At 55.9% G+C, this 57,223-nt stretch carries 56 protein-coding genes and 1 riboswitch (1 of these 57 only partly in view); of the genes, 37 read left to right on the top strand and 19 right to left on the bottom strand.

Features of this window, described 5'->3' with window-relative positions; genetic code table 11:
• The 5 genes from L6990_RS00755 to L6990_RS00735 all read left to right on the top strand — a co-directional run.
• Positions 1-136: the 3' end of a CoA-acylating methylmalonate-semialdehyde dehydrogenase gene (locus L6990_RS00755; RefSeq protein ID WP_237202170.1), read on the top strand. Its footprint begins 1,355 nt before the window's first position; only the last 136 of its 1,491 coding nucleotides appear in the window; its start codon lies beyond the left edge, outside the window; the stop codon is at positions 134-136.
• 34 nt (positions 137-170) lie between these two features.
• Positions 171-1,475 (top strand): aspartate aminotransferase family protein, encoded by a 1,305-nt coding sequence (locus tag L6990_RS00750; RefSeq protein ID WP_237202169.1) that lies wholly within the window; start codon positions 171-173, stop codon positions 1,473-1,475.
• Between the two features lie 453 nt (positions 1,476-1,928).
• Positions 1,929-3,467 carry a sodium/proline symporter gene (locus L6990_RS00745; protein ID WP_237202168.1) on the top strand — a complete coding sequence of 513 codons (1,539 nt, stop codon included), beginning with the start codon at positions 1,929-1,931 and terminating at the stop codon, positions 3,465-3,467.
• A 5-nt stretch (positions 3,468-3,472) separates the two neighbouring features.
• Complete coding sequence (locus L6990_RS00740) at positions 3,473-4,003, top strand: hypothetical protein (protein WP_237202167.1); 531 nt, start codon at positions 3,473-3,475, stop codon at positions 4,001-4,003.
• A 50-nt stretch (positions 4,004-4,053) separates the two neighbouring features.
• Positions 4,054-4,422 (top strand): YtxH domain-containing protein, encoded by a 369-nt coding sequence (locus tag L6990_RS00735; RefSeq protein WP_237202166.1) that lies wholly within the window; start codon positions 4,054-4,056, stop codon positions 4,420-4,422.
• A gap of 180 nt (positions 4,423-4,602) precedes the next feature.
• Here L6990_RS00735 and L6990_RS00730 read toward each other — a convergent pair whose 3' ends face one another.
• The 3 genes from L6990_RS00730 to L6990_RS00720 form a co-directional block, all read right to left on the bottom strand.
• Positions 4,603-5,283 (bottom strand): TetR/AcrR family transcriptional regulator, encoded by a 681-nt coding sequence (locus tag L6990_RS00730; RefSeq protein WP_237202165.1) that lies wholly within the window; start codon positions 5,281-5,283, stop codon positions 4,603-4,605.
• A gap of 17 nt (positions 5,284-5,300) precedes the next feature.
• Positions 5,301-5,897 (bottom strand): TetR/AcrR family transcriptional regulator, encoded by a 597-nt coding sequence (locus tag L6990_RS00725; protein ID WP_237202164.1) that lies wholly within the window; start codon positions 5,895-5,897, stop codon positions 5,301-5,303.
• A gap of 83 nt (positions 5,898-5,980) precedes the next feature.
• Positions 5,981-8,368 carry an ATP-binding cassette domain-containing protein gene (locus tag L6990_RS00720; RefSeq protein WP_237202163.1) on the bottom strand — a complete coding sequence of 796 codons (2,388 nt, stop codon included), beginning with the start codon at positions 8,366-8,368 and terminating at the stop codon, positions 5,981-5,983.
• 99 nt (positions 8,369-8,467) lie between these two features.
• Between L6990_RS00720 and L6990_RS00715 the strand changes: the two genes are divergently transcribed.
• Positions 8,468-9,415, top strand: coding sequence for a DMT family transporter (locus L6990_RS00715; RefSeq protein ID WP_237202162.1), 948 nt, complete (start codon positions 8,468-8,470; stop codon positions 9,413-9,415).
• A gap of 107 nt (positions 9,416-9,522) precedes the next feature.
• Here the strand turns inward: L6990_RS00715 and L6990_RS00710 are convergent, their stop codons facing one another.
• Positions 9,523-10,599 carry a lipoate--protein ligase family protein gene (locus L6990_RS00710; RefSeq protein ID WP_237202161.1) on the bottom strand — a complete coding sequence of 359 codons (1,077 nt, stop codon included), beginning with the start codon at positions 10,597-10,599 and terminating at the stop codon, positions 9,523-9,525.
• 143 nt (positions 10,600-10,742) lie between these two features.
• Between L6990_RS00710 and tpx the strand changes: the two genes are divergently transcribed.
• The gene (tpx, locus tag L6990_RS00705) at positions 10,743-11,237 is read left to right on the top strand and encodes a thiol peroxidase (protein WP_237202160.1); all 495 of its coding nucleotides are present in this window, start codon (positions 10,743-10,745) and stop codon (positions 11,235-11,237) included.
• Positions 11,238-11,299: 62 nt separating this feature from the next.
• On the opposite strand, the gene L6990_RS00700 is transcribed toward tpx, so the two are convergent.
• Positions 11,300-11,626 (bottom strand): branched-chain amino acid transporter permease, encoded by a 327-nt coding sequence (locus tag L6990_RS00700; RefSeq protein ID WP_237202159.1) that lies wholly within the window; start codon positions 11,624-11,626, stop codon positions 11,300-11,302.
• A complete protein-coding gene (locus L6990_RS00695) occupies positions 11,619-12,452 on the bottom strand; it encodes an AzlC family ABC transporter permease (RefSeq protein WP_237202158.1) in 834 nt (277 codons plus the stop codon). Before L6990_RS00695 ends, L6990_RS00700 begins: the two co-directional genes overlap by 8 nt.
• A 70-nt stretch (positions 12,453-12,522) precedes the next feature.
• Here L6990_RS00695 and L6990_RS00690 point away from each other — a divergent pair, with 70 nt between their 5' ends.
• From L6990_RS00690 to L6990_RS00665, 6 genes are all read left to right on the top strand, one after another.
• Positions 12,523-12,972 (top strand): Lrp/AsnC family transcriptional regulator, encoded by a 450-nt coding sequence (locus tag L6990_RS00690; protein WP_237202157.1) that lies wholly within the window; start codon positions 12,523-12,525, stop codon positions 12,970-12,972.
• A gap of 93 nt (positions 12,973-13,065) precedes the next feature.
• Positions 13,066-13,509 carry an OsmC family protein gene (locus L6990_RS00685; RefSeq protein WP_237202156.1) on the top strand — a complete coding sequence of 148 codons (444 nt, stop codon included), beginning with the start codon at positions 13,066-13,068 and terminating at the stop codon, positions 13,507-13,509.
• Positions 13,510-13,768: 259 nt separating this feature from the next.
• Positions 13,769-15,253 (top strand): amino acid permease, encoded by a 1,485-nt coding sequence (locus L6990_RS00680; protein WP_237202155.1) that lies wholly within the window; start codon positions 13,769-13,771, stop codon positions 15,251-15,253.
• Between the two features lie 240 nt (positions 15,254-15,493).
• Positions 15,494-16,111 carry a thymidine kinase gene (locus tag L6990_RS00675; RefSeq protein ID WP_237202154.1) on the top strand — a complete coding sequence of 206 codons (618 nt, stop codon included), beginning with the start codon at positions 15,494-15,496 and terminating at the stop codon, positions 16,109-16,111.
• Between the two features lie 65 nt (positions 16,112-16,176).
• Positions 16,177-16,294, top strand: a riboswitch (SAM riboswitch).
• A gap of 16 nt (positions 16,295-16,310) precedes the next feature.
• Positions 16,311-16,733, top strand: coding sequence for a hypothetical protein (locus L6990_RS00670; RefSeq protein ID WP_237202153.1), 423 nt, complete (start codon positions 16,311-16,313; stop codon positions 16,731-16,733).
• A 147-nt stretch (positions 16,734-16,880) separates the two neighbouring features.
• On the top strand, positions 16,881-17,495 hold the full coding sequence (locus L6990_RS00665; protein WP_237202152.1) for a hypothetical protein: 615 nt from the start codon (positions 16,881-16,883) through the stop codon (positions 17,493-17,495).
• Positions 17,496-17,560: 65 nt separating this feature from the next.
• Here L6990_RS00665 and L6990_RS00660 read toward each other — a convergent pair whose 3' ends face one another.
• Complete coding sequence (locus L6990_RS00660; protein ID WP_237202151.1) at positions 17,561-19,780, bottom strand: NADP-dependent isocitrate dehydrogenase; 2,220 nt, start codon at positions 19,778-19,780, stop codon at positions 17,561-17,563.
• 181 nt (positions 19,781-19,961) lie between these two features.
• On the opposite strand from L6990_RS00660, the gene L6990_RS00655 reads away from it, so the two are divergent.
• The 3 genes from L6990_RS00655 to L6990_RS00645 all read left to right on the top strand — a co-directional run bounded on the left by L6990_RS00655 (position 19,962) and on the right by L6990_RS00645 (position 23,998).
• Positions 19,962-20,921, top strand: coding sequence for a TIGR00730 family Rossman fold protein (locus L6990_RS00655; RefSeq protein WP_237202150.1), 960 nt, complete (start codon positions 19,962-19,964; stop codon positions 20,919-20,921).
• Positions 20,922-21,057: 136 nt separating this feature from the next.
• Positions 21,058-21,945: a VOC family protein gene (locus L6990_RS00650; RefSeq protein WP_237202149.1), complete on the top strand. Its 888-nt coding sequence runs from the start codon at positions 21,058-21,060 to the stop codon at positions 21,943-21,945.
• Positions 21,946-21,997: 52 nt separating this feature from the next.
• On the top strand, positions 21,998-23,998 hold the full coding sequence (locus L6990_RS00645) for an alpha/beta hydrolase family protein (RefSeq protein WP_237202148.1): 2,001 nt from the start codon (positions 21,998-22,000) through the stop codon (positions 23,996-23,998).
• On the opposite strand, the gene L6990_RS00640 is transcribed toward L6990_RS00645, so the two are convergent.
• On the bottom strand, positions 23,995-24,420 hold the full coding sequence (locus L6990_RS00640; RefSeq protein ID WP_237202147.1) for a hypothetical protein: 426 nt from the start codon (positions 24,418-24,420) through the stop codon (positions 23,995-23,997). The two genes, L6990_RS00645 and L6990_RS00640, sit on opposite strands and share 4 nt — an antisense overlap.
• Before the next feature lie 50 nt (positions 24,421-24,470).
• On the opposite strand from L6990_RS00640, the gene L6990_RS00635 reads away from it, so the two are divergent.
• Complete coding sequence (locus L6990_RS00635) at positions 24,471-25,148, top strand: pyroglutamyl-peptidase I family protein (RefSeq protein WP_237202146.1); 678 nt, start codon at positions 24,471-24,473, stop codon at positions 25,146-25,148.
• A gap of 2 nt (positions 25,149-25,150) precedes the next feature.
• Here the strand turns inward: L6990_RS00635 and L6990_RS00630 are convergent, their stop codons facing one another.
• Complete coding sequence (locus tag L6990_RS00630) at positions 25,151-25,369, bottom strand: hypothetical protein (RefSeq protein WP_237202145.1); 219 nt, start codon at positions 25,367-25,369, stop codon at positions 25,151-25,153.
• A 249-nt stretch (positions 25,370-25,618) separates the two neighbouring features.
• Here L6990_RS00630 and L6990_RS00625 point away from each other — a divergent pair, with 249 nt between their 5' ends.
• The 4 genes from L6990_RS00625 to L6990_RS00610 are packed head-to-tail and all read left to right on the top strand — an operon-like array spanning position 25,619 to position 28,952.
• Complete coding sequence (locus L6990_RS00625; RefSeq protein ID WP_237202144.1) at positions 25,619-26,680, top strand: ABC transporter ATP-binding protein; 1,062 nt, start codon at positions 25,619-25,621, stop codon at positions 26,678-26,680.
• Complete coding sequence (locus tag L6990_RS00620) at positions 26,677-27,351, top strand: ABC transporter permease (protein WP_237202143.1); 675 nt, start codon at positions 26,677-26,679, stop codon at positions 27,349-27,351. The genes L6990_RS00625 and L6990_RS00620 overlap by 4 nt, the downstream gene beginning before the upstream one ends.
• On the top strand, positions 27,348-28,007 hold the full coding sequence (locus L6990_RS00615) for an ABC transporter permease (RefSeq protein WP_237202142.1): 660 nt from the start codon (positions 27,348-27,350) through the stop codon (positions 28,005-28,007). Before L6990_RS00620 ends, L6990_RS00615 begins: the two co-directional genes overlap by 4 nt.
• A gap of 9 nt (positions 28,008-28,016) precedes the next feature.
• Positions 28,017-28,952, top strand: a complete 936-nt coding sequence (locus tag L6990_RS00610) for an ABC transporter substrate-binding protein (RefSeq protein ID WP_237202141.1) — start codon at positions 28,017-28,019, stop codon at positions 28,950-28,952.
• A 353-nt stretch (positions 28,953-29,305) separates the two neighbouring features.
• Here L6990_RS00610 and pgi read toward each other — a convergent pair whose 3' ends face one another.
• Complete coding sequence (gene pgi / locus L6990_RS00605) at positions 29,306-30,985, bottom strand: glucose-6-phosphate isomerase (RefSeq protein WP_237202140.1); 1,680 nt, start codon at positions 30,983-30,985, stop codon at positions 29,306-29,308.
• A gap of 249 nt (positions 30,986-31,234) precedes the next feature.
• On the opposite strand from pgi, the gene L6990_RS00600 reads away from it, so the two are divergent.
• From L6990_RS00600 to fdxA, 4 genes are all read left to right on the top strand, one after another.
• Positions 31,235-33,142: a BCCT family transporter gene (locus L6990_RS00600; protein ID WP_237202139.1), complete on the top strand. Its 1,908-nt coding sequence runs from the start codon at positions 31,235-31,237 to the stop codon at positions 33,140-33,142.
• Between the two features lie 231 nt (positions 33,143-33,373).
• Complete coding sequence (gene typA / locus L6990_RS00595; RefSeq protein ID WP_237202138.1) at positions 33,374-35,287, top strand: translational GTPase TypA; 1,914 nt, start codon at positions 33,374-33,376, stop codon at positions 35,285-35,287.
• Between the two features lie 1,110 nt (positions 35,288-36,397).
• Positions 36,398-37,621, top strand: coding sequence for a PIG-L family deacetylase (locus L6990_RS00590; protein ID WP_237202137.1), 1,224 nt, complete (start codon positions 36,398-36,400; stop codon positions 37,619-37,621).
• Between the two features lie 140 nt (positions 37,622-37,761).
• Positions 37,762-38,085, top strand: coding sequence for a ferredoxin (gene fdxA, locus L6990_RS00585; RefSeq protein ID WP_237202136.1), 324 nt, complete (start codon positions 37,762-37,764; stop codon positions 38,083-38,085).
• Positions 38,086-38,442: 357 nt separating this feature from the next.
• On the opposite strand, the gene L6990_RS00580 is transcribed toward fdxA, so the two are convergent.
• Positions 38,443-38,871: a hypothetical protein gene (locus L6990_RS00580; RefSeq protein WP_237202135.1), complete on the bottom strand. Its 429-nt coding sequence runs from the start codon at positions 38,869-38,871 to the stop codon at positions 38,443-38,445.
• 26 nt (positions 38,872-38,897) lie between these two features.
• Here L6990_RS00580 and L6990_RS00575 point away from each other — a divergent pair, with 26 nt between their 5' ends.
• The 7 genes from L6990_RS00575 (at position 38,898) to L6990_RS00545 (ending at position 44,501) form a co-directional block, all read left to right on the top strand.
• Positions 38,898-39,278: a hypothetical protein gene (locus L6990_RS00575; protein WP_237202134.1), complete on the top strand. Its 381-nt coding sequence runs from the start codon at positions 38,898-38,900 to the stop codon at positions 39,276-39,278.
• 101 nt (positions 39,279-39,379) lie between these two features.
• Positions 39,380-40,156, top strand: coding sequence for a transposase family protein (locus L6990_RS00570; protein WP_237202133.1), 777 nt, complete (start codon positions 39,380-39,382; stop codon positions 40,154-40,156).
• Positions 40,157-40,198: 42 nt separating this feature from the next.
• Positions 40,199-40,417 (top strand): hypothetical protein, encoded by a 219-nt coding sequence (locus L6990_RS00565; protein ID WP_237202132.1) that lies wholly within the window; start codon positions 40,199-40,201, stop codon positions 40,415-40,417.
• A 337-nt stretch (positions 40,418-40,754) separates the two neighbouring features.
• Complete coding sequence (gene dapC, locus L6990_RS00560; RefSeq protein WP_237202131.1) at positions 40,755-41,888, top strand: succinyldiaminopimelate transaminase; 1,134 nt, start codon at positions 40,755-40,757, stop codon at positions 41,886-41,888.
• 209 nt (positions 41,889-42,097) lie between these two features.
• A complete protein-coding gene (locus L6990_RS00555; protein WP_237202130.1) occupies positions 42,098-43,378 on the top strand; it encodes a citrate synthase in 1,281 nt (426 codons plus the stop codon).
• Positions 43,379-43,640: 262 nt separating this feature from the next.
• Complete coding sequence (locus L6990_RS00550) at positions 43,641-44,201, top strand: hypothetical protein (RefSeq protein ID WP_237202129.1); 561 nt, start codon at positions 43,641-43,643, stop codon at positions 44,199-44,201.
• A gap of 12 nt (positions 44,202-44,213) precedes the next feature.
• Positions 44,214-44,501, top strand: coding sequence for a hypothetical protein (locus L6990_RS00545; protein ID WP_237202128.1), 288 nt, complete (start codon positions 44,214-44,216; stop codon positions 44,499-44,501).
• Positions 44,502-44,577: 76 nt separating this feature from the next.
• Here the strand turns inward: L6990_RS00545 and galE are convergent, their stop codons facing one another.
• From galE to dapD, 3 genes are all read right to left on the bottom strand, one after another.
• Positions 44,578-45,591 (bottom strand): UDP-glucose 4-epimerase GalE, encoded by a 1,014-nt coding sequence (gene galE / locus L6990_RS00540; RefSeq protein WP_237202127.1) that lies wholly within the window; start codon positions 45,589-45,591, stop codon positions 44,578-44,580.
• Positions 45,592-45,789: 198 nt separating this feature from the next.
• Positions 45,790-47,889: a 5'-nucleotidase C-terminal domain-containing protein gene (locus L6990_RS00535; protein WP_237202126.1), complete on the bottom strand. Its 2,100-nt coding sequence runs from the start codon at positions 47,887-47,889 to the stop codon at positions 45,790-45,792.
• A gap of 142 nt (positions 47,890-48,031) precedes the next feature.
• Positions 48,032-48,988 carry a 2,3,4,5-tetrahydropyridine-2,6-dicarboxylate N-succinyltransferase gene (dapD, locus tag L6990_RS00530; protein ID WP_440480466.1) on the bottom strand — a complete coding sequence of 319 codons (957 nt, stop codon included), beginning with the start codon at positions 48,986-48,988 and terminating at the stop codon, positions 48,032-48,034.
• 58 nt (positions 48,989-49,046) lie between these two features.
• On the opposite strand from dapD, the gene dapE reads away from it, so the two are divergent.
• Positions 49,047-50,186: a succinyl-diaminopimelate desuccinylase gene (gene dapE, locus L6990_RS00525; protein WP_237202125.1), complete on the top strand. Its 1,140-nt coding sequence runs from the start codon at positions 49,047-49,049 to the stop codon at positions 50,184-50,186.
• Positions 50,187-50,287: 101 nt separating this feature from the next.
• On the opposite strand, the gene L6990_RS00520 is transcribed toward dapE, so the two are convergent.
• Genes L6990_RS00520 through L6990_RS00505 form a run of 4 tightly spaced genes read right to left on the bottom strand, consistent with a single transcriptional unit; the run spans position 50,288 to position 53,511 of the window.
• Positions 50,288-51,193, bottom strand: coding sequence for an amino acid ABC transporter permease (locus tag L6990_RS00520; protein ID WP_237202422.1), 906 nt, complete (start codon positions 51,191-51,193; stop codon positions 50,288-50,290).
• A gap of 5 nt (positions 51,194-51,198) precedes the next feature.
• Positions 51,199-51,882, bottom strand: coding sequence for an amino acid ABC transporter permease (locus tag L6990_RS00515; protein WP_237202124.1), 684 nt, complete (start codon positions 51,880-51,882; stop codon positions 51,199-51,201).
• 39 nt (positions 51,883-51,921) lie between these two features.
• Positions 51,922-52,770 (bottom strand): glutamate ABC transporter substrate-binding protein, encoded by an 849-nt coding sequence (locus L6990_RS00510; protein ID WP_237202123.1) that lies wholly within the window; start codon positions 52,768-52,770, stop codon positions 51,922-51,924.
• 12 nt (positions 52,771-52,782) lie between these two features.
• A complete protein-coding gene (locus L6990_RS00505; RefSeq protein ID WP_237202421.1) occupies positions 52,783-53,511 on the bottom strand; it encodes an amino acid ABC transporter ATP-binding protein in 729 nt (242 codons plus the stop codon).
• A gap of 220 nt (positions 53,512-53,731) precedes the next feature.
• Here L6990_RS00505 and L6990_RS00500 point away from each other — a divergent pair, with 220 nt between their 5' ends.
• The 3 genes from L6990_RS00500 (at position 53,732) to L6990_RS00490 (ending at position 55,716) form a co-directional block, all read left to right on the top strand.
• Entirely contained in the window at positions 53,732-54,091 is a 360-nt protein-coding gene (locus L6990_RS00500) for a DivIVA domain-containing protein (RefSeq protein ID WP_237202122.1), read from the top strand.
• On the top strand, positions 54,092-55,432 hold the full coding sequence (locus L6990_RS00495; RefSeq protein ID WP_237202121.1) for a hypothetical protein: 1,341 nt from the start codon (positions 54,092-54,094) through the stop codon (positions 55,430-55,432).
• A 122-nt stretch (positions 55,433-55,554) separates the two neighbouring features.
• Positions 55,555-55,716 carry a DUF3117 domain-containing protein gene (locus L6990_RS00490; RefSeq protein ID WP_237202120.1) on the top strand — a complete coding sequence of 54 codons (162 nt, stop codon included), beginning with the start codon at positions 55,555-55,557 and terminating at the stop codon, positions 55,714-55,716.
• A 52-nt stretch (positions 55,717-55,768) separates the two neighbouring features.
• On the opposite strand, the gene L6990_RS00485 is transcribed toward L6990_RS00490, so the two are convergent.
• A complete protein-coding gene (locus L6990_RS00485) occupies positions 55,769-56,410 on the bottom strand; it encodes an O-methyltransferase (protein ID WP_237202119.1) in 642 nt (213 codons plus the stop codon).
• A 102-nt stretch (positions 56,411-56,512) separates the two neighbouring features.
• On the opposite strand from L6990_RS00485, the gene L6990_RS00480 reads away from it, so the two are divergent.
• Entirely contained in the window at positions 56,513-56,878 is a 366-nt protein-coding gene (locus L6990_RS00480) for a Sec-independent protein translocase TatB (RefSeq protein ID WP_237202118.1), read from the top strand.
• Positions 56,879-57,223 lie beyond the last annotated feature (345 nt).

Below are 57,223 nucleotides of genomic sequence, written 5' to 3'. Positions count from 1 at the left end.
GAAGGACTCCTTGTTTGGGGACACCCACATTTACGGCCCAGAAGCTTTTAATTTCTATACCCGCCGTAAGGTCGTCACGCAGAGGTGGCCGCTGGCGAGTGAGTCCCAAATTAATCTGGGCTTCCCAACCAACTAACTTTGCTCATTAGCACAGATAAGGAGTAACACTTATGGACGGCAACGTCTTTCACTCTTGGTCAGCTCAGGACCTCATTGACCCTGTCAACGTGGTTTCTGGTCAGGGATCTACCTTCACCGATGACCAGGGCCGAGACTACCTTGATTTTTCATCCCAACTGGTTAATCTAGCTCTAGGACATGGCAACCAGCGGTTGATTCAATCAATCAAAGATCAGGCAGATCGACTGGTCACCATCCAGCCTTCCTTCAAAAATGACACCCGTAGTCAACTTGCTCAAGAGCTCGTGGAGCGGGCGGGGGAGAGCTTCGGTTCAGTATTTTTCACCAATGGTGGAGCAGAAGCTAACGAGAACGCCGTGCGCATGGCGCGGGGCTACACTGGGCGGCGAAAGGTTATGTCAGCCTACCGCTCCTATCACGGAGCGACCTCTACCGCGATTTCTTTGACAGGCGACCCGCGACGTTGGGCAAATGAACCTTCGGATTCCTCGGTGGTGCATTTCTTTGGTCCTTACACTTACCGTTCAGCATTCTGGTCGGAAGATGAGAGGCAGGAATGTGAGCGTTCCTTGGCTCATCTGGAGCAGCAGATTATTCTTGAGGGATCTCAGACCATTGCAGCCATTATCTTAGAAACTGTGGTAGGCACCAATGGAATTCTGGTTCCACCTGAGGGTTACCTGCCAGGGGTACGCGCGCTGTGTGACAAGTACGGCATCGTCTATATTGCTGATGAAGTCATGGCCGGTTTCGGGCGCACAGGCACTCTTTTTGCTGTTGAAAACTTTGGGGTTGTGCCTGATCTGATCACCTTCGCTAAGGGAGTGAACTCTGGTTACGTTCCTCTGGGTGGGGTCATTATTTCCAAGGAAATCCAGAAGACCTGGTCTACGACGGCTTACCCAGGTGGGCTGACCTATTCAGGTCATCCTTTGGCTTGTGCTCCAGGTTTAGAGACCCTCAAAATTTTTGATGAGGACAAGATCCTTGATCGGGTGCGTGACCTGGGTGAGAGGGTGGTGCGTCCCCGGCTCGAGGCGATGAAAGAGAAATACAGCATTGTAGGTGAGGTTCGTGGGCTGGGGCTCTTCTGGGCTATCGAACTGGTCAAAGATAGGGAAACCAGGGAACCTCTCGTGCCCTTCAACGCCTCTGGTGCTGATGCTGCTCCGATGAATGATTTTGCGGGTTACTGCAAGCAGAACGGCGTGTGGCCCTTCGTGCACTTTAACAGGGTGCACGTTGCTCCACCGCTGGTGATTTCGGAGGAGGAACTGGTGCGGGGCTTGGATGTTTATGACGCCGCTCTTGCCGAACTAGACGAGAAAAGCTAATACCTTAGCAAAGGAATAAAGCCTCATTCTCATCTATAGAGTATTGAATATCTACCACCACGCTCTGCCCCGTTCTTGAGAAGAACGGGGCAGCGGGGAGATTAGGGTGTTTATTTTTATTAAAGTAGATTCAGTTCAGTAGCGTTCCGAAGGTAGGATTCCTGCCGGCAACACTCTGTCATCTATTACCGTCTAAAGAGAACGTTTTGATAATTGAGCAATGAGGTTTTGTCCACAACACTAGTAAGTAAAGCAATGTGTTCCATGCCTCAAAAATATGAGGTTGTTTCGTAAGTGGCCTACAGGCTCAGACGGAAAGGGTTTGAAATGTTTGGGTTACCAGGGTTTACCGTCCTAGTGATGACCGTTATTCCACTGTTCTGGATTATATACACCGCAGGGTTCTACTTTATGACCCGAGACTGGGCCAATGCGGATGAGGAGGATTAGGCTGTGAACATTGCAATAACATTCCTTATCATCTACTTTCTCGCTATGATTCTGATCGGAATCTGGGCGATGAAAAAGTCCGGTAATGACTCAGAAGATTTCCTCCTTGCCGGACGCTCCTTGGGCCCAGCCGTGACAGCCTTGCGTTTGCAGTCCTCCTCGATGTCGGGCTATATGTTCGCTGGAGCTGGCTCTCTCGGGTACTCATCGGGTTACTTTGGTATGTGGTACGCCCTGGGTGATTTGGGCGGCGGCGTCCTCAACCTCTCTATTATCGGCCGACGCATGCGTAAGCTCACCAAGATTCTTGGATCAATTTCCTCCATTGAGTACCTTGAAAATCGCTACCAGTCTTCAGCCGTGAGAATGGTTGCATCCATATTGGCTCTGGGCGGTCTCTTTCTCTACCTGATGAGCCAGTTCATCGCAGGTGGTGCCGGGCTGGCCTCTGTCACCGGTATAAGCTTCGATACTGCCCTTATCATCGCGGTAGCGGTGATTGTCTCCTATACCTTCCTCGGTGGTTACCTTGCTGTCGCCTACACCGACTTCGTCCAGGCAATCGTCATGTTGATTGGCATGGTCTGGGTTCTTATCGCCACCTTGCAGGCAGTAGGGGGCCTGACCGCCGGCCACCAGCAGATTGAAGCCATCAACCCCAACCTGCTCACCATGTTTGGTGCTGACCTTGAATATCAGAATCAGTGGGGCTTAATTATTGGTGCCCTTCTAATCTTCTCGATTGGTTACATGGGCTGGCCCCATGTTGTTGTATCCCATATGGCAATGAAGAAGCCTTCGGTATCGCGCATGGCCGGCGTTTATTCAACCGCCTTCAACTTACTCTTTATCCCCGCTCCCTACCTGGTCGGTCTTCTTGCTCTCATCGTGGTGCCTAACCTGGCAGCCCCTGAACAAGCTATTTTTGAGGTTGCAAAAACTGTATTGCCGAGCTTCGCTGTAGGTATTGTTATGGCTGCAGTGATGGCCGCAATTATGTCTACCGCTGATGCACTGCTACTCCAGGCTTCAACCATCGCTTCTCGTGACCTTGTTGGGCGCTTCTTCCTCAAAGAGGTCTCTGAAAAGACCCTGGTGAAGGTTTCGCGAATCACCGTATTAGTGATGGCACTGGGAGGTCTGACGATGGCGTTGCTTCAGCCCCCGTCCGTCCTCTTCCTCGCTACTTTCGCAGCAACTGTGCTCGGTGCAGCCTTTGCCCCTGCTTATATATGCGCAGTCTGGTGGAGGAAAGCTAATAAGGTGGGTGCCCTTGCCAGCATGCTGGCAGGTAGCTCGGTCTCTGTTGTGTGGAAGCTTGGAGACTTGGGGGCGGTAACTGGGCTGGACCCCATGTTGGTAGGTATCGTCTGTTCAACGGTGGCAATGATTGTTGGATCGCTTCTCACCCAAAAATCACACCCAGTCTCAGCGCATATTTTGGACGCCATTGATAGCGCTGCTAGCGTCACTAGCACCCGCTCAACTCGGGATGTCAAGGAAGACATTGACCTGTCGACCCAGATGCCGGAAGGTAGGTAGAGACCGTGACACAGCAGAAGGCTATTAAAGCGTCGGTGACCTACCACGAAGCTCTTGAGCTAGCTCAAAAGGTCTTCCCTGAAAAGGATTGGACGCGAACACTTGAGCCCAGCTATTACCGGCTTATAGGTGTGGTGTTCAGGGTATCGTCGCTCAAAGGGCCTTCACGCCGGCTCAATGGCCAGCTTATTCGTGTGCTCGTAGACCCCCGCACTCGCAGAGCTTGGACTTCGGATGATTGGAATCTCTCGAGCGAACCAGTAGATTCTGACCTGGTGCGAGAAGAGCCCCTGGATGATGTAGAGCGTCAGCAGCTGGTGAAAATCGCGCAAGAGGCAGCCTACGTACAATTTCTTAAGCACTACAGGCTTGCTGCAAGCTTCGAGTTTTTACTTGAGCATGTTCAAGAGGCCGTATGGAAGCCCAACTGGTATGCCGAAACCCGAAGTCACCGCCTCCTGATTGACGGGATTACCGGGCGCTATGCAACCGCCACAAAACCAACGGCCGGTGTGTCACCTACCTCAGTGCCCTAAGTAGGCGTATTATGTAGTCAGCACTATTAGCAACCGTAAAGGTGGACATCATGAGAGCACGTATCGCACTAGTAGCTGGCATCGGCATCGGCTACGTTCTAGGCGCTCGCGCAGGCCGCGAAAGCTACGAAAAGATTAAGACCCAGGCCACCAACGTCTGGCATGACCCCAAGGTGCAAGAAGGCATCAAGGCTACCGAAGAGACCATCAAGGAAAAGGCTCCTGTTGTAGCTGAAAAGGCTAAGGAAGCAGCTGCCACTGCAGCTGACAAGACCAAGGCTAAGGTCGAAGAGGTCAAAGAAACTCGAGCAGAGCACAAGGTTGAAAAGGCTGCTGAGAAGGCAGTCAAGGACGCTCCCGCTGACGTCATTTCAGACCCCGCAACTGCACCTGAGGACGAAGGCCCCGCCCTCTCCTAAGCCCTTGTGTGAGGTTTAATAACCCGCCCCTCCCCGCGCTGCTAAGCGTTGGTAGGGGCGGTTTTTCATTTGTGTATTTCTGCCATAGTAGAAGCGAACATGCCGGCAGAACAATAAACTCCGCTCCCAGACCCAATCAGGCCCAAGACAGCGTTTTTATATCTGCGGCTACGTTCCGCGTCAATGGGCCGACGAGGAAGAAGTGCTGCGATACCTGGCGAGTTCTTTAGTCAGCTCAGTGATTTCTTCCTCGGTTAGATAGGGCACCGGATGAACCAGAACCTTATTAAGGTGGGTTCTAAAGGCCCGGCTCAAATCTACCGGCTCAGAGCGTCGCCCATCTAAAATTGTTTTAGCGGTGATACCTTGGCCTAAAATCAGCAATTGATCAGCCTGCGCTGCAGCGTCCGTGCCCGGTGTGAGCTCCCCAGCGCGTTCTAGCCAGGCGAACATGTCATGATAGGTGATGCGAAGCTGCTGAAGACTGCGGTGGGCAATTTTCCGTAGCTCAGGGGTGGATCTCATCTCGGTGATCATACCCATCATCACCCGTGCGTAGGTTTCAGTGGCAGGAATAAGAGGAATCTGAAACTCTAGAATCCTCACGGCACCATCAACAGTGAGACCGTCTCTAGCCCGGGCTCTCACGTTCTCTTGAATACGATCCGTCAAAAGTTGTAGCGCGTACTCGAGTAAATCCAGCCGACTTTTAAAAGAGTGCCGCAAAGAACCCGCCGAAATACCCGCTTCAGCAGCTACGTTTCTGATTGAAATGGCACTGACTCCATGCTCATCAAGGAGCTTCCACACTGCTGCCGAGAGAAACTCTTTACGTTCTGTGTGATCGATAAGTTTAGGCACGAGAGGTTCCTTGGGTTCTAGTCAGTGTTCTTTAAGGACGCGAGGTGCATCTTAAGTGGCGCCTGCAGCTCCTGGTCAGAGGCTGTTTGGTCAGAGAGCATGTAGGAGACATGTACCCCGAACAAAAGCGAGACAAGGGTATCAGTTTCATACTGAACGTCGATATCTGATCTGATGCGCCCGTGAGCTTTCAGCTGGCTCAGAATAAAACTGTAAGTGTAGGACAGCTCGGTTTCCTGCTGCTGAAGCATGCGCGCAGCACCCGGGATGTTAGATGCTTCTGCCAGCATGCCAACTACCACCTCAGAGTACATGCGGCTTTCGTTGCTCGTGGGTAAAAAGTCGAACAGCAAATCCTCAAGGTGATCGATGAGGGGGCCGGTGACCTTCCGGCTGGTGAGCGATGCCAAAAATTTTTGACCGCTGTAATCAAGGGAGTAGAGCATCATGTCGTTCAGGGTGGGAAAAACATGGCGCAGGGAGCCTGTTGAGATACCGGCTTCTGCTGCCACAGTCCGGACAGAAACGCCACGAACGCCCTCGCGCGCCAGAACAGCCCATACCGCTTGAGCTATGTGCTGTTTACGTTCTTGATGGTTAATGAATTTTGGCACATCTTAGTGATGCGCTAAAAACTTCATTTTGTGTGTTAATATAAACTCTCTTTTTCTTGTGAATATATGAACGTTGGTGGGCTTTAAAAGGCGGGCAGGTTTTGGCGCTCGTTTTCTGTGGGTGGGAGATAAGCGGCTAAATGCTGAGCAGTCAGGGTTGTGGCTAGGGCAAGCTGTGCCGGGGTGCCTTCAAAAACGATGGTGCCGCCGTCGTGACCTGCTCCGGGGCCTACATCGATCACATGATCGGAGTGAGCTACCACAGCCTGGTGATGCTCCACGCAAATGACGGTGGTTCCACCGTCCACCAGCTGATCTAGCAGACCCAAGAACTGCTCGATATCAGCCAGGTGCAGGCCGGTTGTTGGCTCATCAAAGATGTAGATTCCGCCCGGTTCAGCCATATGGGTTGCCAGTTTGATGCGCTGGCGTTCACCACCTGACAGAGTAGAGAGTGGCTGGCCCAGGGTAAGGTAGCCCAGGCCAACGTCTGATAGGCGCTTGAGAATCTTGGCGACGGCGGGAATCTTGCCCTCCGAGCTGGTGAAGAAGGTGAGTGCTTCAGCGACCGGCAGAGTGAGCACCTGGCTGATGTTCTTGCCGCCAAATGTGTATTCCAGCACGGCAGGGCTAAAGCGCTTGCCTTCGCAGGCTTCACAGGTGGCGGTTGATTTTTCCATGAAGCCCAGCTGGGTTTCGATGACACCGGTGCCCTTACATTCGGGGCAGGCGCCCTCAGAATTTGCAGAGAAGAGAGCGGGCTTTACTCTGTTGGCCTTGGCGAAGGCCTTGCGGATGGGCTCTAGCAGCCCGGTGTAGGTGGCGGGATTAGAGCGGAGCGAGCCCTTGATGGCTGACTGGTCGATAAAGATAATGCGCTCTTCACTGCCCTCGTGCTGGCTGAAGAACTCAGCAATCAGGGAGGACTTACCCGAGCCAGCTACTCCGGTCAAGGTGGTCAGTACGCCGGTCGGCAGGTCAACGCTGACCGAACGCAGGTTGTTGCGCTGGGCGTCCTTGACGGTGAGGACGCCGGTCGGCGTGCGGACGCTACCTTTGAGGCCCTGACGGTCAAAGAGGTGGCGGGAGGTCACGGTGTCAGCTGCGCGCAGATTGTCGTAGCTACCTTCAAAGACCACGGTGCCACCGCCTGAACCGGCTAGCGGGCCCATATCAATAATGTGGTCTGCTACCGCAATGGTTTCTGGTTTATGTTCAACCACCAGCACGGTGTTGCCGCGGTCGCGCAGGGCAAGGAGCAGTTGGTTCATTTTTGCCACATCGTGGGGGTGCAGCCCTGCGGTGGGTTCATCAAAAACGTAGGTGACGTCGGTGAGCGGGGAGCCCAGGTGGCGTACCATCTTGGCACGCTGCGCCTCGCCGCCTGAAAGGGAGGACGCCGAACGGGAGAGCGCGATATAGCCCAGGCCGATGGTGACCATAGACTGCAGCAGGTGTTCAAGACTAGCAACCAGGGGAGCCACAGAGGGCTCATTCAGCTCCTTTACCCAGGTCAGCAGATCTGAGACCTGCATATCGCTCAACTCGGCGATGTTCTTGCCAGCTACCTTAGATTCAAGAGCTGCCTGAGAGAGGCGGGAGCCTCCACAATCGGGGCAATCCACAAAGGTCACCGCGCGCTCGACGAAGGCACGCACGTGCGGCTGTAGCCCCTCGGCGTCCTTGCTGAGCACCGACTTTTGCAGGCGGGGGATGAGGCCCTCATATGTCATGTTGATGCCGGCAATTTTCATGCGGGTTGCCTCTTTATAGAGGAAGTCCTCCCGCTGCTGCTCGGTGAAATCTTTGATGGGTACGTCGGCGGGGAAAAGCCCGCTTTCCTTGTAGAGACGCACGTTCCAGCCTCCGGCGTTGTAGCCGGGAATGGTGAAAAGGTCGTCTTCTAGGGTGAGGTTTTCATCAAAAAGCTCCGCCATGTTGATGTCGCTGGTTCTACCCAGGCCTTCACAGCGGGGGCACATGCCGCCGGCGCGAGAGAAGGTAACATGCTCCACCTTGCCGTTGCCTACCTTGCGGGCACCGGTTGCCTGTACTGATGCCTGGTTGAAACTAAAAGCGGTAGGGGAACCAAGGTTGGGGGAGCCGACGCGGGCAAAGAGCATGCGCAGCATGGGTAGAGCGTCGGTGGCTGTACCCACGGTGGAGCGCGGATTGGCGCCCAGGCGTTCCTGGTCCACAATGATGGCGCTGGTCAGCCCTTCAATTGAGTCAACGTCGGGGCGGTCCTGGTGGGGCATGAAACCCTGCACAAAGGCTGAGTACGTTTCATTGATCAGGCGCTGTGACTCAGTTGCCACCACACCAAACGCGAGGGAGCTTTTACCCGACCCCGAGATACCGGTGAAGACCGTCAAACGGCGCTTAGGGATTTCAACCGTGACGTTCTTAAGATTGTTATTGCGGGCACCGGTAATACGAATAACCTGGTGCGTATCTGCGGGATGCGACAATTCTGCCCTTCTAGGGTGGTGCGAGTTTGATTAGGCTCAAGTTTAGCGAACAAGAGTAAAATGCTAAACGTCCTCTAGACCTAGAAAGTTGACTACCGCATGTTCGCTTTGCCCCTCATGATTCTGGGTGGGGCTTTGCTTCCCATTCAAACCACCTTTAATTCCAGGTTGCGGGAGTCTGTAGGTTCCCCTTTCCTCTCATCTTTGGCGTCCTTCATCGGTGGTACGCTCTTCCTGCTCTTTCTCTCTACGGTTGTTGAGGGCTACTTCTGGTTTTCCCCGGCGGACGTGAGTGGGCAACCCTTTTGGATTTGGATTGGTGGCCTGCTGGGCGTCATCGGTCTTACCACCAATATCTTTATCTTTCCCAAACTGGGCGGGGTGCAGTCCGTCATCCTGCCCATCACCGGGCAAATCCTCATGGGCCTTATCATTGACCAGTTCGGGCTCTTTCACGCACCTCAGACCTCCCTGACCCCCTTCAGATTTATTGGAGCTGCTCTGGTTCTGACTGGTGTGTTCGCTGCTGTTTTGCTAGGACGCCGCGCCACGGCACCGGCTAGTGGTACGCAGCAACAGGGAGCTACCTCACCTGGCAGTCAGCTGGGGTGGCAGGCGTTGGCTATTTTCTCGGGTTTCCTCATGGCCATGCAGTCACCCATCAACGCGCGTCTGGGCACCCTCATCGGTTCCGGGCTGAAGGCTGCCCTCGTGTCTTTTACCGTAGGCACCTTGGTATTACTGCTCATTGCCTTAGCGCTCCGCCTCAAATTTAGGGTGAGGGTGCCAGGCGGTAAAACTGCCAACCCGCTCTGGATGTGGGCAGGCGGCCCGCTAGGCGCCATCTTCGTCACCTTTAACGCCCTTTTTGTGCCCATTCTCGGTGCAGGCTCCACCATTATGGCCGCATTGACCGGCATGGTGACTGCCTCACTCATCGTTGATAAGTTCGGAATCTTCGAGGCTCCCCGCCGCCCTGTGACCGCCCTGCAGGTTGCTGGTATCGCGGTCATGCTGGCCGGTGTTGCACTCATTCGCCTCACCTAACGTACTGCAGGTGAAGTTCTCAGCAGATTGAAGGACGCCGCCGCAGCCCTTCCAATTTGAGCATAGGAAGGGGAGCGGCGGCGTCCGTAGATATTGACGCTGAAGGTCTAGGGCACGCGATGAGTCCATTCTTCGGTGGCGAACTTTTCATCGACCAGTTTCTGAGCAGCAGCTATATCGGCATCGGTAAGCTCACCCAAACTGGCACCGTATCTACCGGTAAAGGTCGAGATCATGGTCTGCACGATTTCTTCACGGCTGGCACCGGTCTGTCGGCGCAAGGGATCAACCCGCTTCTTGGCAGAACGGATGCCCTTATCCACAATCTTTGCCTGCCCGATGCGCAGGACTTCCAGCATCTTATCGGCGTCGATGTCGTAGCTCATGGTGACATGGTGCAGCAGGCCTCGGGTGTTGCGTTTCTGTGCCGCCCCGCCAATCTTGCCTGCTTCTGAGGTGATGTCGTTAATGGGCTTGTACCAGGCTTTAACACCCAGTTCAGCAAGCGCCGCCAGCACCCACTGATCCAAGAACTCATAGGACTTCTCATAGGACAGCCCTGCTACCAGTTCCGTGGGAGCGTAGATGGAATAGGTGACGCAGTTACCGCCCTCCATAAACATGGCACCGCCACCAGAAATACGGCGCACCACCTGCACATCGTGCTCAGCCACACCTTCAGGCCACAGCTCATTGGTGTAGGACTGGAAGGAGCCAATCACCGTGGCGCGGTCCTCCCAATCCCAGAACCGCACAATAGGCCCGCGTCTGCCAGACAGTACCTCCTCAAGCAGATACTCATCCAGGGCAACATTCATCGCAGTGGGTAGGACGCCGGGGCGCAAAATGGTCCAGTCGTAGTCAGTAAACTCCTTGGCACCAGCCAGAGCACGGCGCACAATAAAAGCAATGTCCTCTACAGCAAAGCCGTGCAAAGATAAATCATCGCCAAACTGCACAAGAGCCGAGTTAATGCGGGTGACCAGGGCATCGGCGTCCTCATGCACCGACGCTCCGACCAAAGCAGGTGCAAGTTCAAAGAAAGCCTCCTCCGGCTCAATAAAGAAATCACCTGAAACCTTAGCGCTGGTGAGAACCTGCCCATCAGTCTCAAAATCGACCACCACCAACTTGCCGTTCACCACCTTGCGCTCGCCGTGGTAGCTCTGCTTTTCTGACATCATGACTCTGCCCTTTCCTCTGGCGTCAGTCGTATTTTATTCTCCAGCAATGAGCGCCTACAAGAGGCTAGGGTCAGGTAGCAGTGAGAGTAAGCGCAGAGCCAAACACCTTGCCAGAAGCAGGTAATCGGCGACACAATAAACCTATGGCTACAACTAAATTTCAAGGCACAGACGTCCAGACCGTAGGCGAACTGCCCGCCGTCGGCTCACAGGCCCCCAACTTCACCCTGGTCACCACCGACCTCGAAAACACCACCAGCGCAGACTTTGAGGGCAAGAACCTTGTTCTCAACATCTTCCCTTCGATTGACACCGGTGTGTGCGCCGCATCAGTGCGCAAGTTCAATGAAGAAGCTGCCAAGCTCGAGAACACCGCCGTGCTCTGCGTGTCCAAAGACCTCCCCTTCGCACTCGACCGTTTCTGCGGTGCTGAAGGCATCGAAAACGTCGTCTCAGCTTCCGCCTTCCGCGACAGCTTCGGCGAAGACTTCGGCGTCACCATGACCGACGGCCCCCTAGCAGGTCTACTGGCACGCTCAGTGGTCGTCCTCAACCCTGCCGGTGAAGTTATCTACACTCAGCTGGTCGATGAAATTACCACCGAACCTGACTACGAAGCAGCGCTCGCGGTTCTCTAAAGCCCAACAAAAATATCTGGCCCCGTTACAACAAGCGGGGCCAGATGCCTTTAAGCAGGTTCTTAGAAAACCCAGCTGGAAAGCACGACGCAAACCGCGGTGCCAGCCACCAGGCTCAGCGCCAGGTTTTTGCGCCACAGGTGTAGACCGGCGGTGACTACGACCCCGGCTAGGTAGGGGGTAGCTGTTTGAACCGAGGAATAGTCGATGCTCGCAATCACGTAGAAACCCAGGCAAATAATTGCACCCATGGGCACCCAGTGCGAGAGGTTCTCCACCAAAGCATTGCCTTTCAGCGCGCTCTTGATGCCGAAGGGGATCAGGCGTAGGGCAAAGGTAATGCCGGCAGCCAGAAGAATCGCCGTCAGAATGTAGCCGGTATTAGGCATGCTGGCCCTCCTGAGTCTCGTTTCTGCCGGCGTCCTGAGGGCTACCGAGCACATGGCGCAATATCAGCATGACCACTAGAGTCAGCAGGGCAACCAAGAGCATGGACTGGGGAAAGAACACAATGGCGGAGATAGATGCCGCGGCAGCTAAAGTTGCCGTGATGTGATCCTTGACGGCTCGGTAGGCATCGATGGAAAGAATGATGAACATGCCCGTCATAACGAAGTCAACGCCTGCAAGGTTGCTCAAGAAAGCTGCGCCCACAAAGTAGCCCAGGGTGGAGCCACCCCACCAGCTAGCCCAGAGAAGTAGCGAAACGGTCAGAATCCTCCCCTGGCGGTAATTCTTAGAGCCCGGCCCTGTGTTCACTGCGTAAGCCTCATCGCAGAGCATGTAAACAGCTAGCGCCTTGGCGAAGCCGCCTCGCACATTCTGTAGCGGGTAGCTGATGCCGTAGACCAGGTGCCGGGCGTTCATAATCAGGGTGGTGGATGCAATGAGCGATAGGGGAGCGGCGGCCGCGATCATACCTACCAACAAGAACTCAACAGATCCGGCGAAAACCACGGCAGACAGCACGGGGGCAACCCACCAGGCTAACCCGTAGGATGACACCAGCACACCCAGACCCATACCCATCACCACAAAGCCAAGGCACATGAACCCGGCAACCCGTAGACCCTCGCGGAAGCTGCTCTCACCGGGCAAAGTATGCACATGCTCGCCAGAAATTACAGGCAGCGCCCCGGTCGCTGTAGCGGGGCTGGTGACCTCGCTGGTTGTCACAAGAGGCAGCGCGGCAGTGGTGGTTCTTTCCTGGTGCATAGCAAACAAGTCTAGATAAAAATCCCCGCAAAGTGCTTGCTTTTTATTGCTAAAAAGTAGCTCCTATAGCATGATAAAACACATGGATGCCCTCGATTCAGCAATTATTGAAGAGCTTACCGCTAATGGTCGGCTCACCAACCAAGAACTTGCTGCTCGGGTAGGGCTAACAGCTGCCCCCTGTCTGCGCCGGGTGCGTCGCCTAGAAGAAGCTGGAATTATTGCTGGCTATACTGCCCGCATCAACCATGCTCTTCTCGATGAAGGCTTTGAGGTGCTGGTCTTCGTAGATCTTTCACGCAACGACCTGCCCAGCGTAGAGGCCTTCGAGAGCACCGTCCTTGCCGATCCAGCTGTCATCGAATTCCGCCGCATGTTCGGTCTGCCCGACTACTACATCAAGGTACGCGTGAAAGACTCAGAAGCCTATGAGCGCTGGTACAGTGCGCTTGCCTCTCAGCATGAGTACATCTCCCGCATCGACTCGCGTATCACCATGAAGCTACTCAAAGCTCCCTAACCCCTGTAGCCGTGACAGGGGGGCGGAATAAGTAGCTAGCGCCGCCCGTTTTACTAAAGAAAGCTCTTACTCCACTCGTATAAGGAGAAACCCATGGCAGAAAATGCCCGCACTGAAGACCCTAACTACCGCGCTGTGCCCGTTGAGCGCATCGGTAAAAAGCACTACCGAGCCACCGGCGCTAACGGGGCTACCTTGGATTTTGGTCAGGGGGAGGGGATGCTGACCCCTGTCGAGCTACTGCTTGCCGCGATCGCTGGTTGCTCCGCTGTGGACGTCGATGTGGTGACTTCCCGAAAGGTGGAGCCCGAGACTTTTGAGGTGCTGTCCTCTGCCATCAAGCAAAATGAGGACGGCGCTGTTCGGCTTGATGATGTTCAGGTGAGCTTCAAGGTAGCCTTCCCCGCCGGTGCTGAGGGTGAGAAGGCGCAGAAGATGGTGGATCGTCTGATTAAACTCTCGGCCGAGAAAGATTGCACCGTCAGCCGCACTGTAGAGCACGCCACCAAGGTTACTTTTATCAACGAGAACGCCTAGGTCAACCCGGGTACATTTCTAGCCCGCTCTTCGTCTCAACCGCGCCGCCCTGCGCTCCAGCCCCCACGGTCACTGGAGTGCAAGGCGGCTCTTTACTGCGCTCTAGGCTGGATATCACGCAGTGTTTAGGGCTCAAATGGACGCTGCGATGGTAATCTAAAGTTTGTCTTATGCCCCATTAGCAAAACTGTTGGGGTAAGTTCTTGGGTCTGGGATGTAATCCTCCAGCCTCCTAACCACCGAAAGCAGTACGCACCTTATGTCTACTGATGCAGTTCCCACCCCGGTAGGTGAGAATAAAGAAGAGCTGAAGCGCGGCCTGCGCAGCCGTCACCTCTCCATGATCGCTATTGGCGGCGCTATTGGCACCGGCCTCTTTGTCGCTTCAGGTTCCACCATCGCAACCGCTGGCCCCGGCGGTGCTCTGCTCGCCTACTCGCTCATCGGCATCATGGTGCTGCTCCTCATGCAGTCCCTGGGCGAGATGGCAGCCAACCTGCCCGTAGCTGGCTCCTTCCAGACCTTCGCTTCACGCTACGTCTCAGAGTCCTTTGGCTTCGCTATGGGGTGGAATTACTGGTTCAACTGGGCCATTACCGTTGCCGCAGAACTGGTCGCTGCCGGCGTCATTATGTCCTACTGGCTCCCCGGCGTCCCCGGCTGGATCTGGGCGGGCCTCTTCCTCTTCATCATCTTGGGCATCAACATTCTTTCAGCGCGTGCTTACGGCGAATCAGAATACTGGTTGGCCGCCATCAAGGTGCTCACCGTCATCGTCTTCCTCATTGCAGGTATCCTCATGATTTTTGGAATCCTGGGCAATAACGAGGCGGGCTTTGGTAACTGGACCGACGGCGAAGCACCCTTCAAGGGCGGTTTCATCTCCATCCTGGCCATCTTCATGGTCGCTGGCTTCTCCTTCCAAGGCACCGAAATGATCGGTGTAGCCGCTGGCGAATCAGAAAACCCCCGCCGCGACGTCCCCCGTGCCCTCAAGAGCGTCTTCTGGCGCATCATGCTCTTCTACATTGGTGCTATCGCGGTGATCGGTACCCTGATTCCTTACACCAGCCCCAACCTCCTGCGCGCTGATGAAACCGATATCGCCTACTCGCCCTTCACCATGGTCTTCGATAACCTGGGTATCGCGCTCGCAGCTTCCGTCATGAACGCGGTCATTCTGACCGCTATCCTCTCTGCCGGTAACTCAGGCCTCTACGTCTCATCGCGTATGCTCTACTCCCTGGCAGTTGAAGGTAAAGCACCCAAAATCTTCATGCGCGTCAACAAGCGCGGCATCCCCATGCCCGCCCTGCTGATGACCGCAGCTATCGGTCTCTTCGGCTTCGTCACCGCACTCGTAGGCCAGGGTGCCGCTTACACCTGGCTGATTAACATCTCCGGCCTCTCCGGGTTCATCACCTGGGTGGGCATCGCTATCTGCCACTACCGCTTCCGACGCGCCTTCGTCGCCCAGGGCTTCGATGTGAATGACCTGCCGTACAAGGCACCGCTCTTCCCCATTGGGCCCATCGTTGCGCTGCTCATGTGCCTCTTGGTAATTGGCGGCCAGAACTACAACGCCATCTTTGAAGGCCACTGGTTCGAGGTTATCTCAGCCTACATTGGTGTGCCCATCATCATCGGCGTCTACCTGGTCCACAAGATGATCAGCGGCTCAAAGACCATCCCCCTCAAGCAGGTGGATGTCTCTGGCATCGAGGTTGAACCCGTCAAGGGCTAACTTCAAACTGAACGGTGGCGGGGCGGACGTGCTCTCGCCGGCTGATCCTCTCGAGACTCGCGCGGGGCGCTCGCCTCGATTCATGCCAGCCCCGAGCCAGCCGGCTGCAAGCACGTCTACTCCGCCACCGCTACGCCAGCATGGCTCACCTTTCGCTCGCGAGGGGGAGCAGCCATGCTGGTGTTTTTGTTTGCGGGTAGACTGGTGCCGTTTGATTTTTCTGGTGAAGGGGTAGCGCACGTGGCTAAGCTGTATTTCCGTTTTGGGGCGATGAACTCTGGCAAGTCTACGGCCCTGCTGCAGGCTGCCTACAACTACGAGGAGCGGGGCCAGCGCGTCCTGCTAGCTAAGCCCCGTGTGGATACCAAGGGTGATGCCCTCATTGTTTCTCGCCTGGGCGTGACCCGCCGTGCTGATTTCCTCATTGGGCCCGAAGACTCAGCGAAGGATCTCTTTCATGCCGCTGCTGAAGTAGCTGAAGACCCTGACCGGATGCACTGGCACCTGCCCGTCTCCTGCCTGCTGGTGGACGAGGCACAGTTCCTGACCTCAGAACAGATCGATGACCTGATGCGCATTGCCGTGCTGGAGGATATCCCAGTGCTTGCCTACGGTATCCGCACCGATTTTCGTACTCACGCCTTCCCCGGTTCTGCCCGCCTGCTTGAAATCGCCCACACCCTTGAAGAATTGAAGACCATTTGCCGGTGCGGACGTAAAGCACTCTTTAACGGGCGGACGCTGGACGGCAAGTTCATCTTCGACGGCGACCAGGTGGCCATCGACGGCGTGCACGTGGGCTACGAGTCCCTGTGTGCTACCTGCTACCTGGAGGAATCTGGCGGCGCGCTGAGCTAGGCATCCATCATTTTTCTGCAGGATGCTTGCGCTGTTTTGTAAAGCTCTGTTAAGGTAGTAATCACGATTCAGAAGCCCAACGCTAAGCCCTTTGACTTGTTGGCTGGCAACCGCCTTTCGCAGACGGTGCCTTCAAAGGAAAATCGGTCACCCGGCTCAAAAGATCCGGTGAAAGCAGCGATTATTTTAGGAGGCCCTCATGGGTCAGCTTTCTTTTTCTTCTTCCAATGCCGATGCAGAAACCACCAAAGAACGTGTTGGTGCCCGCTGTATTCTTCACACTGCCGGTCACGGAATTGTGCCTGCTGTTGGTATGAACGCTTCAAACATGGTGTGGGAGAAAGCCACTGTCACTGCCCACCGCGGCACCCGGTTACGGCTACAAACAGCGGACGGTGCATCTTACTTCTGGCACCACGATCCGCAGCGCGTGGCTTACCTGTGCGCTCCTGAGGAGGGCGTGAACCCTGATAGCGAGACTGATGGGGAGGCGGCTACAACGGAGCTGCTGTGGAATTCCACCTATAAACTTTTGGGCAGGCGTTTCGATCATAGTTTCGCACTGGCTCATCTTGCGGATGAACCGCTGGATGGTTGCGAACTAGCGACCTCTCTTTCTTAAGAAAAGATAGATCAATACAAGGGGTGGTGGGCCAGGCTTTCTGGCCCACCACCCCTCTATTTTTTTGGGGACTAATGGATAGTTTTAGTGAGGTGTGTGGAGGCTATGTGCTGTTAGCCTGGAATCACTATCGAGAAAGGAAAGACAATGAAGTCTTATACTGGACTGACACTTCTGGCTGCCACCGTTCTCTTGGCCGGGTGCGGCTCATCTGGCACAGGAACAGCAGATAACGAAACGGTAACCCCACCTGCTTCGTCAGCTTCTGCAGCAAGTCCCTCGGCACCTACACCGAGCCCGTCGCCTTCGGCTACTAGCTCATACGACGCCCAGCCTGACCTAGTTGAGGTGGCTACTACTTTCCAGGTGGGTACGGAGGTGGCGGCCGATGGGAAAATCGGTATTTTGGTCAGCCCAACCGGCAATATTGGGTGTGACATCTGGGCGGTGGAGGGTTTCGCCCGGTGCGGGGTGAAGTCCTATTATGATGAGGCGAAGTACCCGACCGATGATATTACCGGCCCTGCCTGGGTCTTTGCGTTAGATGATGAGCTGGATGAGGTATCGCTGAATTCGCGTGGTGATGCCATGTTCTTCATGATGGGGGAACACGAGGGTAACGCCCCGCATGTTGTTGAGTATGGTACGACTGCTACGTACGGTTCGATGCAGTGTCGCTCTGAGGAAGAGGCTATGACCTGCACCAACACTAAAACCGGCCACGGTGTAACCATGAGCCGTGAAGGCTATACAACCTTTTAGAGCCACTATTAAAAGGCTGGTGACCTCCCTGAGTGGGAAGGTCACCAGCCTTTTTTATAATCTACTTACTTGAGCTTAGTCAGCTCACCGTTCAAGGTAGCACTCGGGCGCATTACCTTATCTGCCAGCTCGTCTGAGGGCTTGTAGTAGCCCCCCAGGTCCACGGGCTTACCCTGAACCTCCAGCAGCTCAGCCACAATAGCCTCTTCCTTCTCGCCCAGACCCTCAGCTAGCGGTGCGAAAGCCGCAGCCAGGTCGGTGTCCTCGGTCTGAGCAGCCAGCTCCTCAGCCCAGAACTTGGTCAGGTAGAAGTGTGAACCGCGGTTATCAATCTCGCCCACCTTACGTGAAGGTGACTTGTTCTCGTTCAAGAAAGTGCCGGTCGCAGCGTCCAGAGTGTTCGCCAGAACCTGTGCACGTGCATTACCGGTGGTCTTTGCCAGGTGCTCGAAAGAAGCCGCCAGAGCCAGGAACTCACCCAGTGAATCCCAGCGCAGGTGGTTTTCCTCCACCAGCTGCTGAACGTGTTTGGGCGCAGAACCGCCAGCGCCGGTCTCAAACAGACCGCCACCGTTAATCAGCGGAACGATGGAGAGCATCTTAGCTGAGGTACCCAGTTCCAGGATGGGGAAGAGGTCGGTCAGGTAGTCACGCAGAACGTTACCGGTCACCGAGATGGTGTCCTCACCCTTGCGGATGCGGTCAATGGAGAACTGAGTAGCAGCCTCGGGCGCCAGGATGCGGATGTCCAGGCCCTCGGTGTCGTGGTTGCCCAGGTACTTGTTGACCTTGGCAATCAGGTTGGCGTCGTGGGCGCGCTTCTCGTCCAGCCAGAAAACGGCGGGAGTCTGAGAATCGCGGGCACGGGTGACAGCCAGCTTGACCCAGTCCTGAACGGGGATGTCCTTGGTCTGGCAGGCGCGCCAAATGTCGCCAGCCTTCACGTCATGCTCAATGAGCACATCGCCGTTGGAGCCAACAATCTGCACCTTGCCGGCTGCATCCAGCTGGAAGGTCTTATCGTGTGAGCCGTACTCTTCAGCCTTCTGAGCCATCAAACCAACGTTGGGTACGGTGCCCATGGTGACGGGGTCAAAGGCGCCATTCTTACGGCAGTCGTCAATGACGGTCTGGTAAACGCCGGAGTAGCAGGAGTCAGGCAGAACAGCCAGGGTGTCAGCCTGCTGGCCTTCCTTGCCCCACATCTGACCGGAGGTGCGGATCATCGCGGGCATGGAAGCGTCCACAATGACGTCTGAGGGGACGTGCAGGTTGGTGATGCCCTTATCTGAGTTGACGTAAGCCAGCTCGGGGCCCTCAGCCAGACCCTTTTCAATGAGGTCGCGGACGTCCTGCTGGATGTCAGCGGGCAGGGTTTCAACACCGCTGATGATAGCTGCCAGACCGTTGTTGCCGTTGAGGCCGGCCTCGTCCAGCTGCTTGCCGTACTTGTCGAAGAGCTCTGAGAAGTAGGCGCGGACTACACGGCCGAAGAGGATGGGGTCAGAAACCTTCATCATGGTTGCCTTGAGGTGTACTGAGAAGAGCACACCCTCAGCCTTGGCGCGGGCGACCTGCTCAGCCAGGAAGGCGTCCAGCTTGGCGACGTCCATGAAGGTGCCGTCGATGATTTCGCCGTCCAGAACGGGTAGGGATTCCTTGAGAACGGTTACGGTGCCGTCTTCTGCCACGTGCTGGATCTTCAGGGTGTCATCGCCAGAGATAACCACTGACTTTTCGTTGCTGAAGAAGTCGTTCTGCCCCATGGTGGCAACGTTGGTCTTGGAGTCTGCGCTCCACGCACCCATGGAGTGGGGGTTCTTGCGCGCGTAGTTCTTGACGGATAGGGGAGCGCGGCGGTCTGAGTTACCCTCACGCAGAACGGGGTTTACAGCTGAACCCTTGACGCGGTCGTAGCGTGCGCGAACGTCCTTCTGTTCCTCGGTCTCAGCCTCATCGGGGTAGTCGGGGATGCCGTAGCCCTGAGCCTGAAGCTCAGCAATAGCTGCCTTGAGCTGGGGCACGGACGCCGAAATGTTGGGCAGCTTGATGATGTTAGCTTCGGGGGTCTTAGCCAACTCACCCAGCTCGGTCAGCGCGTCTGCAACCTGCTGGTCTGCGGGCAGAATGTCGCTGAACTGTGCCAGAATGCGGCCGGACAGTGAAATGTCGCGGGTCTCAACCTCAACACCTGCAGTTGCTGCGAAAGCCTCAACGATGGGCTTAAAGGAGTAGGTCGCCAGCAGCGGGGCCTCGTCGGTGTGGGTGTAGATAATCTTTGCCATAGGGTGGTCTCCCTTGATCAGTTTTAGGCAGTTACTGTTACTCAGAATACTATCTTGTGCCAACCCTCACATAATTTTACGAAGCGATAAGTCTATGTGTTGAGAAGAGCTGAATTAGCTGCGCCGCAGGGTACTTGTGCGGTGAGCTGGCTTGGCTCTTCTGGCCGGTACTCTAGAGAGCATGTCTGTTATCCGTGTTTCAGCAGTAGTTTTTGTTAATGATGATCTTGAGGTGCTGACCGTGCGCAAACGGGGCACCACCGGTTTTATGTTGCCCGGGGGTAAACCGGAACCGGGGGAAAGCTTCGAAGAGACAGCCGTGCGTGAAGTCTATGAGGAGCTGGGATTGAGAATTTCGGTTCCCGGCCTGCAGGAGATCGGCATCTTTACCCAGCCTGCCCTTAACGAACCCGGAATGATGGTCGAAGCTCATGTCTATCTGGCGCCCATCGTTGATACCAGCTGGGGTAAGGTGCACCCGCAGGCTGAAATTGAGCAGATCCGCTGGGTTCATCCCGTTGCAGGCAACCTAGAACACCAGGCGCCGCTCAACACCGAGGCGGTCTTTCCTGCCCTGGTCGAGCAGTTTGAGGGCTTTGATGTGCAAAAATCCCTGACCGTCTTTATGGGCTCGTCCATGGGGAATAGCCCCGTCTTCTCAGCTGAGGCAAACCGGCTGGGTCTTGAGTCTGCCCAGCGCGGCGTCAGGTTGGTCTACGGGGGTGCGCAGGTTGGTCTGATGGGGCAGATGGCAGATGCTGCTCTCTCCGCGGGAGGCGACGTTCTAGGCGTTATTCCCGAATTCATGATCCCTCTAGAAAAAGCGCATAAGAACCTTACCGAGCTAGTGGTCGTGGAAACCATGCACGAGCGCAAGGCTCGTATGGCAGAGGAAGGGGATGCTTTCGTTGCTCTGCCCGGGGGTCCCGGAACCCTTGAAGAATTTTTTGAAGCCTGGACCTGGTACTACCTCAACCAGCATAATAAACCTCTCTATCTGCTGAATGTGGGAGGTTACTGGAACCCGCTGATTGAGGCGCTCGAATCGATGGCGGACGCTGGCTTTGTCGATAGCCGCTATTTTGAGGCCTTAACAGTGGTGCAGGACGTGGATCAGCTGTTTGCGGAGCTGGGCTGGTAGGCCTGTTATTGAGGCGTAAATAAAAACATTAGGGCGACTATTGAACACCTTCCCTTATTGCTGGGGCCTGGGGTTGACGGTTTCATCTTTCTGATAAATACTTTACAAGTAAAGTAAATATTTCTGAAAGGTCTATATGACTGCCACCTCGCAAGCAAGCAATCTGCTGCCGGCTAATACAACCATGGGTGCAGTGCGCCTGCGCGTCAAAGACCTAAAAGCTGTCTATGACTACTACACCCGTGGCGTGGGTTTAGTTGAACTGACGTCTGACCTGCCCGGCGTCCACCTAGGGTTAGGCAATCAGGTGTTGGTGACCCTCGAGCATGACCCTTCCCTGCGCGCCCCCGCCCGCACCGAAGCCGGTCTTTTCCACGTCGCAATTCTCTTTGACACCCCGCAGGATCTCGCTAGGTCACTCATTCGAGGCTTGACCTCCTACCGCAACCGATATGTAGGTTCAGGCGACCATTTGGTTTCCCAGGCTTTCTATTTTGCAGATCCAGAGGGCAACGGAGTTGAACTCTACATTGACCGCCCGCGCGATCAATGGCAGTGGTCTAACGGTGAGGTTGCTATGGACACTCTCCATATTGACCCCGTTGAATTTATTCGCCAACACTTGACCGATGAGCAAATCGCCTTAGCAGCAGAGACCCCCGCAGACTACGCAGGCACCGTGGGCCATGTGCACCTGCAGGTGGGGGATGTGGCTACTGCTCAACAGTTCTATGTTGATGCCCTGGGCTTTGAGCGCACTGCCGGTTTGGGTAATGCTGCGGTCTTTGTCTCTGCTGGCGGCTACCACCACCACATGGCCATGAATGTCTGGAATTCTCTGGGTGCCAGCCCTCGCCAAAACACGCTGGGCCTTGGAGTGGTTAATCTGCACCTGCCGGGGGAGGGAACGCTCGAGGCGCTGGCTGACCGCCTGAAATACAAGGGCATTGCTACCACTTTTGATGGGCAATCGCTGAACTTCATGGACCCCTGGAATAATCAGCTGCGCGCTCACTCTGCCTGATGCGTAGCCCGTGACATTGAGGCCAGCGTCACTAGCGGGTAACTTGGTAGGCATGACAGAAACACCGCAGAACACCGATTACCTGACCCAACTGATTGAACACCCCCGCATGGTCTCCCTGACCGCAGGCCGCGAGGGTAACCCTGTGCTGACCATCAATACCCTTAACAAGGACGGCGCCAAGTACCGCCCCCGCCTCTGGGCACTAGAAAAGAATACAGGTCACAGTGGGCGCACCTACCCGCTGACCGCACCCGACTCCGGCGCCAGCGTCCTCACCGTTACCGATGAAGGGACGCTCTACCTGAGCCTGGGCAAAGAGGTGGACGAGGCCGACTCCGAGAGCGTCAAGGGAGTCTACCGATTGCCTGAGCAGGGCGAACCCGAACTGGTCTTTACGTACCCCGGCGGTATCGACTCTCTAGTGGTGCGCGAGCGCGAGCAGGGAACCCGCTATATCTTTAGCGCCAAAGCCCACCGCGGTAGCTTGGAAGATCAGGCATCAACCCTGGATAAGCGCAAGAAAACCGGCACCAGCGGGGTGCTCTACACCGAGTTCCCCACCCGCTACTGGGGTCATGACTTGGGCACCGGCGTCCCCGCCCTCTTCGTCAAAGACGGTGACGGCGAACCTCGGCGCATAGAACTGCCCGGCGGCCCGCGCGCTCAACTCAGCGGCTTCACTGTTTGCCCCACGGGCAAACTGGTGGCAGTCAGCGTGGAAACCAAAGAACGCGGTATTTACCAGCGCTCTAGCGTCTGGCTACTAGACCTGGACGGCGGCAAAGAGCCCCAGCAGATCGCAGCAGCAGATGCCACCCATGACTACAACCCCGGAAGCTTCAACCCCGGCGGTACCGGGCTAGAAATTTTGAAATTACGCCGCTGGCTACCCGGCCAGTCCATCAAGCTCAATGCTCACTACTACGACCTAGCCAGCGCGAATCTCACCGAGTTGTCCAGCGATTTGGACCGCTGGTCCTCTAACCTGGTCTGGCTAACGGATACCGACTACGCCTTCGTCACCGATCACCTGGGGGCAACCGCTATCTTTACCGGTAGTATCGGCGGCAGCGAAACCCGCGCCCTGGTTGATGATGGCGCCAGCTACTTCTCCCACCTTGCCTACAACAGGGGGCAACTGGTGGCTCTGAAAAATAGTCACCAGCACTCTGCCTACCCGGTCAGTATTGACCCTGCCACCGGTGAGGTCACCCGCTTGGCCGCTCCCGCGGAGGAACTTCGCGCTCCCGGGCGTCTGGAGCGTCTCACCAGTACCGCTGAGGATGGAACCCAGCTGACCAGCTTCTTGGCCCTGCCAGAAACCAACGATGAAAAGAGTGACCCGCTGCCCCTGCTAGTCTTTGCCCACGGTGGGCCTTGGGGCTCCTGGAACTCCTGGAGCTACCGCTGGAACCCCTGGTACTTCACCCAGGCTGGTTACGCCGTGTTGATGCCAGACCCGGCAATCTCCACTGGCTACGGCCAACAGATGATTGACCGCGGTGGGGACGATCTGGGGGGTGCCCCCTACCGGGACATCCTGCAGGTGGTCGAAGAAGTAGCTGACCGCCCCGATATTCAGGGCGATAATGTTGCCTTCTCTGGCGGATCCTACGGTGGGTTTATGACTAACTGGGTGGCTGGGCAGGCGGGCACCCGCTTCAAGTGCTACGTCACCCACGCGTCCATCTGGGATTACCAGGCTATGTACTTTGTCTCTGATAACGGTGCCTGGCACGAGTGGAAACTCAGCGATGGTGGGGAAGGCGATAGTATCTCACCGCGCCAGTTCGCTGCTACCATTGCTGCGCCCATGCTAGTCATTCACGGTGATAAGGACTACCGCGTGCCCATCGGCCAGGCACACCACCTCTGGGCTGATCTGCAGCACCACTCACCGGAGCTGGGGCACAAATACCTCTACTTCCCGGACGAGGGCCACTGGATTCTCAAGCCGGGTAACTCCCGTCTCTGGTATCAGGTCTTTGGTGCCTGGTTGGCGCAGCACCTGGGTGGGCAGGAGTTCCAGGCACCTGAACTGTTGGGCTAAAGCCCTTCTTTTGCATTGCGCCGGCGTTTAATCAGCGAGACCGTCGGCGCAATGTTGATTGCTAACCACAAGGGGTTAGTGATGACAAAAAGCATAAAGAGGGTGCGCACCAGTGAGGACGCATCAGCAGGGATCACGAAATGGTTCAGAAGCAAAGTGGTGCCGATATAGAGCACGGTGCCTACCACCACGTAAATCATGGCCCAGCGAAACTCAGAAGCGGACGCCGTGCCACGGTCATTCCAGTAGTGACGGTAAAAGAGCCGAACAGCGCGCCCAAAACCTACCTCTTCAGCAACGGCAGGCGCGCGGCGCTCGTCGGCCAGCTCGTCCTCAGTGAAACCGCCAGCGGCAAGAGCATCGGGGGTATCGTCACTCAGGGTCTCATAGACGAAGCTGGGGGTAGGATTTTTCTCAGACATACCCACCAGCCTACCCAAAGAAGCCCCATAAATCATACGGAAAGATAGAGATGGCCACGCTACTGCTCACCTATTTCGGTGCCTTTGAAGGGGTACCTTACAATCCAACCCGGGCAGTTGCCCGCCGGGCCGCTGACCTGCTTGCCGTCAGCGCCCCAGATTTGACGGTGCACCTCAAGGAGCTACCGGTTGAATTTGCCGGTTCTAGCCGGGTGCTCAGCGAAGCCTTAGATGAATATGAGCCCGATATCGCTATCAGCCTCGGTGTGGCGGCTGGGCGGGAGAAGGTCAGCCTAGAACGAGTGGCTATCAATCTAGATACAGCGCGCATCGCCGATAACGCCGGTGCCCAGCTCAACGATACTCCTATCCGTCCCGATGGGCCGGACGCCTACTTTTCTGCTCTGCCCACCCGCGCCATTTATGAGGAACTGAGCAGAACCGGGCTGCCGATAGAACTGTCCTATACGGCTGGGACTTTCGTCTGCAACCACATCTTTTACGAGTTGATGCACGCTACCCAGGGCAGTATTCCAGCTGGTTTCATCCATATTCCGCTCACTCACCCTGATCATGCATCAGAAACCCTCAAGCAGGACGCCGGCGAGCTCATCCGCGCTCACGCTGATACTGGTGGAGTAGAAAGCGGCGAGCTACCCACTCTCGTCGAGGGGCAGCTCGCTGGCATGATTGAGCAGTCAGCGCTCATCACCGCAAGGGCGTTGTGAGACTAGCTCTTACCCGCCCCGGGAAAACTGGCGTCCTGCAAGCGGCGCCAACCGAGAGACAGGCGAGAGAACGTAGCTAAGATGGCCAGTAGAACAAAAAGACCACACATCGCGATCATCTCAAAGAAGAAAGCCGGTGGTTCAGCTGAGGCGGTTCCATTTGCTTCTAACACCACAACCTCCCTCATCATCACCGCGAAGGAAGTGAAGTAGAGTGCCACACCGTGGCGATGGCTTCTGTTGATAATCTTTGATTCAATATCGGCAGGTTCGACACCCTACTTGCTATTTTCCTGTTACTCTCAGCCCAAGGCATCTATCTCCTTGCCGGGCCCTGGCCGGATTGTTGATGGGGGCAGGGGCCGAAGGCAAAGAAGGGAACTATGTCATCTAGAAAACTCCAGAACGTTACCAGCCCACAGATCCATCCAACTGATCCCCAACCTTCACCAACCGATAAGGCGGCTTTCATGCCTATACCTCCCGCTATCGAATTCAAGAACGTCACCAAGACCTATGGTGAGAACACCGTGGTCGATGATCTCAGCCTGAGCGTCCCTGCAGGAAAAATTACCGTCTTCGTGGGGCCGTCAGGCTGCGGTAAAACTACCTCCCTACGCATGATTAATCGCATGGTGGAGCACACCAAAGGCGAGATTCTGGTGGACGGCCAGCCCAACACTGGACGCCCCGCGCACGAGCTGCGGCGGTCTATCGGCTACGTGCTGCAGCAGGCAGGGCTGATGCCCCACCGCACCATCGTCGATAATATCGCTACCGTTCCTGTGCTCAAAGGGGTCTCTACCAAAGAAGCTCGTGCCCAGGCACTAGAGCTATTGGAGAGGGTGGGGTTGGACCGGTCCTTCGCAAAACGCTACCCCGCCCAGCTATCCGGCGGTCAGGCCCAGCGGGTGGGCGTGGCCCGAGCCCTGGCCTCCGGCTCTTCAATTTTGTTGATGGACGAGCCCTTCAGCGCCGTTGACCCGGTGGTGCGCAGCGATTTGCAAAATGAGCTGCTACGTCTGCAACGTGAGCTGGGGGTGACCATCATCTTTGTTACCCACGATATCGACGAAGCCATCACCCTGGGTGACCAGCTAGCAGTTTTTGCTCGCGGCGGGCGTATCGCCCAGTTTGGCACACCCGAAGAAATCCTGCGTCAGCCTGCCGATGATTTCGTGGCCTCCTTCGTGGGCCGCGACCGTGGTATGCGTCGCCTGACTTTTGCCTCAGCATCCGATGTCACCATTCACTCCCTTCACGCTCTAGAGACCCCGTGGCAGAACTGGCAGCTGAAGGTTGAGGGCGGTAAACCCGCTGGCTGGCTCTTGGACGGGCGATTGATCCCGGGAGGTTCCCTCTACCGCGAAGGAGCTAGCCTGCGCGATGCCCTGGATTCGGTACTGTCTTCACCTTCAGGTTGGGGTGTTGCCGTGGATAAAAACGGCAAGCTACTGGGCCTGCTCAACTCCGATGACGTTCTGGACGCCACGGAAACCGAACGCCAGCGTCGTTACGGAGTTGGCGCGTGAACTGGCTGTCTTCTAACCTCGACTACGTAGCGCAGCTAACGGCTCTCCATTTACTGCAGGCGCTCATCCCGCTGGTGGCTGGCACACTGCTTGCCCTGCCCTTGGCCCGCCTGGCGGTAGGACGCCGCCGCGACGGCCGTTCCACAGAACTGAGTACGACCGGGGGCAAGGTGCGCAGGGCTACAGTTATTAACTCTGCTGCCCTGCTCTACACCATCCCTTCGCTGGCACTTTTTGTACTCATGCCCCTGATCCTGGGCACCTCGATAACCTCCCTGCTCAACGTTTACGTGGCGCTCTCGCTCTACGTGCTGGCCATGATGGTGCGCAGCGCCGTTGACGCCTTCGAATCCGTCTCACCCACCACCCTGGAAGCAGCCACCGCTATGGGCTACACCCCGGTCAGGCGTTTCTGGATGGTTGAACTGCCTCTGGCTATCCCCGTCATGGTCGCCGGTCTGCGGGTGGCTCTGGTCTCTAATATCTCCATGGTATCGGTGGGTGCCGTTATTGGCATTCAGTCCCTGGGCACCCTCTTCACCGACGGTTTGCGCCGCAACATCCCCGCTGAAATTATCGTGGGCATCATTGGCACCGTCCTGCTCGCCCTCGTCCTAGACCGAGTGCTCGCAGCCCTGGGCGCCTGGAATACTCGCTGGAGGAAAGTATGAATATCTTTGAAAGCACCGCAGCCTGGTTTACTGCTGAGGGCACCTGGGCAGGTGCCGGCGGTATCATCCAGCGCACCACAGAACACTTGGGGTACTCTGCGCTGGTGATCATCCTTGCAGCCCTCATCGCTTTTCCCCTGGGTCTCTTAGTGGGTCACACCGGTAAAGGCGAAAACCTGGTGGTTGCGCTCACCGGTGCCTTGCGTGCCCTGCCCACCCTGGGCCTTCTGACCCTGTTTGCTCTCTGGCTGGGGTTGGGGCTCACGGCTCCCATCGCAGCGCTCGTCATTCTTGCCATCTCACCTTTACTGGCAGGGGTTTACGCCGGAATTGCAGCAGTAGATCCAATCACCGTGGACGCCGCTCGTGCCCAGGGAATGACCGAATGGCAGATCTTGAGTCGGGTAGAAATTCCCCTAGCCCTGCCCCTCATCTTCGGCGGAATCCGTAACGCCGCTTTACAGGTGATTGCTACCGTCACCATCGTTGCCTATATCAACCTGGGTGGTCTGGGTCGTTTCCTCATTGACGGGTTAGCCGTGCGCGACTACTCCCGTATGGTGGGCGCGGTTCTTCTGGTCGCTGCCCTCGCCCTGCTGGTAGATCTCCTGCTCGCAGGTCTACAACGCCTCACGACTCCCGCCGGAACATCCTAGGACACCCTCATGAACATTTCTTTGAACACCACTTCCCTGAACCGACGCCGGTTCCTTGGCGTCCTGGGCGTCGGGGCAAGCGTCAGCGCCCTGACCGCCTGCGGCATCTCCGGGGAAACAGCCTTCGGGACCGGTGCCCAGGGCGGGCCCATCATCGTTGGGTCAGCCGACTTTCCCGAATCCCAAATCATCGCCGAAATCTACGCGGCGGCTCTCAACCAGCGGGGCATATCAGCTGAAACCCGCCCCGCTATAGGCGCCCGAGAAGCCTACATCGGTGCCCTGCAAGAAGGGTCGGTGGGCGTGGTCCCTGATTACTCCGGTAATCTTCTGCTCTACTTCGATGCCCAAAGCACCGCGGTCACCGCTGAAGAGATTATTGCTGCCCTGCCCCAAGCACTGGGTGAGACCTTAGCTGCCCTGAAACCCTCAACCGCGGAGAACAAAGACTCCATGGTGATTACCTCCCAGACCGCGGAGGAGTTCGGCTTGCGTAGCTTGGATGACTTATCAGAACACAACCGTCAACTGGTGCTAGGTGCACCCCCAGAATTCGCAGAGCGAGGCTACGGGCTGCCCGGGCTAGAGAAAAACTACGGTTTCACCCCGCAATCTTTTGAGCCCATCAACGATGGTGGCGGCCCCCTGACCGTCAAGGCACTGCTGGATGACCAGGTGCAAATCGTTGATCTCTTCTCCACCGACCCAGCCATCATCGCCAACGACCTGGTCGTGCTAGAAGACCCCAAGAACAACTTCCTGCCCCAGCAGGTACTGCCAGTCATCAACGGCGAGCTTGTCTCATATGCCGCAGCGCAGGTGCTGGATGAGGTCTCAGCGGTACTCACCACCGAGGATTTGATTGCGCTCAACACCCGCGTTTCGGGCGAAGAAAAGGCTAACCCGGCCACCGCCGCCCAGGATTGGGTTGCCGAGAATCTCTAACCTTCTCCTAAGCAATCTGCGCCGATGGTTGAGTCGGGCAGGTGAGGGTCTTGGGTGGTCAACATCCCTTAAACGCCAGACCCGAGCCAGTTGACCGCCCAAGACCCTCACCTGCCCCGGGTAAAGATGGCGGCCGCGTTTTTTCCTATAACAATAAGGCTCGGTTCTTATGAACCGGGCCTTACCATGACCTAACGACAACTTGTGCGAGCTGACGGGCATAGCGGCAGCAAGCTGGTCGGGTCTGGCGTGAATCGCCTCGTGAGCGCTAGCGAACCGGGCGAGTGGGTCTGCTTGCTGCCGCTATGCCCGTCAGGTGCGTTCAGTATCTCTTTGTATAGATACTGTGCTACCTACTTGCGGTTATTCAGGTAGAACTCAATCAGACCCTGGGTTGAGGAGTCCTGTTGAGCTAGGACCTCGCGGTCACCGCCCACAGCGGGTGCCAGCTGCAGGGCGAGCTGCTTGCCCAGCTCTACGCCCCACTGGTCGAAGGAGTCGATGCCCCAGACGGTGCCCTGCACGAAAGTGATGTGCTCGTAGAGGGCAATGAGCTGACCCAGAACTGAGGGGGTCAGCTGAGAGGCCATGATGGAGGTGGTGGGGCGGTCGCCAGAGAAGACACGTGCGGGTACGATCTCTTCGGCGGTTCCTTCTGCTCGTACCTCCTCAGCGGTCTTACCAAAAGCTAGTGCCTTGGTCTGAGCGAAGAAATTAGCCAGGAAGAGCTCGTGAACATCCTGCTCACCGTCCTTGGTGGAGTGCACCGGGTTGGCGAAGGCAATGAAGTCAGCGGGGATGAGGCGGGTACCCTGGTGAATCAGCTGGTAGAAGGCGTGCTGGCCGTTGGTGCCAGGTTCACCCCAGAAAACCTCACCGGTCTCGGTGGTGACGGGAGTGCCGTCCGCACGGACCGACTTGCCGTTGGATTCCATGGTCAGCTGCTGCAGGTAGGCGGGGAAGCGGTGCAGGTACTGATCGTAGGGTAGGACGGCGTGAGTTTCAGCGCCCAAGAAGTTGACGTTCCAGATGTTCAGCAGACCCATAAGGGCGGGGACGTTCTCTGCCAGGGGAGCGGTGCGGAAGTGCTCGTCCATGGCATGGAAGCCAGCCAGGAACTGCTCAAAAACATCGGGGCCCAGCACGATAGCTAGAGGAGTGCCGATGGCTGAGTCGACGGAGTAGCGACCGCCTACCCAGTTCCAGAAACCAAAAGCGTTCTCGGGGTCAATACCAAAGTCAGCGACCTTATCCAGGGCGGTGGAGACGGCAACGAAGTGAGCAGCAACAGCGTCCTTCTCGTCCTTACCTTCAAGGGCGCCGGCTTCACGCAGGCTGGTCAGCAACCACTCACGGCAGACACGTGCATTGGTCAGGGTCTCCAAAGTACCAAAGGTCTTGGAAGCAACAATGAAGAGGGTAGTTTCTGGGTCCAAGTCAGCCACGGTCTCAGCGGCGTCAGTGGGATCAATGTTAGAAATGAAACGAGCAGCCAAACCAGGCTGAGCGTAAGGCTTCAAAGCCTCATAGACCATGACGGGGCCCAGGTCTGAGCCGCCGATGCCAATGTTGACTACAGTTTCAATTTGCTTACCGGTAATACCGGTCCACTCACCCGATCGCACACGGTCAGCAAAGTCGTATACCTTGGCAAGAACCTCGTGGACATCCTCATCCACGTTCTGACCGTCTACAACCAGCTGGGGTTGAGCATCAGCAGGGCGGCGCAAAGCGGTGTGCAGTACAGCGCGATCTTCGGTAACGTTGATGCGCTCGCCGGCGAACATAGCGGCTCTGCGGTCTTCAAGATTAACTTCGCCTGCCAGCTTGATGAGCAGTTCAAGAGTTTCATCAGTGATAAGGTTCTTGGAAAGATCGACGTGCAAATCTGCTGCAGTGAAGCTGAGCTTACTAGCGCGCTGAGGGTCTTGCTCAAACCAAGTGCGAAGATTGGCGTCTAAGCCCTGACTGTGAGCATCCAGTGCCTTCCACGCGGTGGTGGTGACGGGGTCAACGATGGTGTTAACAGACATGTGCCTGCATCTCCCTTGCTGTTGTTTGTTACTTGCTTCCATCTTATGTTGGATTGGTGGGATTTCGCTGTTTTTCGTGTGGTTTTTTGTGGTTTTGGCGGTTAATTCTAGCCAAGGAATATCAGCAATGTTATGGTTATTGCCAGTGAGTGCCTCCACCACACAACCTAAGCCAATCGGCTGGGGAGGCGCTTTTTTGATGTGTTGAAACGAATACAACTAAAGATCGCATACTAAAGGAATAGATACATGACTACTACTCAGAACCAGACCCCGCCCGGTGCGGGCGTAGACCTGCGGAAGGGAGGCCTGAGTAAAGAGCAGCGTAAAAACATGCGTGAAGGCAACCTTGCTCCCAAGGTCTTCTGGCCCGCCGCAGCCATCATGGTGCTTTTCGTTGGTCTGACTATCGCTTTCCCGCAACGCGCAAAATCAATTTTTGATGCACTCCAGGCAGACGTCATTAACTTCTTTGGTTGGTACTACGTTGCCATTGTTGCATTCTTCGTGGTGTTCGCTCTGTACCTGGGCTTCTCACGTATGGGCGATATCAAACTGGGCGATGACGACGATGAGCCTTCATACTCCTTTACCACGTGGTTTGCCTTCCTCTTCGCCGCTGGTATGGGTATCGGTCTGGTCTTCTACGGTGCTACTGAGCCACTGATGCACTTCGTTGACCCTCGCCCCGGCGTAGAAAACGGCAGTAGCGAACAAATTGCTCAGGCAGCGATGAGCCAGTCCTTCTTGCACTGGGGCCTTCATCCCTGGGCTATCTATGTGATTGTTGGTCTGGCGATTGCTTACTCTGCCCACCGCCTCAAGCAGCCCCTCTCTATCCGTTACTCCCTCAAGCCACTGCTGGGTGACCGCGTTACCGGCAACTGGGGTAACCTCATTGATATTGTTGCCCTGGTAGGCACCCTCTTCGGTGTCGCCACCTCTTTGGGGCTGGGCGTTATGCAGATTGCAGCGGGTCTTGGCTACCTCAACATTCCGGCTGAGGGCAACCTCTGGCTCATTGGCATCATCGTGGTGCTCATGGGTATCACCCTCTTCTCGGTTGTCACCGGCCTGGAAAAGGGCATGAAGTGGCTATCGAACGGCAACCTGGTTTTGGCGGCTATCGTCTGTATCTTTGTGCTGCTCGTTGGTCCTACGCTCTTCCTCTTCCGTGAATTTATTGGATCCCTAGGGCACTATCTCCAGAACATCGTGGCTATGACCTTTGAAACCCTGGCCCTTTACGGTGTGGACGGCGAACAGTTCCAGGCTGCCTGGACCACCTTCTACTGGGGCTGGTGGATCTCCTGGTCGCCCTTCGTCGGCATGTTCATTGCCCGCGTCTCCAAGGGCCGCTCCGTGCGCGAGTTCGTCACCGGCGTCCTGCTGGTCCCTGCCCTGACCTCATTCTTCTGGTTCTCTGTACTCGGCGGCACCGCCCTGCATCAGGAGCTCTTCGGGGGCGAGACCCTCAGGAATGCTGACGGCAGCGTCTCCGCCGAGCACGCCCTCTTTGAGATGTTCAGCAACCTACCCGGCGGTGTTGTTCTGACCGTTGGTGCAGTCCTGCTGATTACGATCTTCTTTGTCACCTCCGCTGACTCTGGCGCGCTGGTGTTGGGTATGCTGTCCACCAACGGCTCACCCGAACCTAAGACCTGGATCCGTGTCTTCTGGGTCTGCGTGGCTGCAGTAACCTCTATCGCCCTGATTGTTGTGGGTGGCAGTGACTCACTCTCGGCCATTCAGACCATCGCGATTCTGACAGCCTTGCCTTTCTCAGTCGTTATCGTGCTGATGTGTATCTCGCTCTATAAGGCACTGAGCGTTGAGCACCGCCTCTTTGTGCGCGCTCAGCGACGCAATGCCCGCGAAGAGCTGATGGACTCCGTGAACGACCGCGTGGACGAACTCGTTGCAGAGGGCGTGGACGCCAAGGTCACCGCAGCTGTGGACGAACATCTCGACACCCACTTTGACGCCGCCGTCGACAAGGCTGTTGAAGCCAAGGTCGAAGAAGCGGTTGAGAAGGCAGTGGATGAGGTCACCGTTCAGATCTCGGCTAACACAGCAGCAATCGAGCAGATTCGCACTGCCACCGGTGCTATCCCCATCGTTACTCCTAAGACACAGGAAAAGCACTGGGATAAGTAGCCCCTCTCATTAAATGAGTTATAGCGGCGGCGCCCCTTTCTAGTCACTTGTACCTCAAGTCGTCAGAAAGGGGCGCCGCACCTCTATAAACATGTGTCCCACATGATAGTTCCACTTGAACCGTGGGGCGGTATACTCAGAACGAAAGCCCAAAAGCACCCGGCTCTCTTTATTGAGCGTTCGGTGCGCTCCGGCGTCCTTTTACCCTAGATAAAGCGAGATACCTTACGCATGTCTGAAACTCAGAACACCGCTTCACGTAGCGACCTTCGCAACGTGGCAATCGTGGCTCACGTTGACCACGGCAAGACCACCATCGTTGATGCGATGCTCAAGCAGACCAACGCCTTCTCAACCCACGGCGACGTTGAAGATCGAGTCATGGACTCCGGTGACCTTGAAAAAGAAAAGGGCATCACCATTCTGGCGAAGAACACCACCGTGTTCTACTCAGGCCCCGCAGCTAACGGTGAGACCATCACCATTAACGTGATTGATACCCCCGGCCACGCCGACTTCGGTGGCGAGGTTGAGCGCGGTCTGTCCATGGTAGACGGTGTTGTTCTGTTGGTGGACGCCTCAGAAGGCCCCCTGCCCCAGACCCGCTTCGTTCTGCGCAAGGCACTTGCAGCTAAGCTGCCTGTCATCCTGGTTGTTAACAAGGTTGACCGCCCCGATGCGCGTATCGACGAGGTTGTTGGCGAGTCCATGGACCTTCTGCTTGGCCTTGCAGGCGACCTGGCGGACGAGGTCCCCGACCTGGACGTCGACGCCCTGCTCAACGTGCCCGTTGTCTACGCTTCCGGTAAGGCTGGCGCTGCTTCACTGAACCAGCCCGCTGACGGCGCCCTGCCCGATAACGAAGACCTGGAACCCCTCTTCCAGACCATTCTTGAGCACGTCCCTGCCCCCACCTACAACCCCGAAGAGGTTCTGCAGGCACACGTGACCAACCTTGACTCCTCACCCTTCCTGGGCCGCCTGGCGCTGCTGCGTATCTTCAACGGCACCCTGAAGAAGGGCCAGACCGTTGCCTGGATCCGCCAGGACGGTCAGACCAAGAACGTTCGTATCTCAGAGCTTCTTGCTACCAAGGCGCTGGAGCGCGTTCCCGCTGAATCAGCTGGTCCCGGTGAAATCGTGGCTGTTGCAGGTATCGAGGACATCACCATCGGTGAAACCCTGACCGACTCAGAGAACCCCAAGCCCCTGCCCCTCATCAAGGTTGATGATCCCGCGATCTCCATGACCATCGGTATCAACACCTCACCTTTGGCCGGTAAGGTCAAGGGCGCTAAGGTTACCGCGCGTCAGGTCAAGGATCGCCTTGATAAGGAACTGATCGGTAACGTATCCCTCAAGGTACTCCCCACCCAGCGTCCTGACGCCTGGGAAGTACAGGGCCGTGGCGAGCTCGCCCTGGCAATTCTGGTTGAGCAGATGCGCCGCGAAGGCTTTGAGCTGACCGTGGGCAAGCCCCAGGTTGTGACCAAGGTTGTGGACGGCAAGGTCCACGAGCCCATGGAACACATGATTATCGATGTTCCCGAAGAATTCCTGGGCGCAGTGACCCAGCTCATGGCAGCTCGTAAGGGCCGCATGGAGAACATGGCTAACAATGGCACCGGCTGGGTCCGCATGGAATTCGCTGTTCCTGCCCGTGGCCTGATTGGCTTCCGCACCCAGTTCCTTACCGAAACCCGCGGTGCTGGTATCTCCAGCTCCTACGCAACCGGCTACGAGCCCTGGGCCGGCACCATCGAGTACCGCACCAACGGCTCTATGATTGCCGACCGCGCAGGTGTTGTGACCCCCTACGCCATGATTAACCTGCAGGAACGCGGCGCCTTCTTCGTAGAACCCACCACCGAGGTTTACGAGGGCATGATTGTTGGCGAGAACTCCCGTGCGGATGACATGGAAGTCAACATCACCAAGGAAAAGAAGCTCACCAACATGCGTTCGGCATCGGCTGATAACTTTGAAAACCTGACCCCTCCGCGCAAGCTGACCCTCGAAGAGTCCCTCGAATTCGCTCGTGAAGACGAGTGCGTTGAGGTTACCCCCGAGGCAATCCGCATCCGCAAGGTTGTGCTGGACGCCAACGAGCGCGTCCGCGAGGCACGTAAGCGCGCACGCGCCTAGTTCTAGCTAGTACTCAAAAGGCAGGGCACCAACAAAGGTTGGTGCCCTGCCTTTTGCTGTATCTGCTTTACCAGATAAGTGGTGGGCTTGTTAGACCAGCTTGTTAGCCCAGCCGTTGTCCTTGGTTAGGGTAATTGCAGAACCGGTGCGGGAGGTTAGCGTGATTGTCTGGGTGTAATGGTAAGTATAGGTCGGCAGTGTGCTACCTGACTGGCAAGAAGAGATAAAGCTGAAGTTGCTGGATGAGGGTTGAGCCCAGTTTGTTCCAGAATAGGTGAGGGGGCAAGTGTATGTTGACCGGTATTCCCTGAAGGTATACCCGCTAACAACCGTGTTATTGCCGGTCGCTGTCGGGACTGTCCAGCAGGTGGAGGTCCATGAGACACGTGAAAAGGTTGTACCGGATTGCACAGGAAACCAGTAGTTTGCCACCAGATTACTCAACGTGTAACCCGTGGGTATGTTATCGACCTTAACGAAAGTCGAAGAGTTTTAGGAAATCTGAATTTGTAATCGGCCACTGCAGCTGTAGGCGGGTACTGTAGCGCTAGCGCCGGTAGCTCTTCCGAACTGTGTGCTGCTGGTGATAGTCGGCTTGGGAGAGGCCCCGTAAGCAGGTATGGAAGCGCTGGCGAGTACGACTGGAACAGCCCAGGCTGATCCTTTAGTTAGGGTGTGGCGAGATAGGGGAGAGCGCGTTTCGCTCATAGGTCCTCCACATAAAAAGGGCTATGTGCCTAAACTTCAGGCTGAGCATATTAAAAGACAGAAAATCAAAAGCTGTATTAAAAATACTTTTTTGACATGATTATTACCCATTATTCATTGTACTCAGAGACTATTCCTGGGAGTTATTGTCTCAAAAAAAGAAAAATAATTTAGAGGTGTAATACCTTATTGGGTAAAAAAATACATAGATTTTAAGTTAGTTACCTACCGGATTTAGCTCTACGATGTGGCTATCTGTTCTGTACTTTCACTGGTCAACCTCATACCGCTGCACCCTGTACTGTTAAGGCTATGACTTCTGAATCTACTCCCTACTACCCTAAGCCGGGCGAGCACATAGCTAAGAATGCAGTGTTTTCTCTTCTGCCTCACAGTTTAGAGATGAGTCAGGCCAGGATTTTGTTTGTGCACGCCCACCCCGATGACGAGTCATCATCGACAGGCGCCACCATGGGTGCCCTGGTTAAGGCTGGCGCCCAAGTGCACCTCTTGACCATGACCCGCGGGGAAATGGGGGAGGTTATCGACCGTTCCCTCGCCCACCTAGAAGCTGAGAACCCCGCGAACACTGATGGGGGAGTAGCTCTGGGCAAACTGCGCACCGCTGAGCTGAACCAAGCGTTAGCCGCTCTGGGCGTCAAACACCATACCTTTCTAGGGGAGGGGTCAGCCAGGGCCGCCCAGGCCCCTGCCCTCTATCGTGACTCTGGCATGACCTGGGGTGAGGACGGCCGAGCTACTGCCAACGCCCTCGCTGCACCCGACTGCCTGACTCGCACTCCCCTAGAGCCCCAAGCTGAGGCTATTGCCGCCCTGATAAAGCAGGTTCGCCCCGACGTCCTAGTGACCTATGATGCGGACGGCGGCTACGGGCACCCCGACCACAAGCGCACCTATGAAGCAACACAGGCTGCTGTTGAGCTGCTTAAAGGTTCGGATGCCGCACCAACCCTTTTCTGGGGTATCGAGGGCGACGCTGATGCAACAGATACCCGGCAGCAGGCTGTTATCAACGGGGATTTGGCGCGTAAGCGCGAAGCTATGGCAGCGCATGTCACCCAGATCACTATTACCGGGGATACCACCTTCGAATACTCGAACGGGGTGCCTCAACCCATTTCAGCCGTCGAAACCTACCGGCTTCTTGGCAATGAAATTAGGGGAGCTAAACTGGCGCCCCTCACCGAAGACCAGAACGTAGCTGAGACCGAAGAAGAGCCTCCCGGGGCTATCAATAGCCTCATTACCTCCATAGCCCTTGGCTTGCTAGGGGGTTTCTCAGGAACCATTTATCACTCATGGATCTGGTACATCAACCAAGATTTCTGGGTGCCTTGGGGTGCTCTGCTGGGCTGTCTCACCGTTTTCTTCGCTGCAACCTGGGCTACTATTCATACCGGCAAAAACTGGGCCGCTGCACTGGTTGGCTTCACCGCCTTCACCCTCATCAGCATCTTTGCCTACGCCAAGGGCAACTCTATGCTGGTCTACATCAACCCCATCAACCCACCGGGTATAGCTGGCACACTCTGGGCACTAGGTTCCCTGGTCGCGGCTACGCTGTCACTTATCGCCACCACCCGCTACCGCCTCAAACGTGGATAAAGCTAGCGGCTAAGGTTACAGATCTAGACTGTTCTCTAGCCCACAAAAATAAGCCCCATGTGCGTGCACCCTATAAACTAGAGCACGAACCAAAACCTACCCAGCGCACCGGCGCCCACCCGCGCCCCAGAAAGGCAGAGATGACCTACGTTATCGCCCAGCCCTGCGTCGACGTCAAAGACCGTGCATGCGTCGAAGAATGCCCCGTCGACTGCATCTACGAAGGCGAACGCTCCCTCTACATCCACCCCGATGAATGTGTTGACTGTGGCGCCTGCGAACCCGTCTGCCCCGTAGAAGCCATTTACTACGAGGACGATGTCCCCGAAGAGTGGGAAGACTACACCGCAGCTAACGCTGACTTCTTTGACGACCTGGGCTCGCCCGGTGGCGCTGCACGTCTGGGTCTCATCGAAAAGGACGTCCCTTTCATCGCAGCCCTGCCTCCGCAGAACCAGGACTAAACAGCTTCCACCCCCTCTCCTCCCTAACTAAGGCGAGGAGAGGGGGTTTGTTTTTAAGCCCGGAATGGCCTGGTCGGGGTTGAACCAATGGTGAAGTTAAGGGCTTCGCAAGCTCAAGCGCATCATTTGAGTATACTCAAGACGTACGCGAGTCAGAACGGAACCATGATTACAGAGCTGGTGAGCGAGTGTATCGATAATCTATAAATATGTAAAGCCATCTAACTTTATATACAGATAGGTGACTCATCGAATAGCTTTAGAGGTGCCTACCTCTGTGTTTGTGTGATGGGATGAGGGCTCATGCATCGGTTTGATGGTAAAAGCTGTTTCTGAAGGTGTCAGTATTTTTTGAGTTTAACTGTAAAAATTCTCAGACTGCACAAGCTGTCCATGTAGGTTGGTTGAAATTACTTTGCTTTCCCACTGTTTAGTAGGGCCAGCCTCAAATTTCTCTGTTCTAAGCGTCAACAGCCTATCCTCCAGGCCTGGAGGATAGGGTGGAATTTCTTCCGGCGGGCAGCTCCATAGGAGTATGCCATCTTTGGTAGATGAAAAATTGCTGGGCTCCACCACCTCATAATAGAGGGTCTTCATCTGGTTGCAAGTGGAGCGATAGGGGATTCGGATGGCCAGAAGGTCCTGTCCATGGTTTTTTTTCTTAAGGATGACAGTAAAAAATGTGTCATAAACTACAAATAGGTAAATTTTGTGGTTAAACTCCTCTAAAGGGATGTATCCCTCCTGGGCAACAAAGCATTGTATGCAGGCTAGGCGATTTTTCATTCTTCGGCAACTCCTGGAGGTCTATCATGAAGCACAAATTATACCGTGGGTTTATCTCGATTATAACCATAGGAATCTTAGCTTTTTCCCCGGTTTCAGCGCAGGCAGCTGGAGGATACAATGTAGGGGAAATCCTTGACACTGTGAAAAATCCTAATGCTCCGGGAGAATTTCCTATTCGACGCGGATTCTTTGATGGTGAGCAGGGTTTCGGCTATGACAAGGCATATCATAAACACGGCTTGAGAAACATTGAAGCTATCAAGAAAGTTGGAAGGTCTCCCTTAAGCAGCTGGGAGGGTAATTCTCTTGTTGCCAGAGCATATGCCGGTACGTATACCTGCGGCTGGTGGGGGCGATGTACTCTACAGGATGAACGAGAGATAAGGAGGCTTATTCAAAAGTAGGAACACACCCACACCCCACCAACTAGACAACGGCCCCACCAGCGGCAAAAATAAGAGGATTAAATCACTACAAATAACCTCAAGCCATACCGGAAGAACCGTTGCTCCACCAGCGTACAACAGGGCTCACACCTCAGCAATTCACCACGCTACTGACAGCCCTCACCGCCCACATCACCTGGGCAAAACCAGGCGGAAGACCACCAGCACTAACCCTGGCCCAGGGTCTTAAAGTCACCCTTTTCTACCACCGACACAACCTCACCGAAGAACTCCTCGCAGAAATCTTCAACACCTCCCAGCCCACCATCTCACGGACCCTCAACACCGTTGAAAAAGCACTTGAGAAAGCCCTCAGGCCGCTAGAACAGTCTATAGAAAACAGCCTGAAAATCCCTGGTTCACTGGTTATCGACGGCACCCTAATTCCCACTTGGAACTGGCGTTCACTAGGAAAAACAAACTTTTCTGGTAAGCATAAACGTGCTGGTTTCAACCATCAAGTGATTTGCACCCTGGGCGGGAAACTGCTGGCCATCACTGACCCGGTCCCTGGCGCTAGGCATGATGCCTATGCCTTCAAGCATCATGGCTTGGAAAGATATCTTGATGAGAGCACTTTGGCTGATAAGGGTTACATCGGGTTGGGGTTGGCCACCCCAGTAAGACGCAGCAAAGCCCGCAGGATGCCTACAGATGTGAAGGTGGTGAACAGGTTCATTAATTCACGCCGATCGGTGGTGGAGCGGGTTATCGCGCAGGTCAAGACGTGGCGGGTTTTGCATACAGGTTTCCGGCGGCTGCTGAGCGTGTATGGGCGGGTGTTTGCGGTGGTTCGGGGGTTGGTGTTTTATGCGGCTGGGAGGACTTTTGAATAAGCCTCAAGAGTTGTTTTTACTGTAGATGCTCAGTATGGAGATATGAAATTTGACTCTCAGCTTGGGCTGCTCACAGCATACTGCAAAAACCCCGATAACGCGCCTCTTTGCCCTGACTGGGTGGAATCTTCGATTTTATATCCTGAAACCAATATTCTTTACGGTCAAGTACCGAACGATGTTTTCTCTAATTCATATAAAGAAGGTAGCAAGGTAGAGGTTTTCTCGTATGAGCAGCTACCTGAAATCATCGGTAAATAATTACATTTCATCCATTGAGGCTTATTCAAAAGGTATCAAAACCGCGGATGGGCGCAGTAGCGGCAAGTTAATCCTCTCAACTGGTTCGCTGTCGCTCACAAGGTGATTTACACCAGTCCCGAGCCAGATTGGCCACTTACTGCGTCCATCCGTTTCACCCTTTTGAATAAGCCTCATTTACTTTGACTTCGCAGGTAAACCTTGGCTTGCCGGCCCGGTGCTTATCAGCGGGTCTAAGCTAAGCAACCTTGCCAGCATTCGAGCGGGTACCAGCAGCGCTGCGGCGTCCTTGCGTAGACTAGAAGCAGACAGAACTCAGCCTAGTGAAGGAAAACCTATGAGCGCCTTTGGCCTTTCTCTGCCCGACTACCCCTGGGACACCATGGCTCCTTACTTGGAAACAGCCAAGGCGCACCCGGATGGGCTGGTGAACCTTTCCATCGGCACCCCGGTTGACCCGACCCCTGATGTCATCCGTCAGGCTCTCGCTGATGCCACTGACGCTCACGGTTACCCTACGACGCACGGCAACGTTCAGGTGCGTCAAGCAATCGTGGACTGGTTTGACCGCCGCCGCGAAGTGCCGGGTTTGAGCGTTGAGCAGGTTATGCCGACCATCGGTTCTAAGGAACTGGTCGCCTGGCTGCCCTTCCTCCTGGGGCTGGGAGAGGGAGATGTGGTGGTGCGCCCCACCGTTGCTTACCCCACCTATGACATTGGTGCTCAGCTGGCTGGGGCTACTGCTGTTGCAGCTGATTCTCTCAATGAGCTGGACGCCGATACCCGCGCCCGGGTGCGTCTGATCTGGGTTAATTCCCCCGCCAACCCTACCGGTATCGTCCGTGGCGTTGATGAGCTGAAGATGCTGGTTGATGACGCCCGGAGCCTCGGTGCTGTGGTTGCCTCTGATGAGTGCTACGCAGAGCTGGGCTGGGGGGAGTGGGATACCCAGCAGGGTGGACAGCTGGTGCCTTCTATCCTTGATCCCCGGGTGTGCGGCGAGAGCAAGCACCTGGTCTTCTCGGTCTACTCCCTTTCAAAGCAGTCCAACTTCGCTGGCTACCGAGGTGCCTTCATCGCCGGGGACGCAGAGCTCATGCCCAACCTCATTAATTCTCGTAAGCACGCAGGCATGATTGTGCCTGCCCCCGTGCAGGCCGCCATGGCAGCTGCGCTCAATGACGATGCTCATGTGGAGGCGCAGAAGGATCTCTACCGTGCCCGCCGTGACCTACTGCTACCAGCGGTGCAAAAGTTTGGGCTGACCGTTGAAAACTCTGAGGCCGGCCTCTACCTCTGGGCGACTGCCGGTGAGGACACCTGGACGACCGTCCAACGCTTTGCTGAGCTGGGCATTCTCATTGGTCCAGGAGTTTTCTACGGTGAAGCAGGTGAGGGGTATGTGCGCCTGGCACTCACCGGTTCTGACTCAGATATTGAGAAGGCAGCAGCTCGTCTAAAAGCTGCATAAACAGCGGTATTACAGGTCTTATTAGGGCGTAATCTTTTGCCCTGCCCGTCCCCTGAATGTGACCTCACCCATGGTTCTGTTGTAATGTGAACCATAGATGACATGCGTACGCGTGCGGTGTGGCCCTCAACGGTTGAAGGCCACGCCGCTCTCTATGAAATCCTCTCTAGCGATTCGTGTACGCTTGACCTCACACACCAGGAGGAACAATGACTGAAAACAACGCGACCCTCAGCTATCAGGGCAAGGAACTGCCGCTGCCTGCTGTGGAAGCAACCGAAGGTAACGGTGCCTTCGAAGTAGCTGGAATGCTTAAAGAGACTGGCAAGGTAGCCTACGACCCCGGCTTCATGAACACTGCAAACGCAAAATCAGCAGTGACCTACATTGACGGCGACGCCGGCGTCTTACGTTATCGCGGCTACCCCATTGAGGAGCTAGCCGAGAAATCAAGCTTCATCGAAACCGCGTACCTTCTCATTTATGGTGAGCTCCCCACCGCCGATCAGCTGGAAGAGTTTGACCTGATGATACGTCGGCACACCATGGTGCATGAGGATTTCAAGACCTTCTTCAACGGCTTCCCCCGCGACGCCCACCCCATGGCTGTGCTGGCGTCCAGCGTTTCAGCTATGTCTACCTTCTACGCAGATTCACTGGATCCTTTTGATCCGCGCCAGGTAGAGATTTCTACCTTCCGTCTGCTTTCCAAGGTTCCCACCCTGGCGGCTTATGCTTACAAGAAGTCCAAGGGTGAGCCCCTGATTTACCCCCGCAATGAGCTCAATTACTCAGAGAACTTCTTGCGCATGTGCTTCGGTTTCCCCACCGAAGAATACGAAGTTAACCCCGTGCATGCTAAGGCTCTTGACCTTCTGCTGCTCTTGCACGCAGACCATGAACAGAACTGTTCAACCTCCACGGTGCGCCTTGTAGGTTCAGCTAACGCCAATATGTTTGCCTCTGTTTCTGCCGGCATCAATGCTCTCTATGGTCCCCTGCACGGCGGTGCCAACGAAGCTGTGCTGAAGATGCTGACTCAGATCCAGAAGGAGGGCATCAGCCCCGAGGACTTCATGGAGAAGGTCAAGCGCAAGGAAGACGGCGTGCGCCTCATGGGCTTCGGTCACCGCGTCTACAAGAACTACGACCCCCGTGCCCGCCTCATCAAGGTAACCGCTGACGAGGTGCTTGAAAACATGGGCGGCAACAGCGAACTGCTGGATATCGCTAAGCGCCTTGAAGAGAAGGCACTGAACGATGACTACTTCATCGAGCGTAAACTCTACCCCAACGTAGACTTCTACACCGGCATGATTTACAAGGCGATGGGCTTCCCCGAGAAGATGTTCACCGTACTATTCGCACTTGGCCGTATGCCTGGTTGGATAGCCCAGTGGACCGAAGGCGTGCAGGACCCCGATCGTAAGATTGGACGCCCCCGCCAGGTCTACATTGGCGAAAACGAGCGCCACTACCCGGGTGCATAAACCCAGGGTTTAACACCTAAAGCCGGCCCCCAGAAGGTGGCCGGCTCTTTTTATTTAGCCACGATTTATTTAGGCTTCGTAACCATTGGGGTTGTTCTTCTGCCAGTTACAGTGATCGCGCACCATCATTTGAGCGCTCCAAACGTTTACCTATTGAATTGGTGCAACCGATTAAAGCAACTCTTGAAAATTATATTCTATGACTGTAGTGTTACCTGCAACACATAAAATCTATGTGTTTTTGGAATGTTAGGTTGAAATCATGCATTCCCTCACAGGAAAAGTCGCCCCCCTCTCAATAGTTCTCACCGTTGTGTTTACTTTGATGCTGGCTTTTTCTTCCGCTCAACCTGTAAACGCCTACAGTAAGCCATCGGGTGATGAGCAACTTGTTGAGGAGCTTCTCCAGTATGCTCAGTTGGATGCTACAGGGAATATCCAGTACTTTGATATATCTGAAGCAGTCTCTGATAACGCGGACAGTGCAGTAATCGATGCAGCGAAAGTCTTTAATTCATCCACTTTTTCTGCAGACCAAGGCAGCAGTGTTTCTGGGGTAGTTTCTCCCCAGTGGGGAATTCCTGTTCACGGTAATTGGTGCGGCCCCGGGCATAGTGGCCCCGCTGCTCCTATTGACCTGTTAGATACGCGTTGTCAGACCCATGACCGATGCTATGCTACTCAAGGCTATTTCAATAAGGCCTGTGACCGGCAACTAGTAGCTTCGATTGCCCTTGATTTGTCGCAATCAAGATATTCTTGGTGGGTCGGTACCAAGGCACGGGCAATAATGGCTGTATTTGTACCTAATGGTTATCTGTAAGGGTGAATTAATATGATGACAAATACCCGATATGTCGAAACAAATCACGGCTGGCGGGCCTTTAGCTCATCCAAATGGGGTAGCTTTCACTTAGTAGCCCTGGTAGCAACGGCTCTTTCTCTAGGGCTAATAATTTATGGAGCTACGGCCGTTTCTGAGATATGGATGCTGGCACCTCTGCTGGGAATAATATTTATACCCCTGAGCGTCATCGCCCGCACCTGGGGTTGGATTGTGATCTTTGCCTTGATTTTCCTCTTCTTCCCCCTGGTCATACTTTTCCAGGGGGTGAACTGGTAAACCGGTGAAAGATCATAAATATAAAAAGGGGTGCTCTTTCCACACATGGAAAGAGCACCCCTTTTTATGGAGTTGTTTAGGCTTCGTAACCGTTGGGGTTATTCTTCTGCCAGTTCCAGTGATCGCGCACCATGGTCTCGATGTCGCGGTGAGCGCTCCAGCCCAGGTCAGAGAGGGCAGCTGAGGGGTCAGCGTAGGAGACAGCGACGTCGCCGGGGCGGCGGTCCACCATCTTGTAGGGAAGCTCCTTGCCGGCAGCCTTCTCAAAGGCGTGTAGAACCTCAAGAACTGAGTAGCCGTTGCCGGTACCCAGGTTCCAGGTGTGCAGGCCCTGGTGGCTGGTGATGTAGTCCAGCGCCTTGAGATGGCCATCTGCCAGGTCAGATACGTGGATGTAGTCGCGCACGCCGGTTCCATCAACGGTGGGGTAGTCGTTACCGAAGACATTAAGATGCTCGCGGCGGCCCACAGCTACCTGGGCGATGAAGGGCACCAGGTTGTTGGGGATACCTGCGGGGTCCTCACCAATACGGCCGGACTCGTGTGCGCCTACAGGGTTGAAGTAGCGTAGCAGGGCGATGTTCCACTTGGAGTCTGATGCAGCGAGGTCGACCAGCATATCTTCGATGTGCTCTTTGGTGCGGCCGTAGCAGCTCTGAGCATCCATGTTGATTTTCTCGGTCAGCGGCATGGACTCCGGCTCACCGTAAACGGTTGCTGAGGATGAGAAGACGATGGAGGTGCAGCCGGCTTCCTCCATGGCGTAGAGCAGATTGAGGGTACCGGTAACGTTGGTCTGGTAGTACCAGAGGGGCTTTTCCGCTGACTCGCCCACGGCCTTGAGACCCGCGAAGTGGATGACTGCATCTGGCTTGACCAGGTTAAAGAGCTGCTTCATCTCGGGCAGATCCAGCAGATCAACCTTGCGAAACTCTACGGTCTTTCCAGTCAGTTCTTCAACACGAGCCAGCGACTCCATGGAGGAGTTGGAGAGGTTGTCCATGACGATGACCTCGTGCCCAGCGTTGAGCAGTTCAAGGACGGTGTGCGAGCCGATGTAGCCGGCGCCGCCGGTAACGAGAATTTTCACGTGTTCCCCTCAATAAGGTGTGGTTATTTGTGGTGTTTCTAGCTTAGCGGGTTAGCAGCACCAGGGCAGGGTTTGGCACACAGGTGTGGGCACATGCACGGACAGTGGCGCCCCGCCTATGACAGGTCCTTATCTGAACCTGTTATAGGCGGGGCGTCCTTATCGAGGGGGCTAATGCCCAGGTGCTTAAGCTAGCCTTTACAGCTTGCCTTTGCGGGTTGCCCGCATGGCGATACTTCCGACTACCAGTAGCAGAAGCGCTACAGCCAGCATGGTGAGCAGAGGTGCGCCCGTATATGCCAAGGCGCGGTTGGGCTGTGAGCTTGCAGCAACTTCTTGATTACCTGTAGTTTCACCTGCAGTTGCTACAGCAGTGGGAGTTTCCTCGCTGGGCGCAGAGGTTGGCTCATCGCTAGGTTCAACGCTGGGCTCTGCACTGGGGGAAGCAGTGGGTTCAGCTGATGCTGAGGGCTCGGGTGTCTGGCTGGGGGTGGGTACGGGGCCAACACTGTTATCTAGTGAGCTAGTACCGACCGTCCAGTTGAGAACGAAGAAGTCGGCCGGGTCAATGGTCTTGTTGGCTACCGCCCAGTCAATCATCAGATCACGCACGGCTTTCTGCTCTTCATAGACAATGGGAGCTGAGGTCACGTGTGGGTAACCCGAGCCACCGCTCCAGCGGTAGTTATTGAGTGCCAGAATGACCTTCTGATCATCAGCCAGGGCAGAGCCGTCAGCGAGTGTTAGGTTCTCAATGCGTTGGCCCACGGGCTGGGAGATATTGATGTGGTAGTTGACGCCAGAGAGCACATCGTAGGAGTAATCCGGGATGCCGCGGGTGGCGCCATCGTAGAGAGCATTGGTGACCGTTGACCAGTCCTCAATGACTGCTCCGGGCTCCTGCTGCTGGTAGTAGCGGGCCGAGTATTCCAGGTAATCCCTCAGCTGCGCTCCGGTCAGTTCAACCGCGTAGAGGGTGTTGTCATAGATATAGAGTGATGCCATATCCGCGATAGTCACAGGGCCCTGCTTGAAGACGGCAGTGCGTGAGAAGGGCGATGCCTCAGCAATCAGCGGGAGATCAGCGTAGGGGGTGCCTTCCAATGCGCGGGCTACCTCATCGGTCTGAACCCGGTTGATGAAGTCCAGCACAGCGGTGTCCTCCCAGGCAGATGTTGCAGCTGGCATATCTTCGGTAGCCTGGGCAACCACAGTCTGCACCCACTGGGTGGTTTCGGTATGGTAGGGCTCAATAGCAGCGCGGATACCCGGGTCGGCTGCGTAATTACCGGCTACCAACGGCGCAGCGGTAGGGCGCTCGGTCTCGTTCCACTTAACCTCAATGTCCCCATCAGCCTCTTTGACTAGGGGAAGGGTAACTTCAGAGAGGAAACGGGCCCAATAGCCCGGTTGAGTGAAGAGCACCTGCTCACCGTTCTTATTGGTGAAGTACTCCTGCACCTTATTGGTCACGTGCGAGTGACCTCCCACCACTACATCAACATCGGTGGACTGCTCAGCCACCGACTTAGCAATGTTCTCGTTGAGATCGGCAGGATTGTAGGTGTAGTCGGCAGCATCTAGTCCGGTATGAGCCAGTACGATGACCACATCAGCGCCAGCCTCCTTAACCTTGGGTGCCCACTCAGCGGCGGCAGCGGCGGCGTCCCTAAACTCTAGGTTGCCCTCAACGGTTGCCTTATCCCATACACGGACGCCGGGGGTTACTACACCGATCACACCAACCTGAACGGTCTCGCCGCCCACCGTTTTATTGATCATGGTGTAGGGCTCATAGGCGGGCTGACCGGTGCGCGCATCAATAACGTTGGCACCTAGCAAGGGCATATTGAGGCTGTCCTTGTACTGGGCAGATGCCTGTAAACCGTAGTTGAATTCATGGTTGCCTACCACACCCGCGTCATAGCTCAGCAGGTTGAAGACCGATGCCATGGGGTCAACGGTGCTGGCCGAACGGTTCTTTTGGTAGTAGCTTGCCAGGGGGTTACCCTGGTTGGCATCGCCGTTATCCAACAAAAGGGTGGAATCGTCACCCTTGGCGCTACGGGTCTGTTCAATGGCAGTTGCCAGGTGTTCCATGCCCAGCGCCTTATCGCCGGTGCCGTAGGGAGATCCTGTGAAATAGTCATAATTGAGCTGGTGTCCGTGAATATCGGTCGTAGCCAGAACGGTGAGGTCACCTAAATCAGTGCCACCATCAGCAGCAAAAGCTGCCGGCGCTAAAAACGCAGATGACGCCAGACCAAGGCCTGTCAGTAGAGCGAGAGAACGCTTCATAAAAGGAGTATCTTTCATCAGATTGTGTGCTGAATACCTGTGTGTGCGAGCTCTCTTCAGTTTAAAGGGCAAGAGCCCCGGCCTGCCACCCCATATAGGAGGTTAAAATTGCAGGTCAGGGCTCTTGGCCGGTTGGTGCGCTTTAGTTAGCGTGCAACTCTGAGTTCAGCTCAACGGTTTTGCCCTCGCGGGGTAGCACTTCAATAGCACCGGTAACCGAGTTACGGCGGAAAAGCAGGTTACTGATACCCGATAGCTCAACAGCCTTGATGACCTGGGGCTCTGCGCCGGGGTTGAGCAGGGTGACACGAGAACCAGCAGTCACGTACAGGCCTGCCTCAACCACGCAGTCATCGCCCAGGGCAATACCAATACCTGCCTCAGCGCCTAGCAGGGAGCGCTCGCCGATGGCAACGCGCTGGGTGCCACCACCCGATAGGGTGCCCATGGTTGAAGCGCCGCCACCGATGTCTGTGCCGTTGCCGATGACAACGCCCTGAGAAATACGGCCCTCCACCATGGATTCGCCCAGGGTACCGGCGTTAAAGTTGACGAAACCCTCGTGCATGACGGTGGTGCCAGCTGCTAGGTGAGCACCCAGACGCACGCGGTCCGCATCACCAATGCGAACCCCTGCGGGCACGACGTAATCAATCATGCGGGGGAACTTATCGACGTGGGTAACCACCAGGGCACCGCGGCGGCGTAGCTTCAATGACGCCGCGTTGAATTCGCTGGCCAGAACAGGGCCAAAGTTGGTCCAGGCGACGTTAGCCAACGTGCCAAAAAGGCCCTCAAGATTGATGGTGTTGGGCTCTACCAGGGTGTGGGACAGCAGATGAAGGCGCAGGTAGGCGTCCTCTGCGTTGGCGGGCGCTGCGTCCAGGTCAATGGTGACGTCCACGATTTCACGCACCACATTGCGGTCTTCATCGGTCTCAACCAGGGCTTCAAGATCAGCGACCACGGACTGGTCGGAGGTCTGCGCGAGAGCGGGGGCGGGGTACCAGACATCTAGTACGGTGCCTTCATACTCGCCGCTAGCGACGATGGTTGCCAGGCCTAGGCCTGCTGCTGTGCGGGTCTTTTGTTCAGTCATAGATACCAGTCTACGAAATCAAGGTGTACCGCGCAGTCTCTGCTTGTATGGTGGACGTATGACTGAACCCCGTGTTACCTCCCGTGACTTTGCCAGCTTTGGGCCGGCGTCCCTTGACCTCACCCAGCCAGTAGAACAGCTAACCGCTGACCTCCTTGATATCTTTTCCGTTTCCGGTGAGGAGGCGAGGCTGGCAGATGCTGTGCAGGTTGCCCTTGAAAGTATCGGTGGCTTAGAGATTACCCGTGATGGAGATTCCCTCATTGCCCGTACCCATCTGGGGAGGGGCCAGCGCATTGTGCTTGCGGGCCATCTGGATACTGTGCCCCTGCCCCGCACCGACGGTTCTTTGGGCACTGTACCTTCTATCTGGAAGGACGAAGCAGGGGAGCGTGTGCTCTACGGCCGCGGGGCGGTGGATATGAAGGGCGGGGTTGCCGTTCAATTGGCGTTGGCTGCCCACCTGACTAACCCTGCCTACGACATCACCTACGTCTTCTACGACAACGAAGAGGTCGCTTCAGAGCTCTCAGGCTTGGCTCGTCTCATGCGCAACCACGGGCAACTGCTAACCGATGCTGATTTTGCGGTGCTCCTTGAACCTACCGATGGTGTTATCGAGGGTGGCTGTAACGGCACCATCCGTTTCTGGATTCGTACTGAGGGGCTGGCTGCCCACTCGGGTCGCGCGTGGAAGGGCGACAACGCTATTCACAAGATGGCGGACGTCCTGGGCCGTCTTGCTACCTACCAGCCGCAGACCTACGAAGTTGAGGGGCTAGCCTACCGAGAAGGTCTCAACGCCGTGCAAATCTCTGGTGGTGTTGCCGGTAACGTCATCCCCGATGCCGCTGGCGTCCATATCAATTACCGCTTTGCCCCCAACAAAACCCTGAACCAGGCTACAGCCCACCTTCAAGAAATCTTTGACGGCTATGAGCTAGATTTTGTTGATCAGTCCTCGGCTGCCCGCCCCGGTCTGGACGCCCCCATGGCGGCATCTTTGATTGCTTCGGTGGGAGGAGAGCCTAAGCCGAAATACGGCTGGACGGATGTTGCCCGCTTCAGTGAAATCGGTATCCCCGCGGTCAACTTTGGTCCGGGCGATGCCCTGCTGGCCCATACTGATAACGAGCATGTGAAAGCCCGTGAAGTCCAGGCTTGCTACCAGGCACTTGCTACCTGGCTGGCCGCCTAAGGCAGAAGCTGTAACCGGTTAAAGCCCAATCCATGAAAAGGTCGGCGGGCCCACCATCTGGTGGACCCGCCGACCTTTTCACGGACCGGGACTAAGGAACCTTAATGCTTAGGGATCTTAAACATCATTTCAGTCTTAGGCCTAGCATTATCGACCTCGCCGGGCACACCGTCAGCGTGCTTGATCTCAACATCGGTGCGTGAGCTTAAGAACTGGGAAAGCCACTCAGCTAGCAGGGTGAGAGCGAAGTTGATCACTACGAAGATGAGAGCAGCCAACAGCAACATCTGCAGGATGTTACCTTCACCGGAGCCAAAGCGGCGGGCAGCTGCCAGCAGCTCGGGGTAGGAGATGATGTAACCCAGGGCGGTGTCCTTGAGGATGACCACGAACTGTGAGAGCAGGGAGGGCATCATGGCGGTGAGCGCCTGGGGCATGAGAACCGACGTCAGCACAGCCCAGGGAGTTAGACCGATGGCCAGCCCTGCTTCACCCTGGCCCTTAGGCAGCTGGTGGACGCCGGAGCGTAGCAACTCAGCGATCACCGAGCCGTTGTAGAGGGTCAAGCCCAGAACGACGGCAATGAAAGGCAACTGGGAGGGTGAGAAGAAGGTGAACTGACCCAGGAAGAGCCAGAAGAAAATCATCATCATCAGCACCGGTACAGCGCGGAAGAACTCGACCACCACGGTGCCAAAGCCACGAATAAATTTATTGGGCGCTAGGCGTGCCATGCCGAAGAAGAGACCAAATATCACTGAGGTAAAAACTGAAATGAGTGCGGCCAGCAGGGTTTTGCCCAGAGCCGGCAGGATGTAGTTAACCCAGAGGTTACCGGAGAAGAGTGAGGTCCATTTATCGGCTTCAAGCTGCCCCTGGCGCCCCATCACCATGAGAACGTAGGCCAGCATACCTGCCAGCACCAGAATGGCAATGATATTGAAAATACGGGTACGGGCACGTGCCTTGGGGCCCGGAACGTCAAATAGAACAGAGGTTGAGGTCATACGTTTCATCGCTTCACCGCCAGTTTACGAGAGGCCCAGGTGGTCAGCAGACCGATGGGGACGACAATGATGACAAAGCCCATGGCAAAGACAAAGAAGATCATGAAAATGAGGTCTGAGTTGAACTCAATCATGGACTTCATCATGCCCGATGCTTCTGCAACCGAGGCTACGGTGGCAACGGTGGTGTTCTTGGCAAGAGCGATTAGGGTGTTACCCAGCGGGGTAATGGAGCCGCGCAGTGCCTGCGGGAAGATGACATAGCGGGCAGTCGGCATGAAGCTCAGACCAATAGCGCGAGCTGCTTCAGCCTGCCCAACGGGCACCGTGTTCACACCTGAACGGATTGCTTCACAGACGAAGGCCGCGTGGTAGATCGCAAGAACGATGACGGCGTAGATAAAGAAGTTCCATTCAAAGCTGGTAGCCAGTGAGAGTTGGAACTGGGTCCACACGCCCAAAATTGCCAGGGTCATGAGAATGGTCAGAGGAGTGTTACGGATCAGGTGCACGTAAGCTGTGCCCGCCCAGCGCAACGAAGGCACCGGGGAGATACGCATGAGTGCCAGCACCGAACCGAGGACGAACGAGCCGATAGCTGCCCAGAAGGTCAGCTGCACGTTGGTCCAGAACGCTCCGAGAACGTCATAAGTGGCAAAGAGCGTGGAGAACTGTTCAGAGAACGACATGAAAGCCTCCAAAATCTAGAAAATGTGTGTTGAGAATGTTTACTGGGCGGGGACGGTGGCGCAGGCACTATCGAGAACGGGCGGGTTCAGCTCGGCGTCATAGACATAACCCGACGCTCCCACGTTCTTTTCGACAGCTTCTTCCCAGGCGCCGGTTTCTACCATCTTGTTGATGGCTGCGTTGATATCAGCGCACTGATCCGAGCCCTTGGGCAGGCCAATGCCGTAGCGTTCTTCGGTGAACGTGTTGCCCACCAGCTTCAGTTCGCCCTGATTAGCTCTGGTCGCACCAAGACCTGCCAGGATGATGTCATCGGTGGTGACAGCATCGACCATGCCGGCGTTGAGTGCAACCACGCAGTCAGAGTAGGAGTTCTGCTGAACCAGCTGCACGGTTGAGGAGTACTTATCCTGAATCTTTTTTGCAGAGGTAGAACCGGTGACGGAGCAGAGGTTCTTACCTGCCAGGGAATCAGGGCCGCTAATATCGGTGTTCTCCTGCTGTACCAGAAGGTCCTGCCCAGCGTAGAAGTAGGGGCCAGCGAAGTCCACGGTTTTGAGGCGTGATTCAGAGATGGAGTAGGTCGCAAAAATCATGTCGACCTGCCCGTTGACCAGCATATTCTCGCGGTTAGCTGAAGGAGCTTCGACCCACTCGATCTGATCCTCTGAATAGCCGAGTTCTTGGGCAACATAGCGGGCGACGTCCGTATCAAAACCGGTGTAGTCGCGGCCGTCCTGGTAACCCAGGCCTGGCTGATCGTACTTGATGCCGATGCGGATGCTCTCACCATCAGATGAAGAGCCGCACCCTGAAAGGGCGAGGACGCCGGTCGCAGCCAGGGCTGCAGCGGCTAGTGCCTTGCCTTTGAGCTGTGAAATGTTCATGGTGCACCTGCCCTAGTGGCCGAGGATCTTGCCGAGGAAGTCCTTGGCACGGTCGGACTGGGGGTTGGTGAAGAACTGGTCGGGGGTGGATTCTTCAACAATTTCACCGTCTGCCAGGAAGACAATGCGGTCAGCTGCCTTGCGAGCGAAGCCCATTTCGTGGGTTACTACGATCATGGTCATGCCTTCGCGGGCTAGAGAGATCATGGTGTCGAGAACTTCGTTGACCATTTCGGGGTCGAGGGCGCTGGTGGGCTCGTCAAAGAGCATCACCTTGGGCTGCATCGCCAGGGCGCGGGCGATGGCGACGCGCTGCTGCTGACCACCCGAGAGCTGGGCGGGCATCTTGTGTGCCTGGTTATCAACGCCGACCTTCTTGAGCAGGCTCATTGCCAGCTCTTCAGCCTCTGACTTGCTGAGGCCGCGAACCTTGCGGGGGCCTAGCGTGACGTTATCGAGGATGGACTTGTGTGCGAAGAGGTTAAAGGACTGAAAGACCATGCCCACTTCAGCGCGCAGGTCAGCCAGAGCTTTGCCTTCCTCAGGCAGGCTGACGCCGTCAATCTTGATGTCACCCGAGGAGATGGTCTCCAGACGGTTGATGGTGCGGCAGAGCGTAGACTTGCCGGAGCCCGAGGGGCCGAGCAGAATGATGACTTCGCCCTTGCCCACTTCGAGATTGATGTTCTTGAGGACGTGGTGGTCACCGAAGTACTTATTGACCCCGGTTACCTGGACCAGTGCGTCTTGAGTCATGCGGGTTTCCCTCCCTATGTGGTGTATTGACTGCCTCGCCGGTAGCATGGGCTACCGAACGTGTGTAGACAAAAAGGTGTATGTGCTTTACCTTACTCCCTGAAAAGTAAACAGAATGTTACACAACAGGGTGTGGAGCGAGTAATAAGCGCTTGGGCTGGGTGACAGACAGTAAAGCGCTAGCCGTTGATGGTGGGAAGAGACCGTGAATTATCTTTTAGTTGGCCTGACTTTTCTGGTGCTGGCGACAGTGGTAGCTGCCTGCGCGGTGCTGGGGACTGATCGCTTGATGCCGGGGCGCAGGGTGTTGGACGCTCTCAGCTCTGACGGTGTGGACGCCGCGGAGGCAGGGGAGCTGCCCCTGATCCTTTCAGACCACCCTCGCAGTGAAGAACTGAAACGTATCCGCTTTTCCACTTCATTGTTTGGCTACCACAAAGATGAGGTAGACGGCGTGATGGCTAAACTCATTGACGAGAACGCACGCCTGCGCTCCCTGCTTGACAGCGATGCTGCCACAGATGGAACTGAAAACCTTGGGCAGACCTCCCCGGAGCGACCCTAGATGCAGGTCAACCGCTCGGAGGGGCAAGAATCTGCCCCTGCGCTTTCGCCCCTGGACAGCCTGTGTCTGAAACTGAATGGGGCTGCCTTTAGACTCGCCCTTCAATTCGGCAGGTGCCCGGCCGCCGTGCAGGTCATGCTGGTCTACCTATCCAGCCGTATTGTCAGCTGGTTTATTTTCAGTACGGTTGGTTTGCAGCAGACCTTCAGCCCCTGGAAGCAGGGCGCTATGCGTTACGGCGAGTTCGTGATGATTTGGGATGCCGACTGGTACCAGAAAATTGCCCAGCAGGGTTACCCGCAGACCCTCCCTCTGGACGCTAACGGGCTGGTCGCTCAAAACGAGTGGGCCTTTTACCCCCTCTACCCGCTTCTAACTCGTGCGCTGATGACAGTGACAGGATTACCCTACGAGACCATAGCGCCTACTCTTTCCCTGCTGGCTGGTTTTGGTGCTGCCTGGCTGCTCTACCGCCTCTTTCACCTCTGCTGTCAGCGGGCGTCCGGCTCTCTCGGAGCAGATATAAACAAAGGTAACTGGCACAGCACCGCCCTGTGGGCTGTAGCTGCTGTCAGTTTTTGCGCTGTGACCCCTGTGCTTCAAACCGGTTATGCCGAGTCTCTGGGGTTGCTCTTTCTCATCTGGACCCTTCTCTACCTGGTGCAGGGCTCTTACACTCTGATGCTGGTGCCGGCGCTACTTGCCGCCCTAACCCGACCGGTGGGGGTTCCCCTGGGGGCCGCCGTTGGAATCTGGTGGCTGGTCTGCTGGTTTAGGGACTATTCAGACCGTAAACCTCAGCACGGTGCAGTCTTAGAGGCTCTCGGCGCTACCAGCCGGCAGCTGGTCTCAGCCCTAATAGTCTGCGTTTTTGCCTTTATCCACCCGGCTCATGCCTGGCTGGTCACCGGCAGATTTGATGCCTACACTGCCACAGAGACAGCCTGGCGAGCAGGCGGGGAACACGTTCTGCCTTTCATGCCCTGGGTACATCAAAGCCAGCACTATCTGGGTGCCGCTGGGCCGCTCGTCCTCGTCGTTGCCCTTCTGCTCTTTTTCACTGCGCTGCTGAGCCGCACCGTGCGGTCTAGTCTGCCCCTGCCCCTGCAGCTCTGGGTGTGGAGCTATGCGCTGTACATGCTGATTTTCTTTAACCCTCAGTCCTCAACGTTTAGATTGCTCCTGCCGCTCTTTGCACTGTATCTTCCGCTGGTTATACTCTCGTCTTCGCGTGCTTACCGTGGGTTGCTCGTGCTAAGCGGGGCGGCTCTACAGTTCGGCTGGGTGGGCTGGCTATGGCACTGGAAACAGCTACCCGGCGGGGGCGACTACCCGCCCTAAACAGAGCTGAAAACCTGATTTCCCCACAAAAAGGTGCGCAGGCTTTATTATTAAAGGAGTCACACAGCGGGTTCACCCCAGAGCCGCGTTTAATAGACAGCATCGCAAAGGAGAGACCATCGATGGCAGCACAGAAACCCCGCACTGGCGAGGGCCCGCTTGAAATTGTCCGTGAAGGCCGCAGCATCGTTATGCGCATCCCTGTAGAAGGCGGTGGCCGTCTGGTGCTGGACCTCTCTGAAGCTGAGGTAGAAGCAATTCGCGAATGCGTTGAAAAGTTCTAGAGCTCCTAGAATCCCTTCATTTTTAGTTCACCCCGGTGCCTGGCGCCGGGGTCTACTTTTTGTAAATCAGGAACAGCCCGCTGCCTGCAAAGACTAAGGAAACGTGTACATCGTCCACGCAGGCGGCCACATCGGTGAGCAGGCGCCGTAAGGAAACACTGCGGGCATCGCGGGCTACCGGATCAGCAACAGCACCACCTGCCAGTGGGTCGTGAACCACCAGCAAACCACCGGGTTCAAGGAGAGCCAGGGCATCGTAGGTGAACTGCTCAGCCTGGTCAGTACCCGCATCGATAAAGGCGAAGTCATAAGAGGCTGCCGAAAGACGGGGGAGCACATCGGTGGCATCCCCGGTAATAATACGCACCCGGTGATTCTTATCGAGCCCAGCTTCTGCCAGAAGCTCCCGGGTGAGCTGGGAATGGGCAGCATCAATATCGAGGGAGGTCAGCGCTGCGCCCTCTCTTAGCCCAAGAAGTAGAGCAACAGTCGAGACACCGCAACCGGTGCCGATTTCAACGGCGTGCTCCGCGCTGGTGGACGCTGCTAAAACAGTCAACAGAGAAGCTACAGAGGGAGCCACCGGGGCGGCACTCTGACGCTCAGCCTGCTGCCTCGCCTGGGTGAGAGTTGGCGCCTCATAAGGGAACTCTTCAGCGTAACGCCAGCTGCGAATCTGTTGGTTGGTGTTCAAGGCCCTACCTCTTCGTTTAGCTCTTCATGATTCTGAGAACATCTTATTGAACGGTACCCAAGTTTGCCCATTTTGCCCAGGGAATACTGGTAATCTCGTGGTGTGTTTGGAATTAGTGGTCTTGAGTTCATCATCCTGGCGATCCTGGTGTTTGTAGTCATCGGGCCTGAACGCATGCCCGAATACGCCCAGCAGCTCAAAGATTTCGTCAAGCAGGTGCGCCGCATGGCCTTTGACGCTAAAGACGACCTCAAAGAAACCCTCGGCCCTGATCTGGGCGACATCAACTGGCGTCAGTATGACCCTCGCCAGTATGACCCCCGCGTGATTGTGCGTGAGGCTTTTGCTGAGGATGAGGAAGAGCGCCGCAAGGAACTTGAGGCTAGGGCTGAGGCCGCGCCCGCCGCGTCGGTGACCTCCCGCCTGCCCCGTGGAGCCTGGGCACCCTTTGACGCCGAGGCAACCTAAGCCCCCCTCACTTCTTTAGAAGAAAGGGCCCGCACCGAGACGGTGCGGGCCCTATGTTTATGGAGAAACTGTTGATGCCCGGGGGGATGTGCTCACTTACGCATTATTGGAGCTACGTGACTCAAAGTGTTCGTCCTTGCGCACTTGGAAAAGAGTGCTTCACCCGGACGGTTTGCCGCCATAGGAGTCTTCTGCTCCTCGATCTTGATGCTTATTAAAGTTAAGGGCGCACTCCGCACCAACCAACTAGAGAAAGACAGCATCGCCACAAGCCTGTATCAAAAACGACCAATTGTGACACATAGAGGCTTATTCAAAAGTGGGAACACACCCCACACCCACCAA

The sequence above is a fragment of the Rothia endophytica genome (assembly GCF_928381505.1).
GTDB classification, from domain to species: domain Bacteria; phylum Actinomycetota; class Actinomycetes; order Actinomycetales; family Micrococcaceae; genus Rothia; species Rothia endophytica_A.
This window is presented reverse-complemented; position numbering and strand designations above follow the sequence as displayed.

Coding starts and splice junctions, on each gene's coding strand:
- L6990_RS00750 (WP_237202169.1), top strand. CDS start 171: ATGGACGGCAACGTCTTTCACTCTTGGTCAGCTCAGGACCTCATTGAC.
- L6990_RS00735 (WP_237202166.1), top strand. CDS start 4,054: ATGAGAGCACGTATCGCACTAGTAGCTGGCATCGGCATCGGCTACGTT.
- L6990_RS00715 (WP_237202162.1), top strand. CDS start 8,468: ATGTTCGCTTTGCCCCTCATGATTCTGGGTGGGGCTTTGCTTCCCATT.
- L6990_RS00710 (WP_237202161.1), bottom strand. CDS start 10,599: ATGATGTCAGAAAAGCAGAGCTACCACGGCGAGCGCAAGGTGGTGAAC.
- tpx (WP_237202160.1), top strand. CDS start 10,743: ATGGCTACAACTAAATTTCAAGGCACAGACGTCCAGACCGTAGGCGAA.
- L6990_RS00700 (WP_237202159.1), bottom strand. CDS start 11,626: ATGCCTAATACCGGCTACATTCTGACGGCGATTCTTCTGGCTGCCGGC.
- L6990_RS00695 (WP_237202158.1), bottom strand. CDS start 12,452: ATGCACCAGGAAAGAACCACCACTGCCGCGCTGCCTCTTGTGACAACC.
- L6990_RS00690 (WP_237202157.1), top strand. CDS start 12,523: ATGATAAAACACATGGATGCCCTCGATTCAGCAATTATTGAAGAGCTT.
- L6990_RS00685 (WP_237202156.1), top strand. CDS start 13,066: ATGGCAGAAAATGCCCGCACTGAAGACCCTAACTACCGCGCTGTGCCC.
- L6990_RS00680 (WP_237202155.1), top strand. CDS start 13,769: ATGTCTACTGATGCAGTTCCCACCCCGGTAGGTGAGAATAAAGAAGAG.
- L6990_RS00670 (WP_237202153.1), top strand. CDS start 16,311: ATGGGTCAGCTTTCTTTTTCTTCTTCCAATGCCGATGCAGAAACCACC.
- L6990_RS00665 (WP_237202152.1), top strand. CDS start 16,881: ATGAAGTCTTATACTGGACTGACACTTCTGGCTGCCACCGTTCTCTTG.
- L6990_RS00660 (WP_237202151.1), bottom strand. CDS start 19,780: ATGGCAAAGATTATCTACACCCACACCGACGAGGCCCCGCTGCTGGCG.
- L6990_RS00655 (WP_237202150.1), top strand. CDS start 19,962: ATGTCTGTTATCCGTGTTTCAGCAGTAGTTTTTGTTAATGATGATCTT.
- L6990_RS00650 (WP_237202149.1), top strand. CDS start 21,058: ATGACTGCCACCTCGCAAGCAAGCAATCTGCTGCCGGCTAATACAACC.
- L6990_RS00645 (WP_237202148.1), top strand. CDS start 21,998: ATGACAGAAACACCGCAGAACACCGATTACCTGACCCAACTGATTGAA.
- L6990_RS00640 (WP_237202147.1), bottom strand. CDS start 24,420: ATGTCTGAGAAAAATCCTACCCCCAGCTTCGTCTATGAGACCCTGAGT.
- L6990_RS00635 (WP_237202146.1), top strand. CDS start 24,471: ATGGCCACGCTACTGCTCACCTATTTCGGTGCCTTTGAAGGGGTACCT.
- L6990_RS00625 (WP_237202144.1), top strand. CDS start 25,619: ATGCCTATACCTCCCGCTATCGAATTCAAGAACGTCACCAAGACCTAT.
- L6990_RS00615 (WP_237202142.1), top strand. CDS start 27,348: ATGAATATCTTTGAAAGCACCGCAGCCTGGTTTACTGCTGAGGGCACC.
- L6990_RS00610 (WP_237202141.1), top strand. CDS start 28,017: ATGAACATTTCTTTGAACACCACTTCCCTGAACCGACGCCGGTTCCTT.
- pgi (WP_237202140.1), bottom strand. CDS start 30,985: ATGTCTGTTAACACCATCGTTGACCCCGTCACCACCACCGCGTGGAAG.
- L6990_RS00600 (WP_237202139.1), top strand. CDS start 31,235: ATGACTACTACTCAGAACCAGACCCCGCCCGGTGCGGGCGTAGACCTG.
- typA (WP_237202138.1), top strand. CDS start 33,374: ATGTCTGAAACTCAGAACACCGCTTCACGTAGCGACCTTCGCAACGTG.
- L6990_RS00590 (WP_237202137.1), top strand. CDS start 36,398: ATGAGTCAGGCCAGGATTTTGTTTGTGCACGCCCACCCCGATGACGAG.
- fdxA (WP_237202136.1), top strand. CDS start 37,762: ATGACCTACGTTATCGCCCAGCCCTGCGTCGACGTCAAAGACCGTGCA.
- L6990_RS00580 (WP_237202135.1), bottom strand. CDS start 38,871: ATGAAAAATCGCCTAGCCTGCATACAATGCTTTGTTGCCCAGGAGGGA.
- L6990_RS00575 (WP_237202134.1), top strand. CDS start 38,898: ATGAAGCACAAATTATACCGTGGGTTTATCTCGATTATAACCATAGGA.
- L6990_RS00565 (WP_237202132.1), top strand. CDS start 40,199: ATGAAATTTGACTCTCAGCTTGGGCTGCTCACAGCATACTGCAAAAAC.
- dapC (WP_237202131.1), top strand. CDS start 40,755: ATGAGCGCCTTTGGCCTTTCTCTGCCCGACTACCCCTGGGACACCATG.
- L6990_RS00555 (WP_237202130.1), top strand. CDS start 42,098: ATGACTGAAAACAACGCGACCCTCAGCTATCAGGGCAAGGAACTGCCG.
- L6990_RS00550 (WP_237202129.1), top strand. CDS start 43,641: ATGCATTCCCTCACAGGAAAAGTCGCCCCCCTCTCAATAGTTCTCACC.
- L6990_RS00545 (WP_237202128.1), top strand. CDS start 44,214: ATGATGACAAATACCCGATATGTCGAAACAAATCACGGCTGGCGGGCC.
- L6990_RS00535 (WP_237202126.1), bottom strand. CDS start 47,889: ATGAAGCGTTCTCTCGCTCTACTGACAGGCCTTGGTCTGGCGTCATCT.
- dapD (WP_440480466.1), bottom strand. CDS start 48,988: ATGACTGAACAAAAGACCCGCACAGCAGCAGGCCTAGGCCTGGCAACC.
- dapE (WP_237202125.1), top strand. CDS start 49,047: ATGACTGAACCCCGTGTTACCTCCCGTGACTTTGCCAGCTTTGGGCCG.
- L6990_RS00520 (WP_237202422.1), bottom strand. CDS start 51,193: ATGACCTCAACCTCTGTTCTATTTGACGTTCCGGGCCCCAAGGCACGT.
- L6990_RS00515 (WP_237202124.1), bottom strand. CDS start 51,882: ATGTCGTTCTCTGAACAGTTCTCCACGCTCTTTGCCACTTATGACGTT.
- L6990_RS00510 (WP_237202123.1), bottom strand. CDS start 52,770: ATGAACATTTCACAGCTCAAAGGCAAGGCACTAGCCGCTGCAGCCCTG.
- L6990_RS00495 (WP_237202121.1), top strand. CDS start 54,092: ATGCAGGTCAACCGCTCGGAGGGGCAAGAATCTGCCCCTGCGCTTTCG.
- L6990_RS00490 (WP_237202120.1), top strand. CDS start 55,555: ATGGCAGCACAGAAACCCCGCACTGGCGAGGGCCCGCTTGAAATTGTC.